The organism is Collinsella sp. AM43-1 (assembly GCF_003467925.1).
Taxonomy (GTDB): domain Bacteria; phylum Actinomycetota; class Coriobacteriia; order Coriobacteriales; family Coriobacteriaceae; genus Collinsella.
Genome location: NZ_QSFR01000009.1, coordinates 1 through 54,150, shown reverse-complemented (window position 1 = coordinate 54,150; position 54,150 = coordinate 1). Strand labels below are relative to the sequence as shown.

General features: G+C 61.6%; 66 protein-coding genes (1 of these 66 only partly in view). 6 read left to right on the top strand and 60 right to left on the bottom strand.

Annotated elements, in window-relative coordinates:
* The 31 genes from DW925_RS05805 to DW925_RS05665 all read right to left on the bottom strand — a co-directional run.
* Window positions 1-214: the 5' portion of a phage minor head protein gene (locus DW925_RS05805; protein WP_158565750.1), read on the bottom strand. Its footprint begins 1,472 nt before the window's first position; the window shows 214 of its 1,686 coding nt (coding positions 1-214); the start codon lies at window positions 212-214; its stop codon lies beyond the left edge, outside the window.
* 138 nt (window positions 215-352) lie between these two features.
* Window positions 353-463, bottom strand: coding sequence for a CD1375 family protein (locus DW925_RS10325; RefSeq protein ID WP_255415192.1), 111 nt, complete (start codon window positions 461-463; stop codon window positions 353-355).
* 1 nt (window position 464) lies between these two features.
* A complete protein-coding gene (locus DW925_RS05800; RefSeq protein ID WP_117790599.1) occupies window positions 465-806 on the bottom strand; it encodes a hypothetical protein in 342 nt (113 codons plus the stop codon).
* 10 nt (window positions 807-816) lie between these two features.
* Window positions 817-1,848: a hypothetical protein gene (locus tag DW925_RS05795; RefSeq protein ID WP_117790598.1), complete on the bottom strand. Its 1,032-nt coding sequence runs from the start codon at window positions 1,846-1,848 to the stop codon at window positions 817-819.
* 347 nt (window positions 1,849-2,195) lie between these two features.
* Window positions 2,196-3,725, bottom strand: a complete 1,530-nt coding sequence (locus DW925_RS05790) for a hypothetical protein (RefSeq protein WP_147349521.1) — start codon at window positions 3,723-3,725, stop codon at window positions 2,196-2,198.
* 96 nt (window positions 3,726-3,821) lie between these two features.
* On the bottom strand, window positions 3,822-4,724 hold the full coding sequence (locus DW925_RS05785; protein WP_117790596.1) for a hypothetical protein: 903 nt from the start codon (window positions 4,722-4,724) through the stop codon (window positions 3,822-3,824).
* The gene (locus tag DW925_RS05780) at window positions 4,724-6,160 is read right to left on the bottom strand and encodes a phage portal protein (protein ID WP_147349520.1); all 1,437 of its coding nucleotides are present in this window, start codon (window positions 6,158-6,160) and stop codon (window positions 4,724-4,726) included. The genes DW925_RS05785 and DW925_RS05780 overlap by 1 nt, the downstream gene beginning before the upstream one ends.
* Before the next feature lie 4 nt (window positions 6,161-6,164).
* Complete coding sequence (locus DW925_RS05775) at window positions 6,165-7,361, bottom strand: PBSX family phage terminase large subunit (protein WP_117790594.1); 1,197 nt, start codon at window positions 7,359-7,361, stop codon at window positions 6,165-6,167.
* 6 nt (window positions 7,362-7,367) lie between these two features.
* Window positions 7,368-7,790, bottom strand: coding sequence for a helix-turn-helix domain-containing protein (locus DW925_RS05770; protein WP_117790593.1), 423 nt, complete (start codon window positions 7,788-7,790; stop codon window positions 7,368-7,370).
* Between the two features lie 164 nt (window positions 7,791-7,954).
* Complete coding sequence (locus tag DW925_RS05765) at window positions 7,955-8,323, bottom strand: hypothetical protein (RefSeq protein WP_117790592.1); 369 nt, start codon at window positions 8,321-8,323, stop codon at window positions 7,955-7,957.
* Between the two features lie 191 nt (window positions 8,324-8,514).
* A complete protein-coding gene (locus DW925_RS05760) occupies window positions 8,515-8,784 on the bottom strand; it encodes a hypothetical protein (RefSeq protein WP_117790591.1) in 270 nt (89 codons plus the stop codon).
* 254 nt (window positions 8,785-9,038) lie between these two features.
* Entirely contained in the window at window positions 9,039-9,383 is a 345-nt protein-coding gene (locus DW925_RS05755) for a hypothetical protein (RefSeq protein ID WP_117790590.1), read from the bottom strand.
* Window positions 9,380-9,610, bottom strand: coding sequence for a helix-turn-helix domain-containing protein (locus DW925_RS05750; RefSeq protein WP_117790589.1), 231 nt, complete (start codon window positions 9,608-9,610; stop codon window positions 9,380-9,382). The genes DW925_RS05755 and DW925_RS05750 overlap by 4 nt, the downstream gene beginning before the upstream one ends.
* A complete protein-coding gene (locus DW925_RS05745) occupies window positions 9,607-9,867 on the bottom strand; it encodes a hypothetical protein (RefSeq protein ID WP_117790588.1) in 261 nt (86 codons plus the stop codon). The genes DW925_RS05750 and DW925_RS05745 overlap by 4 nt, the downstream gene beginning before the upstream one ends.
* Complete coding sequence (locus DW925_RS05740; protein WP_117790587.1) at window positions 9,864-10,271, bottom strand: hypothetical protein; 408 nt, start codon at window positions 10,269-10,271, stop codon at window positions 9,864-9,866. The genes DW925_RS05745 and DW925_RS05740 overlap by 4 nt, the downstream gene beginning before the upstream one ends.
* On the bottom strand, window positions 10,268-10,486 hold the full coding sequence (locus DW925_RS05735) for a hypothetical protein (RefSeq protein WP_147349519.1): 219 nt from the start codon (window positions 10,484-10,486) through the stop codon (window positions 10,268-10,270). The genes DW925_RS05740 and DW925_RS05735 overlap by 4 nt, the downstream gene beginning before the upstream one ends.
* Before the next feature lie 79 nt (window positions 10,487-10,565).
* Window positions 10,566-10,865 (bottom strand): hypothetical protein, encoded by a 300-nt coding sequence (locus DW925_RS05730; protein WP_147349518.1) that lies wholly within the window; start codon window positions 10,863-10,865, stop codon window positions 10,566-10,568.
* Between the two features lie 231 nt (window positions 10,866-11,096).
* Window positions 11,097-11,339: a hypothetical protein gene (locus DW925_RS05720; protein WP_117790583.1), complete on the bottom strand. Its 243-nt coding sequence runs from the start codon at window positions 11,337-11,339 to the stop codon at window positions 11,097-11,099.
* Window positions 11,336-12,226: a hypothetical protein gene (locus DW925_RS05715; RefSeq protein WP_117790582.1), complete on the bottom strand. Its 891-nt coding sequence runs from the start codon at window positions 12,224-12,226 to the stop codon at window positions 11,336-11,338. The genes DW925_RS05720 and DW925_RS05715 overlap by 4 nt, the downstream gene beginning before the upstream one ends.
* Before the next feature lie 109 nt (window positions 12,227-12,335).
* Window positions 12,336-12,812, bottom strand: a complete 477-nt coding sequence (gene ssb, locus DW925_RS05710) for a single-stranded DNA-binding protein (protein ID WP_117790581.1) — start codon at window positions 12,810-12,812, stop codon at window positions 12,336-12,338.
* Complete coding sequence (mihF, locus tag DW925_RS05705; RefSeq protein ID WP_117790580.1) at window positions 12,809-13,150, bottom strand: integration host factor, actinobacterial type; 342 nt, start codon at window positions 13,148-13,150, stop codon at window positions 12,809-12,811. Before mihF ends, ssb begins: the two co-directional genes overlap by 4 nt.
* Window positions 13,151-13,153: 3 nt before the next feature.
* Window positions 13,154-14,134 (bottom strand): DUF1351 domain-containing protein, encoded by a 981-nt coding sequence (locus DW925_RS05700; RefSeq protein ID WP_117790579.1) that lies wholly within the window; start codon window positions 14,132-14,134, stop codon window positions 13,154-13,156.
* Window positions 14,134-15,033 carry a phage recombination protein Bet gene (bet, locus tag DW925_RS05695; protein WP_117790578.1) on the bottom strand — a complete coding sequence of 300 codons (900 nt, stop codon included), beginning with the start codon at window positions 15,031-15,033 and terminating at the stop codon, window positions 14,134-14,136. Before bet ends, DW925_RS05700 begins: the two co-directional genes overlap by 1 nt.
* Window positions 15,026-15,322, bottom strand: coding sequence for a hypothetical protein (locus tag DW925_RS05690; RefSeq protein WP_117790577.1), 297 nt, complete (start codon window positions 15,320-15,322; stop codon window positions 15,026-15,028). The genes bet and DW925_RS05690 overlap by 8 nt, the downstream gene beginning before the upstream one ends.
* Before the next feature lie 15 nt (window positions 15,323-15,337).
* Window positions 15,338-15,760, bottom strand: coding sequence for a RusA family crossover junction endodeoxyribonuclease (locus tag DW925_RS05685; RefSeq protein ID WP_255415193.1), 423 nt, complete (start codon window positions 15,758-15,760; stop codon window positions 15,338-15,340).
* A 32-nt stretch (window positions 15,761-15,792) separates the two neighbouring features.
* Window positions 15,793-15,933, bottom strand: a complete 141-nt coding sequence (locus DW925_RS10115; protein WP_158565749.1) for a hypothetical protein — start codon at window positions 15,931-15,933, stop codon at window positions 15,793-15,795.
* Complete coding sequence (locus tag DW925_RS05680) at window positions 15,914-16,162, bottom strand: hypothetical protein (protein ID WP_006234222.1); 249 nt, start codon at window positions 16,160-16,162, stop codon at window positions 15,914-15,916. Before DW925_RS05680 ends, DW925_RS10115 begins: the two co-directional genes overlap by 20 nt.
* A 176-nt stretch (window positions 16,163-16,338) precedes the next feature.
* Complete coding sequence (locus tag DW925_RS10110) at window positions 16,339-16,500, bottom strand: hypothetical protein (RefSeq protein WP_158565748.1); 162 nt, start codon at window positions 16,498-16,500, stop codon at window positions 16,339-16,341.
* 2 nt (window positions 16,501-16,502) lie between these two features.
* Window positions 16,503-16,835 carry a hypothetical protein gene (locus DW925_RS05675; RefSeq protein ID WP_117790575.1) on the bottom strand — a complete coding sequence of 111 codons (333 nt, stop codon included), beginning with the start codon at window positions 16,833-16,835 and terminating at the stop codon, window positions 16,503-16,505.
* Between the two features lie 10 nt (window positions 16,836-16,845).
* On the bottom strand, window positions 16,846-17,127 hold the full coding sequence (locus tag DW925_RS05670) for a hypothetical protein (protein WP_117790574.1): 282 nt from the start codon (window positions 17,125-17,127) through the stop codon (window positions 16,846-16,848).
* A gap of 151 nt (window positions 17,128-17,278) precedes the next feature.
* Window positions 17,279-17,482, bottom strand: coding sequence for a helix-turn-helix domain-containing protein (locus DW925_RS05665; RefSeq protein ID WP_117790573.1), 204 nt, complete (start codon window positions 17,480-17,482; stop codon window positions 17,279-17,281).
* Between the two features lie 117 nt (window positions 17,483-17,599).
* Between DW925_RS05665 and DW925_RS05660 the strand changes: the two genes are divergently transcribed.
* The 3 genes from DW925_RS05660 to DW925_RS05650 all read left to right on the top strand — a co-directional run bounded on the left by DW925_RS05660 (window position 17,600) and on the right by DW925_RS05650 (window position 20,902).
* Window positions 17,600-18,232: a LexA family transcriptional regulator gene (locus DW925_RS05660; protein ID WP_117790572.1), complete on the top strand. Its 633-nt coding sequence runs from the start codon at window positions 17,600-17,602 to the stop codon at window positions 18,230-18,232.
* Window positions 18,233-18,250: 18 nt separating this feature from the next.
* A complete protein-coding gene (locus DW925_RS05655) occupies window positions 18,251-19,540 on the top strand; it encodes a DUF4041 domain-containing protein (protein ID WP_199577046.1) in 1,290 nt (429 codons plus the stop codon).
* Window positions 19,541-19,774: 234 nt separating this feature from the next.
* On the top strand, window positions 19,775-20,902 hold the full coding sequence (locus DW925_RS05650) for a hypothetical protein (protein ID WP_117790571.1): 1,128 nt from the start codon (window positions 19,775-19,777) through the stop codon (window positions 20,900-20,902).
* A 309-nt stretch (window positions 20,903-21,211) separates the two neighbouring features.
* Here DW925_RS05650 and DW925_RS05645 read toward each other — a convergent pair whose 3' ends face one another.
* The 4 genes from DW925_RS05645 to DW925_RS05630 form a co-directional block, all read right to left on the bottom strand.
* A complete protein-coding gene (locus DW925_RS05645; RefSeq protein WP_117584214.1) occupies window positions 21,212-21,871 on the bottom strand; it encodes an SGNH/GDSL hydrolase family protein in 660 nt (219 codons plus the stop codon).
* A gap of 78 nt (window positions 21,872-21,949) precedes the next feature.
* Window positions 21,950-23,089: a TIGR02452 family protein gene (locus DW925_RS05640; protein WP_117584215.1), complete on the bottom strand. Its 1,140-nt coding sequence runs from the start codon at window positions 23,087-23,089 to the stop codon at window positions 21,950-21,952.
* Between the two features lie 141 nt (window positions 23,090-23,230).
* A complete protein-coding gene (locus DW925_RS05635) occupies window positions 23,231-23,926 on the bottom strand; it encodes a Bax inhibitor-1 family protein (RefSeq protein ID WP_117584216.1) in 696 nt (231 codons plus the stop codon).
* Window positions 23,927-24,010: 84 nt separating this feature from the next.
* A complete protein-coding gene (locus tag DW925_RS05630; RefSeq protein WP_117715971.1) occupies window positions 24,011-24,349 on the bottom strand; it encodes a hypothetical protein in 339 nt (112 codons plus the stop codon).
* Between the two features lie 250 nt (window positions 24,350-24,599).
* On the opposite strand from DW925_RS05630, the gene DW925_RS05625 reads away from it, so the two are divergent.
* The 3 genes from DW925_RS05625 (at window position 24,600) to DW925_RS05615 (ending at window position 27,154) form a co-directional block, all read left to right on the top strand.
* Window positions 24,600-25,649, top strand: a complete 1,050-nt coding sequence (locus tag DW925_RS05625; RefSeq protein WP_117584218.1) for an inorganic phosphate transporter — start codon at window positions 24,600-24,602, stop codon at window positions 25,647-25,649.
* A 67-nt stretch (window positions 25,650-25,716) separates the two neighbouring features.
* On the top strand, window positions 25,717-26,340 hold the full coding sequence (locus DW925_RS05620; protein ID WP_117584219.1) for a DUF47 domain-containing protein: 624 nt from the start codon (window positions 25,717-25,719) through the stop codon (window positions 26,338-26,340).
* A 283-nt stretch (window positions 26,341-26,623) separates the two neighbouring features.
* Window positions 26,624-27,154, top strand: coding sequence for a nitroreductase family protein (locus DW925_RS05615; RefSeq protein WP_117584220.1), 531 nt, complete (start codon window positions 26,624-26,626; stop codon window positions 27,152-27,154).
* Window positions 27,155-27,319: 165 nt separating this feature from the next.
* Here DW925_RS05615 and DW925_RS05610 read toward each other — a convergent pair whose 3' ends face one another.
* The 25 genes from DW925_RS05610 to DW925_RS05490 all read right to left on the bottom strand — a co-directional run bounded on the left by DW925_RS05610 (window position 27,320) and on the right by DW925_RS05490 (window position 54,005).
* A complete protein-coding gene (locus tag DW925_RS05610; protein ID WP_117790570.1) occupies window positions 27,320-27,994 on the bottom strand; it encodes a DivIVA domain-containing protein in 675 nt (224 codons plus the stop codon).
* A 61-nt stretch (window positions 27,995-28,055) separates the two neighbouring features.
* A complete protein-coding gene (locus DW925_RS05605; protein ID WP_227790178.1) occupies window positions 28,056-28,301 on the bottom strand; it encodes a YggT family protein in 246 nt (81 codons plus the stop codon).
* A gap of 57 nt (window positions 28,302-28,358) precedes the next feature.
* Window positions 28,359-29,081, bottom strand: a complete 723-nt coding sequence (locus tag DW925_RS05600; RefSeq protein WP_089571591.1) for a cell division protein SepF — start codon at window positions 29,079-29,081, stop codon at window positions 28,359-28,361.
* Window positions 29,082-29,141: 60 nt separating this feature from the next.
* Window positions 29,142-29,879 (bottom strand): YggS family pyridoxal phosphate-dependent enzyme, encoded by a 738-nt coding sequence (locus DW925_RS05595; protein ID WP_117584221.1) that lies wholly within the window; start codon window positions 29,877-29,879, stop codon window positions 29,142-29,144.
* A gap of 119 nt (window positions 29,880-29,998) precedes the next feature.
* Entirely contained in the window at window positions 29,999-30,856 is an 858-nt protein-coding gene (locus DW925_RS05590) for a PhoU domain-containing protein (RefSeq protein WP_117584222.1), read from the bottom strand.
* A gap of 92 nt (window positions 30,857-30,948) precedes the next feature.
* Entirely contained in the window at window positions 30,949-31,752 is an 804-nt protein-coding gene (gene pstB / locus DW925_RS05585) for a phosphate ABC transporter ATP-binding protein PstB (RefSeq protein ID WP_089571588.1), read from the bottom strand.
* Between the two features lie 12 nt (window positions 31,753-31,764).
* Window positions 31,765-32,670 (bottom strand): phosphate ABC transporter permease PstA, encoded by a 906-nt coding sequence (gene pstA, locus DW925_RS05580; RefSeq protein WP_055251684.1) that lies wholly within the window; start codon window positions 32,668-32,670, stop codon window positions 31,765-31,767.
* 3 nt (window positions 32,671-32,673) lie between these two features.
* Window positions 32,674-33,600: a phosphate ABC transporter permease subunit PstC gene (gene pstC / locus DW925_RS05575; RefSeq protein ID WP_117584223.1), complete on the bottom strand. Its 927-nt coding sequence runs from the start codon at window positions 33,598-33,600 to the stop codon at window positions 32,674-32,676.
* A 1-nt stretch (window position 33,601) separates the two neighbouring features.
* Entirely contained in the window at window positions 33,602-34,438 is an 837-nt protein-coding gene (locus DW925_RS05570) for a phosphate ABC transporter substrate-binding protein (RefSeq protein WP_099431531.1), read from the bottom strand.
* Window positions 34,435-35,235, bottom strand: coding sequence for a polyphenol oxidase family protein (locus DW925_RS05565; RefSeq protein WP_117584224.1), 801 nt, complete (start codon window positions 35,233-35,235; stop codon window positions 34,435-34,437). Before DW925_RS05565 ends, DW925_RS05570 begins: the two co-directional genes overlap by 4 nt.
* A gap of 210 nt (window positions 35,236-35,445) precedes the next feature.
* Window positions 35,446-36,600, bottom strand: coding sequence for a cell division protein FtsZ (ftsZ, locus tag DW925_RS05560; protein ID WP_055251674.1), 1,155 nt, complete (start codon window positions 36,598-36,600; stop codon window positions 35,446-35,448).
* A gap of 199 nt (window positions 36,601-36,799) precedes the next feature.
* A complete protein-coding gene (locus DW925_RS05555; protein ID WP_055251672.1) occupies window positions 36,800-37,642 on the bottom strand; it encodes a cell division protein FtsQ/DivIB in 843 nt (280 codons plus the stop codon).
* A 370-nt stretch (window positions 37,643-38,012) separates the two neighbouring features.
* Window positions 38,013-38,924 carry a UDP-N-acetylmuramate dehydrogenase gene (murB, locus tag DW925_RS05550; RefSeq protein ID WP_117584225.1) on the bottom strand — a complete coding sequence of 304 codons (912 nt, stop codon included), beginning with the start codon at window positions 38,922-38,924 and terminating at the stop codon, window positions 38,013-38,015.
* 5 nt (window positions 38,925-38,929) lie between these two features.
* Window positions 38,930-40,348 carry a UDP-N-acetylmuramate--L-alanine ligase gene (murC, locus tag DW925_RS05545; protein WP_117584226.1) on the bottom strand — a complete coding sequence of 473 codons (1,419 nt, stop codon included), beginning with the start codon at window positions 40,346-40,348 and terminating at the stop codon, window positions 38,930-38,932.
* 97 nt (window positions 40,349-40,445) lie between these two features.
* The gene (gene murG, locus DW925_RS05540; RefSeq protein WP_117584227.1) at window positions 40,446-41,561 is read right to left on the bottom strand and encodes an undecaprenyldiphospho-muramoylpentapeptide beta-N-acetylglucosaminyltransferase; all 1,116 of its coding nucleotides are present in this window, start codon (window positions 41,559-41,561) and stop codon (window positions 40,446-40,448) included.
* Window positions 41,551-43,044, bottom strand: a complete 1,494-nt coding sequence (gene ftsW, locus DW925_RS05535; RefSeq protein ID WP_055251664.1) for a putative lipid II flippase FtsW — start codon at window positions 43,042-43,044, stop codon at window positions 41,551-41,553. Before ftsW ends, murG begins: the two co-directional genes overlap by 11 nt.
* A 36-nt stretch (window positions 43,045-43,080) precedes the next feature.
* A complete protein-coding gene (gene murD / locus DW925_RS05530) occupies window positions 43,081-44,487 on the bottom strand; it encodes a UDP-N-acetylmuramoyl-L-alanine--D-glutamate ligase (protein WP_089571580.1) in 1,407 nt (468 codons plus the stop codon).
* Between the two features lie 9 nt (window positions 44,488-44,496).
* Window positions 44,497-45,516 carry a phospho-N-acetylmuramoyl-pentapeptide-transferase gene (gene mraY, locus DW925_RS05525; protein WP_006234262.1) on the bottom strand — a complete coding sequence of 340 codons (1,020 nt, stop codon included), beginning with the start codon at window positions 45,514-45,516 and terminating at the stop codon, window positions 44,497-44,499.
* 3 nt (window positions 45,517-45,519) lie between these two features.
* Window positions 45,520-46,944 carry a UDP-N-acetylmuramoyl-tripeptide--D-alanyl-D-alanine ligase gene (gene murF, locus DW925_RS05520; protein ID WP_117584228.1) on the bottom strand — a complete coding sequence of 475 codons (1,425 nt, stop codon included), beginning with the start codon at window positions 46,942-46,944 and terminating at the stop codon, window positions 45,520-45,522.
* 128 nt (window positions 46,945-47,072) lie between these two features.
* Window positions 47,073-48,695: a penicillin-binding protein 2 gene (locus DW925_RS05515; RefSeq protein WP_117584229.1), complete on the bottom strand. Its 1,623-nt coding sequence runs from the start codon at window positions 48,693-48,695 to the stop codon at window positions 47,073-47,075.
* A 260-nt stretch (window positions 48,696-48,955) separates the two neighbouring features.
* A complete protein-coding gene (locus tag DW925_RS05510) occupies window positions 48,956-49,426 on the bottom strand; it encodes a hypothetical protein (protein WP_117584230.1) in 471 nt (156 codons plus the stop codon).
* A gap of 90 nt (window positions 49,427-49,516) precedes the next feature.
* Window positions 49,517-50,482 carry a 16S rRNA (cytosine(1402)-N(4))-methyltransferase RsmH gene (gene rsmH / locus DW925_RS05505; RefSeq protein WP_117584231.1) on the bottom strand — a complete coding sequence of 322 codons (966 nt, stop codon included), beginning with the start codon at window positions 50,480-50,482 and terminating at the stop codon, window positions 49,517-49,519.
* A 20-nt stretch (window positions 50,483-50,502) separates the two neighbouring features.
* Window positions 50,503-50,937, bottom strand: a complete 435-nt coding sequence (locus DW925_RS05500) for a division/cell wall cluster transcriptional repressor MraZ (protein ID WP_006234269.1) — start codon at window positions 50,935-50,937, stop codon at window positions 50,503-50,505.
* A 462-nt stretch (window positions 50,938-51,399) separates the two neighbouring features.
* Complete coding sequence (gene xerD / locus DW925_RS05495; protein ID WP_117584232.1) at window positions 51,400-52,341, bottom strand: site-specific tyrosine recombinase XerD; 942 nt, start codon at window positions 52,339-52,341, stop codon at window positions 51,400-51,402.
* A gap of 2 nt (window positions 52,342-52,343) precedes the next feature.
* Window positions 52,344-54,005 (bottom strand): CTP synthase, encoded by a 1,662-nt coding sequence (locus tag DW925_RS05490; RefSeq protein WP_117584233.1) that lies wholly within the window; start codon window positions 54,003-54,005, stop codon window positions 52,344-52,346.
* Window positions 54,006-54,150 lie beyond the last annotated feature (145 nt).

Genomic DNA, 54,150 nt, shown 5'->3' with positions numbered 1-54,150 from the left:
CGTGCGTCATGGCCTCGGCGCACTGCTTGAGCACGATTCGGTAGCGCCTGCCAGCCGCTATCTTCCCGCTTCGCCAAGACCTGTATTGCGCCTTGGTGATCTCGCCGGCCTCAAGCCGCTCGCGCATCTTCTCGTCATCGGCCTCGAACTGCGCCAGATAGCGCTTGAGGTTGGCGTAGGCCGTCTTGCTCGCCTCGCCGTACACTCCCGCCACCTCGCGCTCGAACGCCCGAATCTCGGCGTCTGAGAACTCGTGAGCGCTATCCTTCGCCATGCGCCGCCTCCAATCGTCGGCACGCATGGTCGCCCGCGCATAACGGAAAAGGGCCCCGACCGAAGCCGGGGCCCTTCCCTACTCGCCGTCTGCCTCTAGCATCTGGCGCACCTCGTCGCGCCAGCGCTCGGGAACGCTCTCGAGCGTACGCCTGCCGCTTTTCACGGCGCGGTAGTAGATCTTCGCCAAGTTACTCACCTCCAACGATGTCGCCGAGCTCGAGAAGGGCCGCCTGCGAGTCGGCGACCTGCTGCTGGAGCGATGCGATCTGCTCCTCCATGCTCATGCCGTCCGCCTCGTGTGCCGCCCAGACGGTGTCGAAGTCGGCCTTTGCGCCCTCGACCGTCAGCTCGCCAGTCGGGTCGGTGAAGTGCAGCTCCTCGTAGGTGAACACCTTCACCTTGACGGAACCGCCCTCGCCGCCCTGCTCCTCGCGCTCGCCCTCGGCGATGCCGCGGCGCAGCCAGACGTCGGTCCCCGCGATCTCGACCGTCTCGGGCCTCTCGCCCGTTCGCTCCGACTTCACAACCATATTTTTCCTCCTAACCCACGGCCCTCGCCGCGTTGAATATGCACCGCTTGACGTTCATCTGGTGCTCCATGACGGCCGTTTTCAGCCAGCCCCAGTAAGAGCACACGCGCCTCGCCAAGCGCTCGGTGCGCCTGCGCCCGTAGCGCGCGAACGCGCGCCGCAGGCGTTTCCACAGCCGCTTTCTCAGGTCGACCCGACGGCCCCGGGCGCACCAGATGCGGTACCCCGCGAAGTCGATGGGCTCGGCGCCGTTGCGCCTCACCTTCCACGGCTTCAGCGACAATCCTAGCCGCCCCAAAACGCGTGCGGCGATGGCCGCGGCCTTCCTGAGCGAGCGCTTTGAGTTGCCGAGAAAATAGCCGTCGTCGGCGTACCACACCTGGCATCCCGCGAGCCTCACGCGCTTGCCGCGCCGTTCCTTCGCCGCCTCCTCGACCGCGTGGTACGCGAACGAGATCACGAACGCCGCCAACCGAAGCGACAGGTAGCTGCCGAGGATAAGGACGCCGTTCATCGTCGACAGCAGCGAATGAAGCAGGTAGAGGACTTGGCTGTTCTTGACGTAGCGCGCCACCAGACCCTCAACTATCGCCGTCTGCATCGAGCCGTAGCAGTTGCTGATGTCGACGTGCACGTGGTAGGCGAAGCGGTGAACCTCGCGCCTGAGCTTGCGCATCCCCAGCGCCGCTCCCTTGCCCTTGACGCCGCTCGACACCTGCCAGAAGCCGACCTTGGCGGCAAGGAGCGGCTCGAGTGCCCCGACGCACAGGTAGTTGCACACCTGCCGCTTGATGCTTTCGACGCTTATCTCGCGCAGCTTGCCGCTGTTCGGATCGTGTTTCAGATAGGTTCGGATGGGGTCGAATGTCAGCGTCTCGGTCGAGAGCTCTAGCCAGATGCGGTCGACGAACGCCGTCTCGGTGCCGTATTCGTCGGCGACGCGCCAGCCGTTCTCCTTGCCGGAGTCGCTTTTCTTCCATCGGTGCAGGGCCTCGACGACGCTCTTGCGCGTGAACTCGAGGCCCTTGCAGTAGGTTTTCATAGATCAAAGCTCTTTCTGTCTGTCATACGAGCGTTCGCCTTGCGGCTACCAGCCCGTGAGCCTTGCGGACAAATTTCACTCAAAGGAGTCAGGCTGAGCCGCGTCCCGCCAGAAAGCGGCGGGCGCGGTAGACACGGTGCGAGTAGAGATTTATAGACAGATTGCCGGGAGACGAAGTTCCAGTTCGCCCTGCCAGACCTGTTCCTCGAGTTCGCGTAACGAAGACCAGCCGCCGAGCCGTTCCTCAGGTTGCCAAGGAACTGAACCAGAAACCAGCGCCGCCCTCACCGTGAATCCCTGTTTGGGGTTAGGAGGGGGCCAGCCCCCTCTCAGGGCTACGCCCTGATTCACCCCCGGCTACGGCCCGTAGCAGAAAGCCGGGAGACGAAGTACCAGTGCGCCCCGCCAGACCAGCTCCTCGAGTTCGCGAAACGAAGACCAGCCGCCGAGCCGTCCCGCAGGTCGCCAAGGAACCGAACCAGACGGATTGTGCCCTTTACCTTTCCGCCGGAGGTGTCGAAGTAGAAGTAGTCGCCGACACCGGTCGTCGCCGAGCCGCCGAGCCCCTTGCCCAAGATGAGGCCGTTGACGAACTGGATGTCGAGCATGTAGCCATCAGCCGTCGGCATGCACGCCGCCGTCGGGGTCACCCCGTCCGCCACGGCGTTCTTCTTCTCATTGCGAGTGTCGGGGTTGACCGCGATGCCGAAGCCCGTGCCGTCGGAGACGAAGAGCGTATCGCCCATGAACTCCCACAGGCCCAGCCCCGTCTCGACGCCGCCGACCTTGAACGGATGCTTGCCGTCCTTCGCCACCTGGCCGTCACCCACGAGGGCATCGGTGTTGCCCGTGCTCCACGGCGCACTCTGGAGCCATGTGTTCACGGTCGTGTCGAACGCCTTGGCGACGTCCATGAGAAGCGCCACGTTGCCGTCTGCGAGCGTCTCCTTGCCACCGACAACGGCACCGTCGAACACGTCGTACGCCGCCGCGGCGCCTCGGTCTGGGCACTTGGTGCCCGTGTCGGTGCCGTACATCAGCGACGCGCCCACGGGGATACTCGCGGCCTGCGACGCGGTCACGACGACGCGCGTGACGCCCGTCTCGGCGATTGCCGGGTGAATCTGCACGTTGAAGTCGGTGCAGCCCGGGAAGTCCACCTGGGAGGACTTGCACAGCGTCTTGGTCAGCTGGTGGAAGTTGACGTACCACTGGTCGTAGGCCGACATTCCCGAGTAGCCCGTGGTCGCCGTCTTGCACAGGTCGATGAGCGAGTCGTGCGAGGTCACTCGGTTGGCGACCTTCGCGCCCGAGACGGAACGCGGGCGCCCGTCGGCGTCTATGCTCATGGGGTACGTCGGCGTCAGCATGTACGGTCGCAGCGTGCCGTCCGGCAGCAACGCCTTGGGGTTCGGCTGCGAGCCGCTGAATCGGCTGTCGGACCACGAGACGAGCAGGTTGCCGTTCGTCAGCACCTCGACCGCCTGCCACACGACCGGCGCGATCTCGTAGACGTTGTTGCCATGTCCGTTGTCCACGCGCGAGAAGCCGTAGTCTACGCCGTCGATGGCCTCGACCCACGGCACGCCGTCGGCGTCGGCACCGGCGTTGGCGGACACGTGGAACCACGGGCCGCCCTCGGTGTCGAACGGGTCGACAGCCGCGCTCGTCGCCGTCGCCGGCACGAACTCGGTGGAGGCCACGCGCTTCGCGGCGGCGCTCATGGGCTGGATGTCGGTGGGGCTGCCCGCCGGGATGAGGAACGTGTACACCAGCCCCGTCTTGTGCTTGTCCACCATCGCGGCGACGCTCTCGTTGGAGTAGCGGCCCGTCGAGGCATCGCGCTCGAGCGCCTTCTGGTCGCCCAGATTCTTCACCGCGCCGACAAGCGCCCACACCGCCTTGTCCGATGCCAGCGGGTCCGCATACCCGAACCCCTCGGTTGCCTGCTCGGTTGCCTGCGTATCGGCCATTTAGGCACCTACCTTTCGCATTTGGCAAATCTTGCCGTTTACCTTCTTGAGTCCCAGCGCCGTCACGGCAGCCGCCGAGTCGATAATCGACTGGTAGTTCAGGGCTGCCGTCTTGGCGTCCTTGAGCGCCGCCTGCGCGTCGGCGAGGGCCTTGGTCGAATCCTGCTCGCGCTTCTGCTCGGCGGTCTTGCGCCCCACCTCAGCCTCCTTGCGCTCCGTCTCGGAGGTCTTGCGCTCGGACTCGGTCTGCCCGCGCTCGGTCTCGGCGTCGGCGCGCTTTTTCTCAGCCGTTTCGACAGAAGCCTTGAGCTGCTTGAACTCGTTGTTGACCTTGTTCACGCCAGCCGCCGCGTCCGTTGCGGGCTTCTTGAGCTCCGCGATCTGCTCGGCGGTAAGGTCGCTGTATCTCAGCGCGTCGCCCTTCGGCACGCCGACGACCAGCACGTTGTTCTCCATCGTCGCCGTTGCCTCCGAGCCCGAGGCGAGCGTCGTGGCGCGTGCCCCCTTGACCTCGGCGGCGACGGCCCTGTCGCGTGCGGCCTCCGCCGCCTTCTGCGCGGTCTTGGCCTCGTCTCGCGCCGTCTCTGCGTCCTTGATGGTGCGCTGGTCGCTCGGCTCGTAGATGTACTCGGCGGGCTTGGCTCGCCTCTTTACGTCCCAGAGCGCCTCGATGCGCGTGCGCCCGCCGTATGCCTCGTCCGTGATGTAGGCCCATGCGTACACGCGCCCAGCCGCCTGAAGCAGCTCGTCGGGAATCTTCGCCTTGCTGTCGGCCACCGCGACCGTGTAGCACGTCCCTGTGGTCGACTTGGCGAAATGCACCTGCTCGCAGCCGACAACCTCGACCTCGCGCCCGGTGTCCCACTGCCACAGCTCGCCGTCAAGCACTTGCAATGCCGCCATCACTCATCACCTTCCTCGTCGTTGTCGTCGTCCTCGTCGCCCTCCTGGGCGCCCTTCGCGTTAGCCGCCAGGGCGGGCGGCAGCGCTGCCATGCGCTCCTCCTGCTCCCGCTGCTTGCGCTCCAAAATCTTCGCCCTCTCGTCGGGCGTGATGTTCGGCAGCTTTCGCAGGATCGTCTCGTCGTCCAGATATTCGGCCTCCAGGCACACGGTCTCGACCTGCTCCTTGGTGTTGCTGATGCGAGTGTGCGTGAACACGGGCGTGTCCTCGATGCCCTGCAACGCAAGGATGTCCATGATACCCTCGCGGATGTGGCGCTCGAACTCGGCGGCCTCCTCGTCCATCGGCTGGTATGCCGCGTCGATATGGTCGTTGGTCGCCCCCGCCGCGATGGTGTGGACGTCCAGCGCGCCGAAGTCCTCGTAGATGTCGGCCTTGATCTGCGCCAGCGTCTCCTTGCGGCCCTCGACGGGCACCTCCTGCGTGTACGGCGTCACGGACTGCCCCTGCTCGGCGTCGACCTCGGCCACGTGCGTCAGCTTGAGCTTCGCCCGCCACAGGTCGAGGTCCCTGTCGTCCATGCCGCCGGCTCCGTTGATGAGCCAGTAGATCTGCGCGCAGTCGCGCGTGTCGTTCACCAGGCCGCTCTTGATGAGGTCGTAGGCGTCGATGCTCTCGCGCATGCCGACGAGCGTGCTCTGGTGCGCGTCGCTGCCCCAGACCGCCACGATGGGCAGGCGGGAGTAGTTTTCCGCATCGACGGCCAGCTTCATCCCGTCCGCCGGTATCTCCCGATACGTGACCTTGTAGGCGCGCTTGGCCTCGGCCACCTCGAAGTCGAAGCCGCTGCCGCCCGACACCATCTCAGTGTAGCCGTCCTGCTCGTAGAGGGTCGCGTGCCACGGGTGGTCGGAATCGAGCCGCCAGAACCTCACGCCGGCGTATAGCGCCCCCGAGTACTCGTCCCACACCGGGCAGAACTCGTCGGCGGTGAACACATCGATGTGGTCGAGGTTCCAAAACGGGAACGACACACCGTGGATGAGCGCCTTGAGCCCCATCTCCATGACGTCGTCGTCGAAGCGGTCGCCAAGCCCCTCCTTGGTCGTGTCCTTGCCGCCCGCCGAGACGTCCACGAAGCTCACGCCCTTACCGAGCGAGTACGTGCAGCGCTGGACGTTTAGGCGCTTGAACAGGTTACTCGCCAGCCTCAGCTTCGAGGCCGTGAAGTCCTCGGCCTCGGCACCGGAGCACGAGTAGATCTTCTGCACGAAACGGTTGATCGTGACGTTGTGCTGGCGGTAGTACTCGTTCGCGGTGACGGCGTTGCGGTACATCTCGCTCGACATGTGCCGCTCGATGGCGTCTGCCGCGAACGCCGTCGCCGACGCCGCCGCCTTGAGGTCGCCATCGGTCACCAAAGGCCCCTTAGACAAGCCGCTACCTCCCTCCAAAGAATGGGTTTACCTGCTCTTTCGCAGGCTTGTACATGCGCAGTGTTGCCACGCCGTAACGGAGCGCGTCGCAGCTGTGGTCCTCGACCTTGACGGGCCTGTCGCCGTCCGCCTTGGCGTCCCAGCAGTAGCCGCCGAGCTCGCCTATCAGCCCCGCGCAGGCGTCGGAGATGCGCACCGTGCCGTTGCCCAGGCACACCCCCGTCTCTCGTATGCCGTCCGCGACGTCGTTGCGCCCCTTCTTGGTCTTGAACCCGGCCTGCCGCATCGCGGCGATGAAGCTCGTGGCGCTCGGGTCGATGATGAACGTGGGCGGCTTGCCCAGCCCGCGCACGAAGTCGGCCATGTCGGCCACGTAGTCGGCGTCCGTCTTCTGGTGCCCCGTGTCGCGGCCCGAGTAGCGGTACTCGTCCACCGCGTGCCACACCCTGCCGTCAAACGCCCACAGCAGCGCCGCGAAGGCGTTCTGCGTGCCGTAGTCGCAAGACACCGCGTACTTGGCGGCGCTACCCGTATACCGGCTCTCGAGGGCACCCTCCCACTCGGGGTAGACCAGGCCCTCTGCCAGCGTCCACTTGCCCAAGATGTAGCGGTCGTAGTACACGCCGCTGCCGTAGTCCTTGATGAGGGCCTCGATGACATCCGGTGCCAGCGCACCGTCCCAGATCGTGTAGTCCTGCCTGTAGATGTCGCTGTCGCCGTCGAGGAACCGTTTGAACCAGTGGTTGGGGCTGTCGGGGTTACAGGTACCGTCGAAGCAGCTGTGCTCGCAGCGCAGGCGGCTCTTGAGCATCTGGAACACGTCTTCGCTCCACGTGGCGACCTCGTCGCCGTAGACCCACTCGAACGTGGCGCCCTGAATCTTGGATACGCTTGTCTTCTTGTCCGCCCCGAGGCAGTAGACCTTTCGCCCGAATATCTGGGCCGTGTTGTCCCGCCCGATCTGGCTGACGACGTCTTCGCTGTAGAGCGAGCGCATCGGCTCCAAGATGTTGCGCTCGAGCGTCGAGCGGGTGTTGCCGATCATCACCGCCAGCCCCTCGCCCCTCATGGCGAGAAGCCTCTGCGGTATGGTCACGGCTATGTCGACGTAGCTCTTGCCCGAGCCCGTCGCCCCGCATTTGACGTTGTATCGGTGCGTGCAGTTGGCGAGGTACTCGCCCTGCATCCTCGTGAGCGGCATCGGCTGCTAGTCCCCGCCGATTGAGGACGGCACGGACAGCACCAGCTCCTTGGCGGCCTTCAGCACGGCGCTGTCGGTGGTGTCCATGATGCGCTGCGCCTTGGCGTACTCCTGCGGGTACTTGCGCTCCAAAAGCCACGCCGCCGCCTGCCAGCTGTCGCCGCTCGCGTCCATGATGCGGCCCACGAGCGTCGCCTTGCGCTCGACCTCGGCCTTTTTTAGAACGTGACACAGTTGACGCTGATTGCCTGTTCTGGGGTGGTTGATCCAGCGGCTGTATGTCTCGCGTGCGACCCCGAGATACGCGGCGATGTCCCTGTCGGTCATTCCGGCACGGCACAGGCGGACGGCATCCTCGATGCCCTCCTTGGTCAGTTTTTCACGCCCTTTTCCCGCCACAAAATCACATTTCCGCTGGTAGATAGCCATATGGAAACGCGAACGTTCCCACCTTTTTACGCACGTGGACAAGCGCGTGCGTTTGCCCACGAGCGTAAAAAGGGGGTAACGTTTAAAGAAAAGGCCCCGGGAAACCGGGGCCTTTCGGCTACTCGACCTTGGTCGACATGATACTGATTACCTCGGCCAGCCTCTCAAGCGTCTCCGTCCAGCTTCTGCCGTCTGTGCGCGGCCTGTCGTATGCGGTTGCTCTCCGCCTCCTCCTCGAGCCGCCTCTTCCGCTCCGCCAGATAGCACCCTTTGCACAGTCCCCACCTCCTCGCCTGCGCCGAGGTGTCGAACACGGGCCGTGAGTCGCACGCGATGCACAGCATCCCCGTGCCGCTGCCGAAGCGACCGTATCTCTGCCTGGCGTGGCGCACGCTCGACGGCGTCACGCCGAGGAGCGCCGCGATCTCGGCCGCGCTCCTCTCCGGGTGCGCCTGCATCGCACGCACCATGTCCGGCGTCCAGAGCCGGTAGCCCTTGCGCCGTCGGCGGGCGAGCTCGGCCCCGAGCGGCATGTGTGTAGATTCCGTAGATGGGCCAAAAGGCCCATCCGTAAGCCTCGACGTTCCCCTCAAGTGGTCCCCCAAACGGGCTGCGGGGAGGGTGCCGGCATGGCACCCTCCCCTTATCTGTCAGTTTCCGTACGGCGCGCCCAGCCGCCTGAAGATGTGGCGGCGGACCTCGATGCGAAGGCCGGTCCTCGCCATCACCTGCACCTCCCCTCGCGCTTGAGCGTCTCGACGTTTCGGCGGGAGCGCCTCAGCGCACGGGCTCTGGCCCGTTGCCGCGTAGGGTCAAGATACTTGTCAAACTTCCTCATCTCGCGCACTACGCCACGCAGCTCGGGCACGAGGTTCTCTTTGAAACCCGCAACTATGTTTGCCATGATGGCGGCAGCGGCCTTCGCAGCGGGGCCGTCGGGTCTCAACAGCTCGACAGATGGCGACAACACCGGCTTCATCTCGTTATCGGGCATTTGTCAAATCCTCCCCACACCACGGGCAATACCGTGGGATCGTCTCGAACTCGGTCCAACTCGTGATATACGTGTCGTCATGCTCGTAATGCACGACGCCGAAGACGAGGTCGCACCTAGGGCAATGGACGGCGTCGACTGGGTCGACGTCCCCTATCGCGACCACCTCGTTTGTGTACACCAACTTGCGTGGCTTCCACTTCTGGTGCGACGGGGTCGCACCGCACGTCGGGCAATCGACCGGCCTTGCGAACTTAATACGCGTCATCGAGGACCACCGCCCCGCACACCGGGCACGAGTACCAGTCGAGCGGGAACGCCTCGGAGGTCACGACGAGCACGCCGTCCGGCCGGCCACCGGGCACCAGCACACGGCATCCGCACTCTGAGCACCTGAACGACTCCTTGGTGTAGTCGGCGACGTTGTGGCATGTCGGGCGGTCAATCAGCTCGGCGAGCGTCGGGCCGTACTCCATGCCCTCCGGCAGGCACTCGTTCATCGCCGAGGCGACCATGCCCTGAAGCGAGACGTCCGGGTTCTCTCGGCATATCTCGAGCATCTTCGCCGCCACCTCGTGGCGTACATCATCGGTAATCATTCGTCCACCTTCTCAACGAGGTCGCGCGGATCCATCCGCATCGCGTCGGCAAGCGCAAAAAGGTTACCCACGCGCATGTCGCGCTGGCAGCGGATGAGCGCACTGAGCGCACCTGGCGTAATGCCAGCCATCTGCGCCAGCTGCTTCTGCGTGAGGTCATGGTCGGCCAAGTAACGCTTTATCACCTTCTTGCTGACCTTGTACCGGGTCGAAGCCTTGGTCGTCATTCACCCTCACCACCTATCCATGCGTACTGCCTAAATATCTCTTCAGGCGCGTCGATGGTCACGCATTCAGCTCTGACTGTCACAACATCGCCCGATTCGAGCATCACGGCTGCGACCGGGTACGCGATTTGCCCGGCGGGGAATCCACCGATTAGAGGTGATGCATCATGCGTCCATGCTTTTTGGTAGAAACCGACAAGCAGTGCCTTTGTCTTTTCCCCGGGCATTTCGGAAATGAAGCAAGGTGTCATGTTCATTCGCCCTCACCCCTCAGCTTGCGGATGCGGGATGCGATGTCGCGCATGACAACCCTTTCGCAGGTTGCGCCTTTGTCGGCGATGCACGATGAACAGTCGCATGCGCTCTTGCCAAGATAGGCGCAGGCTTCGTAATTCAGCGCGTCCGCACCTCTGCGCAAGTCCTCTTCCAGCTTCTCCCAAGTGTCTGGCAGAGTGAGGTGCATGTTCTTTGGCTTGAAGCTGTTGTAGTAAAAGTTGCCTTCGTACTGGGCTTTAATCGTCCAGCTGTTTTTCTGACTCTCCACCAACGTTCTGGATAGAAACTCCTTCACGCTCACCTTTGTTCCGCACTCGTCATACAGCACCTCGGTATCAAGCGGAATCTCGCGTCCCTCGGCATCTTTCGGCAATTCGATACTCATAGCCCAAACTCCTCGTAGTCGCGGCACTCGCCGCACTCGTCCTCGCAGTACAGCAGGTTCCCCATGAGCCACGCCACGGCCCACTTCGCCAGGCGCCAGAACCCTTCCTTGCGGTCAGGCGCCTCCGCGTCGTAGGCGCGCTCAAACTCAAGGTGGCAGTAGCCGTAGTCGACGTGGATGTCGCTGCCGCAGAAGTGCCTGCAGTTCCCGCACATCCGAGGCTCGCAGGCCCCGCCGAAGTGGCGCTCGATGGCGGCATCGGTCACCCCCATCGGGTAGCCGCCGACCCTCGAGTCACTCATCGCAGTCCGCCCCCCCTATGCTCTCGTCGAGCAGGTCGATGGCGTCCCCGACGGTCGCCTCGATACTCGTCAGCTGGCGGCGCAGGTTCTGCACGAGGTTCGCGCCGGCTACCTCCGCCCTTCCCGCCTCGTAGGCGCGCTCGATCATGTCGGTCACCGCGACCTGCATCGCCGTGTCGTTGTAGCCGCGCCTGACGCGGTACTTCCCCAGGTAGGCGTGCGCCCTGTCCTGCGGCCTGCACTCGCGGTCGAAATGGAACACCTCGACTGCGTCTGCCTTGATCTGTTCCAAAGTCTCCATCAGATTCGTCTCCCCTCAGCCAGCGCGGCGCGCATGGCGTTGACCTCGCGTCCCGCCTCGCTCCTCGTCCCGAGGTACACGTCCACGGGCCGCTTGCTCTCGTTCCTGTTCGCAACGTTCTCGCACCATCCGCAGCAGTACTTCTGCCGGGCGCCCCTCGCGCGGAACCGCCTGCCGCACTGACGGCACACGAGCACGTTGCCCCCTCGCATGTCCCACGACTCAGCCCTCATGGCGCGCCTCCCAGTAGTTGCACCTGGCGAGCCCCTGCGTGGCGTGCACGAAGTCGGGGCAGCGCATGCACGTGTAGCGCTTGCGACCCTCGCCGGACGCCGCCATGGCCGTCTCGCTCACGGCGCAGAACCCGCACGTCTCGCAGCAGGCGCTGCGCGGCCCGTCGTCGTAGATGCTCGCGGACCCCTTCGATCTGCCCATGTTCTCGCTCCTCTCGTCGTCCAAGCTCATGACGCCCTCCTCTCGCATGCGGCCCTCGCGTCCAGCAGACGCCGCGCGTCCTGGTACGCCCTGAGCGCCACCGGGTCGGCGGTCGTCCCCCTCGGGGCCTTCACCTTCGCCGGGTCGATGCCCGGATGTTCCTCGCGCCACCTGCGCTCGAGCTCCGCCCTCGTCTGCTCGGGCGTCCTCGTCGGCTTGAACGTGGCGGCTTGAATCTCGGCGTCGGTCGGCTTGCCTCGGGCGTGGGCCTCGGCGTCGAGCTGCTTCTGCTTGCTGTTCCACAGCATCGCCGCTGCCTTGAGCGAGGTCACGGGCATCCCGCTCGAGCGGATCCAGCCCTGCGACTCGTAGTGCGCCCAGAACTTGTCGGGGTCGCCGCTGATGCAGTTGGCGGCGAAGTACGTGCGGCACTCGTCCAGGGTCGGCGGAGCGAAGCCGTCGGCGTCGCCGCCGCGCGCACCATCAACACAAGCTAGGCTAGGTAAAGCTAGGCTAGGACAGGTTAGGTTAGGGTTTTCGCTTTCGGAAACCTCGGTTTCGGGTTCGGTAAACCTAGGTTTCCCGTTTTCAAAACCTAGGTTTTCGCTTTCGGAAACATCGGTTTCGGGTTTTTGCTCAGGCTCGGGTTCGGGCTCCGGCTCGGCCTTGGCCTTGCGCGGCCTGCCGCCCTTCTTGGCCTGCTCGCGCTTGTTCTTGGAGTTGTCGATGGCGTTCTTGAGTCCCTTGAAGGCCCTTTTGACGCTCTTGGGCAGCTCGATCTCGACCCCGTGGAGGCCGTACATGAGCACCGCGTCCGCGAGCATCATGCGCTCCCTCATGTCCTCGGGGTCGTTCGGATCGTAATCGTCGTAGAGCTCGGCTATCGAGCTGGCGAAAACCGTGAAGTCGTTGGCCATCAGAACCACCCCCAGAGAAGCGAAGAGAAGAACAGGAAACCCGCGGAGAAGGAGGCGGCGAACAGGGCCGCCTCCCAGTGGTCGCGGATGATGTCGGGTACGTGCCTCATCAGAACGGCACGTCCTCGTCGTAGAACTCGGACTGCGGGACCGCGGCGTAGGCCTGCTGGGCGCTCAACTGCGGCGCGGCCTGCGCCTGTGGCTGCACGGGCACCGTGTCCGCGAGGCTCTGCTGCGGCTGGGCCTGCGTCTGCCCCTCACGGCGCACCATGACCTCGATCTCGTCGACGATAACCTCGAGCTTCGAGCGCTTCTGGCCGTCGCGCTCCCAAGAGCTGTAGCGCAGCTTGCCCTCGATCGCGACCTTCATCCCCTTGGCGAGGAAACGGCCAACGGCCTCGGCGCGGTTGCCGAACATCGTGCAGTCGACGAAGTTGGGGTAGTCCTCCCATTCACCCGTCTGCGCGTTGCGGCGGCGGTCGTTTACCGCCACGCCAAAGGACAGGACCTGCGTCCCGCCGGCGGTGGCGCGCAGCTCGGGGTCGCGGGTCAGGTTGCCGCTGATGTTCACTCGGTTGATGCTCACTGCCCGTCCTCCTTCGCGGTCATGTTGTTCTTGATAAACGCGACAAGGCGCGGCCCCTGCATGTAGCCCAGGCCGCTCACACGGCGACCATCGGGGATGTCAAGCGCCTTGACGATCACCTTCGCCTTGACCGTGCCGATGCCCGGGAACGAGCGGGCGAACTCCTCGACCTTGAGCCTCTGCGCGATGGGCGCCTCGATGGCCGCCTCGGGCGGGATGTTCCCCGCCTTGCACGCCGCCTTGAACGCGGCGCGCTCGCGGCGCGTGTGGACGGCCTTCGCCATCGCTTCCTTGCGCTGCTCCGGCGTTCGGAGCGGCGGCAGGTTGCTCTCTCCCATGTCCTACATCCTCTCTACGTATCCGTGAATTCCGTTCTCGACCATGACGGCCCTCACGCGACGCAGCTCGTCTGCCGTGGCGCACTCGATGACCACTCGGTAGCCCCTCTGCGGTGCTGGGGCCGCATCCTCGGCCGCATCCGGCTCGGAGCGCGACGGGACCACCCGCACACACCTCGGCACGCCCAAGGGCGGCTCAGGCTCGGGCTGCTCGTCGGGCAGCGGCTCGGGGTCAAGCGGCAGCGGCTCGGGCTCCGGTGCGGGCGCCATCGCCTGCTCGTAGGTCGCCGCGAGTACGGCAGCCTTGGCGACCTCCTCGCGGTGCGCGGCTACAGCCGCCGCCACCTCGCCCGAGTCCATCGGCAGCGTCCTCGCCCACCACGCCACGGCCCATGCCTTCTCGGCCTCGTCCGCGTAGTCGAGCCCGTTGACGAACTTGAACTGGTGCAGCAGCTCGCCCACGCGGCGCTCGATGACGTTCTTGGCCTTGACCTCGCCGAAGCCCGCGTTGAGCCACTTGTCGTCGGCGATGCGCTCGTAGGGCACCAAGGGCCCCATCTCGCCCGCGAGGTCGTAGTAGTGGCCCTTGAGCGCGACGAGGCGGCGTTTCCTGCACTCGCCGTCGTAGCGGTCAATTTCGGCCTTGTACTCATCGGAGAGCGCGTCGATGGGCGCCGTGATCTCGCCGATGGTCCTGTCGAACGTCTTGAGCAGGTCGCTGTACTTCTTCTTCGCGGCCTTGCGCTGCGCCTCGATGGGCTTCTTCACGTCGTTGACCGCCGCGCGGTACTTCTTCGCCGCCTTGAAGTCCTCGTCCCTCTCGATGCGCTTGACGTCCACGTAGTCCGCCAGCTTCTCATCGACATTCTTCTTGAGCTTCGCCAGCTTGTCCTCGAGCGTGTCGTCGATGGCGAGCGACGCCACCAGCGTGTCGAAGTCCTCCTCGAGCGGCACGGCCTCGACCGCCAAAACCTCGTCTGCCATTAGAAGCCTCCCAGAAGGTCGTCGTCGGTCGCGTACTCGGCGGGCGCGGGCTCATAGACGGGCACGGGCTCCGGCTCGGGTGCGGCGGGCTCGGAATGCGCCTTGCGGGCCGCGATCTCCTCCTCCATCCACGAGGCCGCGCGGCGCGCCTGCATGACCGTCATGTCGTGCATTGAGCCCGACGTGCAGCCCACGGCGGCGCAGATGGCGGCCATGGCCCCGGCGCTGTCGAGCGCGGTCGCCGCCATAAACGGCTTGAACAGGTCACGCACGGGCTGCAGGTCGACCACGGGCTCGACGCTCTCGGCCTCGACGGTCTGAGAACCTGCGCGCATGTCGCGCTCGACCTTCTGGTCCATCTCCTCGCCCGTGTACATCCCGCCGAACTCGTCGGGGTAGGCAAGGCGCCACGCGCCAGCCTTGGCGCACTTCTCGATCATGACGCCCGGCATCTTCGCCCAGTTGCTCTTGCCGGTGCTGTAGTCGCTAAGCGCCAGCTCCACGTAGGCCGGCTCCTTGCCGTCCTTGAACTGCACCTCGGCCCAGCCGCCGAGCAGCTGCTCGCCCACCTGCTTGTAGACGGCGCTGCCGCGCTTCTTGACGATCTGCCCCTCGCGCATCACCACGACGCCGCTCTTGATGCCGCCGTAGCTCTCCTGGCGATTGGCGCGGCGGTTGAAGACCTGATAGCTAGTGATGATGCTCGCCGGGGCGTCCTTGTACTTCACCAGGTAGACCTCCTTGGTGAAGGGGTTCAGGTGCTGGCGGTTGCACAGCTCGATGCACAGCGCCAGCTCGCTTTCGGTCGCGTTCGGGCACAGGCGCTCGCGGATGTCCTGCGAGGTGAACTTGACGGGCATGCCTGCGTCGTCCTTGAACTCGATGATCCCGTTAGCCATTGATGGTCACCTCGCATCCGTAGAGCTTGGAGATCGTGGCGACGGCGCCGTTCTCGGCGTAGATGTCCTCGCACTTCTTGCCGTACGCGATGATGACCGCCAGGAAGTCGCGGTCGAACTCGATGGGCTCCTCGTCCATCAGCACGGGCGCGACCGCCATGCCGTAGGCGACGCCGCGGAGCACCGCGGGGTCGATATCCTTCTTGAGCGCCTCGGCGTTGAGCTCCGTGTTGATGAGGACGTTGCCCACGGCCTGCCTCATGAGTTCCTTGAGTGCCTTGCGTTTCATTTCATGTCTCCGTTTCTACTTTTTCTCTGCGGCTGGGTCTGCCCAGCCGCGATATACCTGTATGTCCATGTGCGGCTCGATACCGCGCCGACGGGGCCACTTGACCACGTGGACCTCGGCAACCTGGCTGTCATCGCCCCAGACCGCCCCGTTCATCCCGTCCATCACCAGCTTGGCGATGTTGTCCGCGTCCGGCTTGAACGTGTTCGGTTCCGACGTGACGCGCTTCGGCCTCGACACGGGCAGCGGCTCGTACACGTCGATGCGCACCGCGACGGGCACCCTGAACGGGAACAGCAGCCCCTCGAGCTCCGGGTACGCCTCCCGCATGGCACCGAGCGCCGCGTCGCGGATGGCGGCCTCGTTGCGGATGGTCTCGTTAGGCGTGTACATCCGTGCGTGCCTACGGTCGAGCCTGTGGCGCTGCTTGCCTGCCACGAACGGGACGGTGAACGCGAATCGCCTGCCGATCACAGTACCGACCCCATCCCGAGCACAACGCGGATGCCGTCCGCTGCGAGCAGCAGCGCATGCATGACGTGCGGCATGAGAGCGTTCACCGCGAACACGAGCGCGACAAACCCAGCGCACCTAAGCAGCCTCGATGCCATGCGTTCCCTCCTCGATCCACTGCTCCACCCATTCCGGGCGCACCATGCGCCCCACCTTGCGCCCCTCGGGCAGCTGCGAGCGCAGGCGGCCCGCCTTGCACTCGATGCGCAGCGTGTCGTAGGGCACCCCCGTCACCCTCGACGCCTCGCGCAGCGTGTACATCAGCTTGTGCCTGATGCCAAGCTCGTCGGCCATCTGCTGGAACGTTTTGGCTCTGCTAGAATCCATGAGTGACCTCCTTTCAGGTCTGGAGCCGTCCCCGTTTTCCGCACCGGGCGGCTCTTTTTTGTTGCTTGCTTTCGGGGCCTCGCCCCCGGCACGGCACCGGTAGGGAACGTCCCCGCGGATGGTTATTGGAGAGCCGCGGGGCAACGGTGCCGCCCCGGGAGCGGGGCCTGTCGCCGCTAGGACAGAGTTCTGAGGATTGAGATGCCGAGCCTTGTCAACGCCCCGGAAACCATCCTCAAGAGGCACTCGACCAGCGCGAGCGCCGCGACGACCAGAACGAGCGGCGTGGTGACGACGATGGCGACCACGAGGCGAACCGCCTGACAGAACTTCTCCATCGCTACTCACGCCCCTTCTGCAGCTGGTACTCGACCCACTCGCCCGCAGCGAGGCCGACCTCAACCGGTTGGATGCCGGGGTCGATGGCGTCGGCGGTGTTCATGCAGACCGTGCGCTGGACGTAGGCCATGACCGCCTCGCCGCGCAGCAGGCCGTCCAGGCGCCCGCGGGCGTCGAGGAACGACTCGAAGGCCTCGTGGTGCCAGCCGCCACCGGCGTCGCACCAGCAGACGATGGCCTCGACGCCCGCGAAGCCCTGCGGGCACTCGATCTCGAAGGACTTCCCGCGCGCCTCGTACCTGATGTTTTCGTGGCGCATCTTCACGTCTCCCATGTCGCCCTCCCTAGCGCTCGTCGAGAACCGGGTCGCGGACCAGGTTCTCGAAGTCGGTCGACCAGCCGATGCCGTTGGCGGTGAAGCGCACGGAGGTGTGCACGTAGTAGCGCGTGCCCGCGATCTCGGCGCTGTCGAGGTCGCTCTCGACCATGCTCACGGCCCAGTCAGAGAAGCCGAACAGGTGGCAGATGCGGTTCACCACCGACTCCGTCGTCTCGCACATGGCGCCGTCGAGGTCCTCGTTCTGCTTGAAGACGACGTGGTAGGGGTAGTTCTTCTTGGTGTTCATGTCGCCCTCCCCTACAGCTCGAAGTCGGAAAAGTCGCGGGCCTCGGCGGGCTCGGCCTCGACCGTGATGGCCTCGGGGACGTTCCAGCCGCCCAGCTCGATGTCGATGTAGTTCTCGTTCATGGTTCTCTCCGTTTCGTTTGCACCCTAATTTACTTAGGGTCGATACCCAAAAAAATATTGCCGTCAATGCCGAAGTGCTTACCTAGTTTGTCAGCCATCGTAGCCGTAAGCTTGTCCGCTTGTGCATCCTCGATGGCTGTAAGCGTCGGCTCGGTAACTCCCAAAGCTGCGGCGATTTCCTTTTTCTGGAATCGCTTGGCCCCCGCTTCTCGAAACTCCTTAAGGTTCTGCATCCGTTCCTCCTTTCGTTGACCTAATCATAATCTAATTTGGGTCGAACCACAATTACTTTTTTCTTTAAACCAAAATTATTTTTGCTTAGGATAAAAGCGACCCAGTTAGGAGGCACTATGGAATTTGGTGAGAAGCTTCGGTCGCTACGCATAAAAGCAGGATTGACCCAGCTAGACATCGCCGAAAAGCTCGACGTGTCAGCAGCGGCCATCGGAGCATGGGAAAACGGTCGGGCAAAGCCTCGCCTAACCAAGTTAGGGCAGCTTGCCGAACTTCTTGGAACGAGCGCAGCCGACCTAATGGGAGAGACCCCGGAGCCCGTGCGCCCCAACGGCGCCCAGTACGTGACTCTGCCCGTGCTCGTCGCCGGGCACGCAGGCGAGTTCACCGATGAATTCGGTCCCGACGAGGTCGCTGACGTGCCGATCTCAGTCCTCGAGCGCGTCAACGATCCGGACGCCTACCTCATGCGCGTGCGCGGCTCATGCATGAATCGCAGGTTTGCCGACGGCGAGAACGCACTACTCTCCCCCAGGTGCGAACCGCGCAACGGCGACGCCGTGGCGGCCGAGTACAACGGCGAGATGATCCTTAGAAGCTACTACCGCGGGGCGTCGACCCTCGTGCTGTCGCCGGACAGCTACGAGGACGGCTACACCGACATAGTGTTCGACGATCCGGAGAACGCCAGCGTGAGCTTCCGCGGCGTCGTCAAGTGGCACCAGGCCAGCGAGGTCAAGAGGTATTAGAGACAGAAAGGCGAACCGATGGCTTTCAGGGACATGTTCAAGGCGACCGAGTACAAGCAGCGGGTAGAGGAGCTCGAGTCCATGCTCACGCCGGAGATGGCGGACGCGGATAGGCTCAGGCGCGAGGCCGAGGACCTCAGGAAGAAAATCGAGGAGGAGAAGGCCTCGCTCGAGAAGCTGGAGAAGCAGAGCGGCAAACTGGATGCCATCGTCAAGGAAAAGGAGTCCAAGTCGCGCGTCCTCGATGACGAGCTGCTGGTCGAGGAGTTCGGCCTGTACCGCCCACGCTTCGACTTCGCCGACTCGACTCACTACAAGGACGCCCTCGACCGATGCCGCAGGAAACAGAAGGAGGCCGTCAAGAGCTTCAGCAAGGCCGCGGACAAGACGTCCTGGACGGTTAACGGCAGCGCCTCGAAGGGCAAGGCGATGGTCCGCGAAATCTCGAAGCTGCTCATGATGGCGTACAACGGCGAGTGCGACGAAATCGTGCGCAAAGTCAAGGCGACCAACGTCGAGCGCTCGCTCGAGAGAATCGAGAAGTCGGCCGCAGCCATCAACCGCAACGGCAAGACCCTCGGCATATCCATCCCCGCCGCATACGTCCTCCTCAAGCAGGAGGAGGTCCAGCTGGCCTTCGAGTTCGCACAGGAGAAAGAGGAGGAGAAGGAGGCGCTGCGCGAGGCCCGCGAGCAGGAGCGCGAGGCCCGGAAGCTCGAGCGCGAGATAGCGGCCGAGCGCAAGAAGCTCGAGAAGGAGCGCTCCCAGTACCTCAAGGCGTACAAGGACATCTCGGCACGCCTGAAGGATGCCGGCGACGACGAGCGCGCCGATCTCGAGGAGAAGGCCGCGGAGCTCAAGGCGAAGCTCGACGACGTGGACAGGGCAGTGTCGGATGTCGATTACCGAGAGGCGAACCAGAAGGCAGGCTTCGTATACGTAATCTCAAACATCGGCTCATTCGGTGAGGGCGTCTACAAGATCGGGATGACGAGGCGCCTTGAGCCGATGGACCGCATCCGCGAGCTCGGAGACGCGTCCGTCCCGTTCAATTTCGACGTGCACGCGCTCATCTTCTGCGATGACGCCCCGAAGCTCGAGGCGGCGCTGCACCGGGCCTTCGAGGACAGGAAGGTGAACATAGTCAACCAGCGCAGGGAGTTCTTCCGCGTGTCGCTCGATGAGATCGAGGAGGTCGTCAAGGCGAACTACGACAAGACCGTCGAGTTCCACAGCGTGCCCGACGCCGAACAGTACCGGACGAGCGAGAAGTTGCGCGAGAGGGGCATTTTCCACCCGCTCGCCTAAAGACTCGGCTACACCGCCGACGCCGTTCTCTACACCGCGAACGTAGGGCGAGATTCCATGCGTCTACATCTAGGGAGGTGATGCCCATGAAAGCAAAAAATCTCGGGACCGCAGGCTGATGCCGCGGCCCCGAGACTAAGGAGACGGCCCCTGCACTTTGGAACGTGAGACGGGGCCGGAGTCAGAACCGGGCGAAACGGAGAATAAGCCCGCGATCTGAACGGATCTGATTATATGACAAAGAAGCAGCGCCGCCGCGTCTGGGGCTCCGTGACCGAGATGAGGCGCGGCAAGAAGTACGTCCTGCGCTGGATGCAGAACACGCCGCAAGGCCGCAGGCGCAAGACCAAGACCGTGTACGGCACCTACCGCGAGGCGTGCGCGGAACTCGACCGCATCCACGTCGAGCACGCCGACGACGCGCCCGTGCCCACCATAGCCAAGGCCTACGAGACGTGGCTCGTCCCCAAGATGGCCGCACAGGTCGAGGCGGGGACGCTCGCCCCCAACACCCGCGACCTCGTGCTGCGCTCGTGGAGAAACTACGTCGGACCCCGCTGGGGCGCAATGCCCGTCGACCAGCTGCGCGCCGTCGAGCTGCAGGACTGGCTGCTGACACTTCCCGCCGCCACCGCCGATACCGCCCTGCTCACCCTGCGCAAGGTCTACGCCTGCGTCTCGACCTTCATCCGCCTGCCGCTCGACCCGTTCGCCGCCAGCGTCAGGTACACCATGCCCACCCGCAAGACCCGCGAGCGCTCAAAGCGCGTCTACACCCTCGACGAGGCCCTGGGCGTCCTCGACGCACTGCGCGGCAACCCCCTGGAGCCCGCGTTCATCCTCGCGTGCTTCGGCTCCTGCCGCTCGGGCGAGTCGCTGGGCGTGCGCACCGAGGAGGTACTGCGCTGGGAGCGTAGCGGCACCGTCCTCGCCTCCGCCGACATCTGCCGCCAGATGCAGCAGTCCGGCACCGAGCCGGTGGGTGCCCTCAAGACCGCCAAGTCCGCCCGCACCGTCGTGATCCTGCCGCAAGCCGCCGACCGCCTCGTCGAGATAGCGGCCTCGCGCGCCGCCGAGGGCCGCGAGTGGCTGAGCGACCGGGGCGACGGGCTGCCCATGAACCGCAGCATTTGCAACGACCGCTGGCGGAAACTCTGCGCCGCCCGCGGCATCGAGCACATCCCGTGGTCAAACCTCCGCAACTCGTGGCGTACGATAGCGGAGGTCGAGCTTCGCCTGCCGTGGGACCTCATAGAGATGCTGATGGGCCACGCCCTCCCCGGCGTGTCGGGACGGCACTATATCCGCCCCACCGCCGAGCAGGTCGTCCGCGCCGCCCTCGACGCGCTTGGGATAAGTTAGGATATTCCCCCGCAAAGCCGCAGGTAGATGGCACGCAGTTAGTTGTGGCAGTATTAAGATTCGCAGCCCAAAACCGCCGCAAAGGGGACAGGCACCTTTGCGGTGGCTCCCACAAACATCTCGATCTGTAACAGTAACTCGGCAAAATCGACCCTAGATGTTACAGATCAAGACAAACAATCGATATCGACCTAAATAATCTTAATCTGTAACATCTAGCCCGTTTTCGGCCTTGGAACTGTTACAGATCAAGACAAACAAACGAAACAAGCCCCCGCAAGGGGAACTCTGTGGTGGTTTGGGGCCGTGCTACTCACCGAGCATCTCTTGGAGCTTGGCTGCCACGGCATGTCCCAAGCTCTCGTGGCTTTCGGGCATCATATGCAGATAGTCGATATCGCCCGGCTCGGCAAACTCGGCGGCATTCAAAAAGTCGCAGCCAAACTGCTCGGCCACGTGCGCATAGTACTCGCCAAAATGTTCAGATGCCTCGACGGAACGCTCGTCAAAATCGGTCATATATACATCGGCGATCTGCGGCTTGATCTTGATAGGAGCCATCAGCAGGATGCGCGGGCAAGGCGCAGCGTCGGTCCACGGAAACGCGCGGACGGCGCGAATCAGCGCCATGGCGCCACGGGCGATATCGGAAGCTGTCACGTTAAAGACCGTCTTACAGTCGTTGGTGCCCAGCATGATCACAATGGCGTCCAGCGGCTTATGGGCCTCGAGCAGCATCGGAAGCGCGCGAATGCCGTTGAGGTTAGTGTCCAGATGGCACATGTCGTCGCGTACCGTCGTGCGGCCGTTGAGGCCTTCTTCAATTACATGCCAGCCCTCGCCTAAGTCACGTTGGACCACGCCACACCAGCGCACATCCTGCGCATAGCGCACCGCGGTACCGTCGCGCATGCCCGCCGGATCATAGCCATAGGTGTTGCTGTCACCAAAGCACAGAACGTTTTTCATCTTGAGCTCCTCATTCAGTAAAAAGCCGACGGGGGCAACCCCTCCCGTCGGCTTGGCATATCACATCGCGCGCACCGCTTACAGGTACTTGCGCCAGTCATCCTCGTCCTCATCATCCTCGACTGCTGTCTGGGCCTGCTCGGCGGCGCGAGCGGCTGCGGCGCGGGCGGCAACCTGGGCATAGGACTCCTCGTTGCGCTCGGGGAAGTTTGCCAGCACGTGCTCGAACTTGGCAAAGTCCTCATCCCAGCGCGTAGAGGGCACGGCAAAGAAGACCTGCTTGACCTTGAAGTCGCCCGACGCGAGCTCCTTGCGGAAGAGCTCGGCCACGGCCTCGGCATCAAAGCCGTTGTTCTCGCAGCCCCAAGCACCCAGCACGAGCTTCTCGCGACCAAGCTCATCGCAGATGGCAAGGACAAAGCGGATGCGGTCGCGCAGGGCATCCAGCAGAGCATCGTCGCTCACGCGATACTCCTGGCGGGCGCGCCTAACGTTGGGCGCGGCGGCCACGATCACGTCGGCGTATGCATGCACGTGGTTGCGGTCGAAGCGCACCGCAGGCACCACCAGCGCACGGTTGCGGTAGAGCTCGCAGTTGATGTTGCGGCGACGGTTCTCGCCGTACCACTTACGCTGCTTATCGAGAACGTTGTACAGATACGAATCGGCGCACAGCGTGGCCTCCTGGCCCAGATAACCCTGAATATATCCACCGCCCGGATTGGTAAACGAGGCAAAGGCGAGCACGGCCATGTCGCAGAACTGCGCATAGCCGCGACCGTTATCGAGGATTGCCTGCGTGGCGGAGGCATCAAGCACAGTGACCTCGGGCAGGACCGGAGCGGGCTCCTCAGCAGCAGGCGCGGACTCGACTTCGTCGGTCTCCTCTGCGGGCGCAGGTTCAGCCGCAACCTCAGCCTCGGCGGACGCAACCTCAGCCTCGGCGGACGCAACCTCAGCGGACTCAGACTCCTCGGCAACCGGCTCCTCGGCAGCCGCAGCCTTCTGGGCCTTGGCCTTCATCGCCGCGACAAAGCCGGCAGGCATACCGTCGAATTCGCGAACGCCGGCAAGCGAGCGCTCGATATCCTTGGCACACGCCTCGGACACAGTTGCCACGTGACGCTCGGCGGCCTTGGCGCGGGCCTCGCGCTTGGGGTTGGGCTGTCCCGCGCGGTTGGGCCTGCGGTTACGGTTCCTGTTGTCGACGTCTGCCATACGTGGCCACCTTTCCTGTCGCTGCCGCTATCGGCTTTTTCCCATCCATGATACCCCGCCGCGCACAAAAAAGACGGCCCCGCAGGACCGCCTTTCGCATCGTTTTACCGCGTCCGACAAGAAACGCTGCAATCCCCCGCGCTAGTCGCGACGACCGAGGATGTTCAGGATGCGCAGGAACACGTTGATAATGTCCACGAACAGGTTGGACGCCATGAGCACCGCATTGGGCAGCGTGGGTGGCACCGTCGTGGCAACATAGGTGTCGTAACCAATAAAGCCGGCGAACACCACGATCACGATCAGGTCGGTGATGGTCTGCGAGACGCCCATGAACATCAGCACGATCTCAACCAGAATCGTGGCGAGCAGAATGCCAAAACCGATGCCATATACGCGCTGGAAAAACTTGGGGAACGTCACGCCCAAGGCGCCAAAGACAAAGGTGATGGCGGCCGTGGCGATAAAGGCAGTGTTGATGGTGGGCAGGTCGTAGTTGGCAAGGCCAAACGACGCGGTCAGGCCAAAGGTACTCGCAAAGATTACGTAGCCCACAAGGGACAGGCCCACGGACTGCTTGCTGGCGGCAGCTGACATCATGACGATGCCGACAATGGTCAGGATAAACGAGCCAAAAACCAGCGGCAGGGCGGCCCCGCTCATCATCATGCGCGCAAACGACATGGTGCTCGTAAAGTAGGCGCCGGCGCCCATGGCGCAAAAGCCCAAGAAGATCAGGGCAGACATGGCGAGATTGTACGCGCGCGGCGACATCTCCTTGGCGCGGCTTGCGCCGGTCTCGACGGGGCCGTTCTGATAGCCCTGGATATCGTTCATAGCTTCGTCCTTTCAAAAAGCGCCGCGAATGACGGCGCAGCAGATGACAAGATTCCTACCATTGTACCCGAACGCCGTGCGTCCCTACCTACGGCGCTCGCCCTCGAGCGTGCGGTCAAACGCCCAGACCCACCAACGCATCACGTGGGCCTGCGAGCCGTCCGGCCGTTCGCGCGCCTGGTCCTCCAGATACAACTCGGTCGCGTGCCCGCCAAAACGCACCTTATAGGTTGCCGTACGAATGCCGTGAACCGTCAGGCCAAACCCAGTGGTCGAGACAATCTCGTCAATCGTAAAGCAACGACCGTCGACCCAGCAGACGGTGACCGGCACGACCTGTCCGCCCGCGAGGATGCGAGCCACGACGTCCACATACTGCTTGTGCACGCGCCGAGTTTTGCCATCTGTCTGTCGATATTCCATGCCTCCTATTATCGAACGCATGTTTGCATGTTGTAAAGCGAACAGGCTGTGGTTTTGGGGTGTTGGGGCGCGCGCACGTGTCCTCATGGTGTGTTAGCAAAAAGAACACCCACGGTCAACAGGGCTAATATTCATTTTTAGTGCCAAAAAATTCACTGCTCCCATCAGAACTCGGTAAAGAAACCCGCAGGAGGTGATACGATTTATCATGTTTCTGTAACGTGCCTGCAAACTTCGAGAAAGCCCATATATGGACGTAACGTTCTCAACCTTCCTCGGCCAACTTGTGTCGAACCCAGTCCTTGCCGTCACCGTGATCCTCGCGCTCGGCGCCATCTTCGTCAATGGATGGACCGACGCACCCAACGCCATCGCGACCTGCGTCACTACGCGTTGCATGCCCGCCCGCGCCGCTATTCTCATGAGTGCCGCATTCAACTTCCTTGGCGTGCTCATCATGACGCACTTTAACGCGAGCGTCGCCAACACCATCTCCCATATTGTCGACTTTGGAGGAAACAGCACCATGGCGCTCGCCTGTCTGTGCGCGGCGCTGTTCTCCATCGTCGTCTACGGCGCCACAGCGTCGCGTTTTGGCATCCCCACCTCGCAAAGCCACAGCCTTATCGCCGGCCTGACCGGTGCCGCCATCGCCCTCGGCGGTGCGAGCAGCGTCAACGTCCACGAGTGGATGAAGGTCATCTACGGCCTGGCGCTCTCCATCGGTCTGGGCTTTGTCATGGGCTGGGTCCTGTGCAAGCTCGTCTCGATTCTTTTCGCCGCCGCCAACAGGCGACGTGCCAATGTCTTCTTTAAATACGCTCAGATCGCGAGCGCTGCGGCCATGAGCTTTATGCACGGCGCGCAGGATGGACAGAAGTTCATCGGCGTGCTCTTTTTAGGCGTGGCCTTTGCCAGCGGCCAGACGAGCGTCGGCGATGCCGGCATCCCCATCTGGATTATGCTGCTATGCTCGGCCACCATGGGCATCGGCACCAGCGTGGGCGGCGAGCGCATCATCAAGTCCGTTGGCCAGAGCATGGTCAAGCTCGAAAAGTACCAGGGCTTCTCCGCCGACCTGGCGGGCGCCGCGAACCTGCTGCTTGCCACCCTTACCGGCATCCCCGTGTCCTCCACACACATCAAGACCTGCGCCATCATGGGCGTCGGTGCCGTCAAGCGCCTCTCGGCCATCAACTTCGGCGTCGTCAAGGACATGATGTTCACCTGGTTCTTCACCTTCCCCGCCTGCGGACTCATCAGCTTTGTCATGGCCAAGCTGTTCATGATGTTCCTCTAGTCAAACCGAACGTCCATCTGGACCGCAACACTTCGCCCACCCGTCTTCACCTCGAAAGGACCCACCCATGGCAAAGAAACCCGATTCGTTCTACTTTGACAACTACGTCGCCTGCGCCGACCTTGCTGTCCAGGCCGCAGAGTTGCTCATCAAGATTTTCGAGAACTTCGATCCCGCAAAGATTCACGATATGCTCGACAAGATGCATGCGATCGAGCATGCGGCCGACAAGAAGCACCATGAGCTTGAGGACGCCCTGCTCACCGCCTTTATCACCCCGCTTGAGCGCGAGGATCTGGACCTGATGAGCTGCTCGCTCGACACCGTGCTCGACCGTATCGAGGGCGTCGTGCAGCGCGTCTACTTCACCAACATCCAGAGCATCCATCCCGATGCCATCGTGATCGCCCACAAGGTGACCGACGCCTGCCGCGCCATGAAAGACCTGATGGTCGAGCTGCCTAACTACCGCAAGTCCAAAACGCTGCGCGAGCTCGTCATCCAGATCAACACCATCGAGTCCGAGGCCGACGAGCTCTATATCAACGCCATGCGTAACCTGCACGTTAACGGCAAGGACCCGCTCGAGGTCATCGCTTGGCGTGACGTGTACGCCTTCCTGGAGTACTGCGCCGACTGCTGCGAGAATGTGGCCGATGTCGTGGATTCGATTGTCATGAAGAACAGTTAATTGGGGGTACGTGTCCCGGCGGCGAAGGGCCGGCCACGGTTTGCTTTCTCACTCCGGCTGCTTTGCAGAGTCGTTCGAAAGTAAACCGTGGCCGGCCCTTCGCCTTACGTACCACCATTGGGAACTTTGGCTGATAGATTTAGCGCGATGGGGGTTTGGCTGAAGGGACCTTTGGTATCCGTTCGGACACTTTGGCCCTTGATGAGCGTTTGGCTGATTGCTGCTTTGGGTACTCTTTGGGTTACTTTTGGTTTGTTTGATTTTTAATTTTAGGAGGGCTTGTATGTCTTATTTGGATCTGGCTCGTGGTCGGTATTCTTGTCGTTCTTTTGAGGACCGTCCTGTTGAGCAGGCTGTGGTGGATGCCATTGTTGAGGCTGGGCGTATTGCTCCTTCTGCTTGTAATAATCATCCAGCCCGTGTGATGGTGCTGGATACGCCTGAGCTGTTGGAGAAGGCTGCTGCTTGTCAGCCTCGGTTTGCTCGTGATGGGTCTATCTTTGGCGCTCCGCTCATCTTCCTTATTTGCTGCGTTACCGATGATGCTTGGGTACGCCCGTATGACCAGATGAATTCCAGTGAAATCGATACGTCCATCGTGTGTGATCAGATGATGATGGAGGCCACCGAGCAGGGCCTAGGAACGTGCTGGGTATGCCATTTTAAGCCTGAGGTGGCACAGGAGCAGTTCAATCTGCCCAAGGGCGTCTATCCCTATCACATGCTCGTCTGTGGCTATCCCGCCGACCACATCGCCGATCCCGAGCATCGCGAGGCCCGCACTATTCCCCTCTCCAACTTCCTCCTCAAGTAGTTTTTGGACATACCTTAAAATCTACCCTTGACCGCTCACCCGTCGCTGAGTTCTGCGCCACTATGTGCAGGGCTCGGTTTTTTTATGTTACGCACCCCGGCACAGTCATAAAAAAGGACCCGCAAGCTGCGGGTCCTTTCTAGGCACTAAATTGTAGGCCGAATGTTAGTCCAGGTCGTCGGCAACAAAGTTGTCGATCGGGGCAAAGGGATCGGCCACGGGGACAACCGGGTCAGCGACGGGCAGCGGCTCAGCGGGAACAGTCACCGCAGGAGAAGCGGCAGAACCGACCGGCGTGGAGGCCATGAGGTCGGCCGGGAAGGAGTTCTGGGCATCGTCCATGAAGTGCTGGATGAGCTTGAGGTACTCGGCCTTGAACTCCTCGCGGGAAGCCTTGAGACGATCGATTTCCTCGAGCTCGGCCTGCTTCTCGGTCAGAGCCTGGCGGATAACCTCGCGGGCCTTAGCGTCAGCCTCGTTGCGGATACGCTCAGCGTTCTCGTTGGCATCGTTGACGATGGTCTCAGCGGTCTGCTGGGCAGCGATCAGGGCAGCGGAAATCTGGCGCTCCTGAGCGGAGAAGTCAGGGGCGGGAGCAGCCACGGGGGCGGCAGGAACGGCTTGGGCGGTGGCATCCTGAGCCTGGGCAAGCTGAGCCTGCGCATCGGCAAGCTGCTGCTCGGTAGCAGTCAGGCGACCCTTAAGGTCGACGATCTTAGCGAGCATAGCGTCAACCTCGGAGGACAGCGTCTCCAAGAAGACGTCGACCTCGGCGGGATCGTAGCCACGCTTGGCCTCAGAGAAAGTCTGAGCCTGGATGTCTGCAGGGGTAATAGCCATAACAAGTCTCCTTTTTCATCGCCTCGGCGCTACACGCCCGACGTAAGTTACTAAGTCAGTTCTATACGAGTATACCTATAAGAAGCTGCAGAACCAGCCTCTGCACCAACTGCAACGCAATAATCGCAACGACCGGCGAAAAATCGATACCGCCCATCGGCGGGATGAAACGACGGAACAGGTTGAGCCACGGACCGCACACGCTATCGAGCACCGCAGCAATATCCTGAAGCAAACCACCCTGCTTCATGGGAATCCACGTCATAAAGCAGTAGACGACAATGAGCGTGGAATAGAAGTTGAACAGCGTGTTGACCAGCTGGACGATAGTGTAGATGTTGATGGGAATCTCCTCGTCTTGTCTTTACTTAAGGTAGCCGTCGGCACGAAGCTTCTTGAGATCGGAATCTTTGACCTCGCAACCGGCGGGCAGCACCATGAACACGCGGTCGCCCACCTCCTTGACCGTGGCGCCCAGACCGCAGGCAAAGCCGTAAGAGAAGTCCAAGACGCGCTTGGCAACTTCGGTGCGTACGCCCACAAAAATCAGTGCGACAGGCTGCTTGGTGCGAACGCGGCGCACCACGGTCTCCACGTCGTCATAGCTCTCGGGGCGCAGGACATAGGCCGGCAGCTGCGGCGTGGCGTTGATGATATTGCTCGCATAGGCCGAGGCATCGCTCGGTGCAGGCGCGGGTGCAGCGGCGGCACGGGCGCGGGTGTTCTCGGCGTAGCTCGACGGCGTGTCATAGGCACCAGGACGATAACCGCTCGCAACGCTGTCCTGCGAGCGCGAAGGCGGGTTATACGTCGTGGCATGGCGGGAGTCATCGCCGACCAGCTGACCGGAGCGCGTATACACGGCAACCGACTCAGCTTCACCGCGGCGCGTCTGACCAAGCAGGCCGTTGCTCGGCTCGTCTTGGGTGTAGAAGCCCTCGCCCGAAGCACCGCCGTAGCCGTTGCCCTGATAACTATCGTCATAGCCGTCATCGTAGCCGTAGTCGTCGTCCTGGCCATAACCCTGGTCGTAACCCTGCTGGCCGCCCAGGTGCATCTTATTTTTAATCTCGTCAAGGAAGCCCATGGTTGTGTCCTCTCGCGGTTTAGTGCAGGCGCCCCGATAATCAGTGCGCACTTCAGAGCCTTATTTTACTGCAAACTCCGGGCTAAATACTACCCTGCCCAGGCGAACGAGCGTAGAGCCCTCCTCAAGGGCAGGCTCAAAGTCCTCGCTCATGCCGCAGGAAAGCTCAGGCAGGTTCAAATCGGGATGCGCCGCCTCCAGCTCATCCCTCAGCTCACGAAGCCCCGCAAAGGTGCGGCGTGCCACATCCTTATTCCCCCGGGGCGCCATAGTCATAAGCCCCTGCACGCAAATTCCCTCAAGTTCCGCAAGCTCACCCGCGGCGGCGCGAATCTCATCGGGCGAAAAGCCTCCCTTCGACTCCTCACCACTCACATTGACCTCAATGAGCACACGCTGGGGGCCGGCGAGCTCGCCTGCCTCAATCTTGCGGACAGCACGGCTCGAGATCGCCTGCGCCAGATGCAGCGAACCCACCGAGTGAATCAGCTCGGCTGAGCCCAGCACCGCATTGATCTTATTGGTCTGCAGGTTGCCGATCATATCGAAGCGCACCTCGGGCAGCTCCGGATGCTCCGCCAGACCCGTGAGCTTGCGAACCAGCTCCTGCGGGCGGTTCTCGGCAAAATGGCGATACCCCGCCTGGATGGCGGCAACGGTCTCATCGACACCAACGGTCTTGGACACGGCAATGAGGCTCGCGGCGTCGTGGGGACGGCCTGCGCGATCGAGCGCCGCATAAAAACGTTCCAGAATCTGCTCGCGGCGAGCGCGCATCAAGTCCAAATAGTTATCCATTGCCAATCGCCTCCGCTGACGGCCAAACAAGTAGTCCCATGCTAACGCAAGAGCGCGGCCCCGCATGTGCAAGGCCGCGCTCACTTAGGTATTTACAATCTTTCGACGAACGGGATTACTTACTCCTCGTCGTCCTCGTCATCGTCCTCGTCCTCAAGATGATCGAGCAGGTAGCGAAGTCCCTCGCTGACCTCGTTAACGGGCACCTTGGCAACGTAGCGCGCATCGACGGCGGGCCTCATGATGACGCCCTCGCCCGAAGGCACGCGCATGCTCTCGAGCTCGTCCTCGTCCGTGCGGGCGATATCGCCGGCATTCATGCGCTGACCAGTCAGCAGGAAGGTCAGGCGGCAGGCGGCATCGATGGAAATCGAGGCGATGCGATCGAGGTAGCGCGAAACCATGATGGCGCGGCGCAGGTCGTCATAGTTGCTGTCGTCGTCCATAAAGTCGCCCGTATCCATACGGTTAAAGGTGCGGAAGAACTTCTCGTAGGCGGCGTGCACTGGCTCGTCCTCGACGGCCAAGTTGCAGATGATGGACATGTCGTTGGTGACGAGCGCAGAAAGCGAAGAGCCCAGCACCTGGTAGACGGCCTCAGCCTCGGCCTCGACCGTGCCGACAAGCTCCTTGGGCAGCGAGATGTCGGCCTTGATCATATGACGCGTGGCACGGCAGATCTGACGGACCTTATCGGTCATGCGTTGCAGGTTAAAGTCGACGTAGATGATCGTCTGAAGCAGGCGGAAGTCGGAGGCGACCGGTGACTGCGTGGCAATCAGGTTGTAGCAGACGGCCTCCAGGTTGGCGCAGCGTGCGTCAATCGAAAGCGTGCGCTTCTTGGTCTTGGTGGCGAGCTTGCGGTCGTCGGTCACATAGGCCTTAACGGCATCGTGGAGGGCCAGATCGACGGCCTCGTAGATGCTCAGCATCTCGTGGCGGGCCTCGATGAGCTGACGGGAAAACAGTTTACGCATGGTTCACTCCAATCAGTTGGGTGCGGTCATGCCGCCCGCACAGTGAATACGCACCGGACCAGGTCCGATCGGCTTGGGACTAGTCGCACCGATCAGCCAAAGCGGCCGGTGATATAGTCTTCCGTCCGCGAGTCCACCGGGCTGGTGAAGATCGCGTCGGTTTGACCATACTCGATGAGCGTGGCAGGCTCACCGGCAACTTCCTGCAAGAAGAATGCGGTGTAGTCGCTGATACGAGCTGCCTGCTGCATTGAATGCGTGACGATGATGATCGTCATCTCGGGCGCCAGCTCGGCCATCAAATCCTCGACCTTAGAGACGGACGTGGGGTCGATGGCGGAGCAGGGCTCGTCCATCAGGAGGACATCGGGTTGCACCGCAAGCACGCGCGCGATGCACAGACGCTGCTGCTGACCGCCCGAGAGCGCCAAACCATCCTTGTTGAGCTGATTGGATACCTCTTTCCAGAGGTTGGCGCGCTTGAGCGATTCTTCCACGATGTCATCGAGGTCGCTTTTGCTAGTCACGCCCTGCAGACGAGGGCCAAAGGCGACATTCTCGTAGATGGATTTGGGAAACGGGTTGGGCTGCTGAAAAATCATGCCCACGCGGCGACGGAGGTCGACCGGGTCGACGCCCTCGGCATAGATATCGTTGCCGTCGAGCGTCATGGTGCCCTCGACGCGCGTACCCTCGATCAGGTCATTCATGCGGTTGATGCAGCGCAAAAACGTCGACTTGCCGCAGCCCGAAGGGCCAATGAAGGAGGTGATGGCGTTTTTGGCGATGTTGAGGTCGAGCCCCGTCAGCGCATGAAAGTCACCGTACCAAAAGTTGAAATCCTTGGCCGTAATGGCCGCTTGCTCCAGCGTGGGAGCGGACTGATAAACGGACATGGGACTCCTTAACTAGCGACGCTTGCGCGACAGGAAGCGCGCAAACAGGTTGAAGGCCAGAATGATCACCATCAGCAAGAGCGCGGTGCCGTAGGCTGCGTTCATGTTGATGCCGTCGTTGGCAAGCAGGTACAGGTGAACGGTCATGGGGCGGCCGGAATCGAGCGGCGAGATAGGTAGATTGATGGCCTGGCCCATGGTGTAGAGCACCACGGCGGTCTCGCCAATGGCACGGCCGATGGCAAGGACAATGCCCGTGGCAATACGGCCAAAGGCAGAAGGAAGCACGATCTTGGAGACAACCTGCCACTTGGTGGCGCCCAGGCCATACGCGCCCCAACGGATATAGCGCGGAACGGCGCGAATGGCCTCTTCGGTGGTGCGCATGACGATGGGAAGCATCAAGAGCGCAAGCGCCAGAGCGGCCGAGACCATCGAAAGGCCCAGACCCATAGCCTCGACAAACAAGGCGTAGCCAAACAGGCCCATAACGATGGAGGGCACCGAGGCCAAAGCGTCAGCAGCGTAGCGAATGAGCTCGACGATCTTGCCCTGCTTGGCGTACTCGGCCAGATAGACGGCTGCCAGCACAGCGATCGGCGTGCAGATAAGCATGGCGAGCGCCGTCACATAGACGGTCGAGACGATCGTGGGCCAAATACCGCCCTCGGCGTTGACGCCCTGGGGCCAACCGAAGATAAAGTCGAGCGAGATATGCGGCAGGCCGTTAATGACCACATAGGCAATGATAGCGACCAGCACCAGCGTGGTGATGTAGGCAGCCGCGCGGAATACGCCGAGCATGATCTTGTTGGACAGGTCCTTGTTGATGCGACCCTTCTTGCCGTGGGAAAGGGCACGCTTGATGCGCTCGCGCGACGAGGTCGTATCGACCGTCGTGTCAACGGAATCGGACATAGCCTACCCCCTCTTCTTCTTGGAAACCAGGCGGACGATGCCCACCAGCGTGGCGGAAATGATAAACAGGACCACGCCCATGCCGAACAGCGCCGAGCGATGCAGACCCGAGGAATAGCTCATGTCGAGCGCAATCTGGCTCGTGAGCGTCGAGATGGGGCTCGCAATGCTGTCGGGAATAACCGGGGCGTTACCCACGACCATGAGCACGGCCATGGTCTCGCCGATGGCACGGCCCATACCCAGCACGATGGCATCCACGATACCCAGCTTGGCGGCAGGTAACACGACCTTATAGATAGTCTGCCACTTGGTGGCGCCCATGGCATACGATGCCTCGCGAATGCCCATGGGAATGGAATTGAGAGCATCGATGGTAAGCGTCGTGATGGTGGGCACGATCATAATGGCGAGCACGAACCACGCCGTCAGCGCGCCAAAACCAAGACCGCCGGTCAGTTGTGCGATAAACGGGCGGATGATGATCATGCCAAAGAAGCCATAGATGATAGAAGGGATGCCGGCCAACAGGTCAACGGCAGGGCTGATGAGCTTGCGCACGCGCTTGCTGGCGATCTCGACCAGATACACGGCCGTGCCCACGCCTAGGGGCACACCCATGGCGAGTGCACCGACGGTCACCAGACCCGAGCCGGCAAGCAGCGACACGATGCCGTAGTGACCCTCAGAGGGCGCCCACGTAAAGCTAAAGAAGTCCGCCAGACCGATGTCGGTAAAGACGGGCAGCGCCGAGTACGTGGTAAAGACAAAAATCAGGATGACGGTAACGACCGCCAAGAACGCGCAGGCAAAGAAGATCCACTGCAGCGCCTTCTCCTTGATATAGGTACTGCGCGATACGAGCGCCAGCTCGCGCTTCTTGGGCGTCTGAACATTCCGCTCAGTCTGGGAGTTTTCCTGTGCTTCCATGCTACTCACTCCCCTTCTCGTCGTTGGTGACGGGGATAAAGCCCGCCTCGCGAATCTGCTTGTCCATCTTTTCGGACGTCACATAGTCGATGTAATCCTGCGCCTGCTGCGAAGGCGCACCCTTCACAAAGAAGTAAAGGTCGCGTGAGATGGGATAGCCGCCGCTCGCGACCGTCTTCTCGGACGCCTCAACATGATTGACCGAGACGGCCTTGACCGAGGTCTTGGCGTTGAGGCTATCGACGAAGCCCAGCGAAATGTAGCCAATGGCACCGCGCGAACGAGATACCACGTCGCGCACCTGGCCCGTGCCCGAAAGAACGGCGGAGCGGCGATCGAACGGGGTGCCGTCCATCACGATGGTGCGGAATGCTTCACGCGTGCCAGACGCCTCGTCTCGGTTGATGACCTGAATCTTCAGGTCCTCGCCACCGACCTCTTTCCAATTAGTAATCTTGCCGGCATAGATATCGCGGAGCTGCTCGGTCGAGAGGTTATCGACCGGGTTATCGTCGTTCACGATGACCGCGATACCGTCGTGGGCAATGACGATGGGAGTCAGGCCCAGATCCTGTTCGTCGGCATTGAGTCCACGGGAGGAGCTGGCGATATCGGCCGTGCCAGCGCTGACGGCTTCGATGCCAGCGGAAGAGCCCAAACCGGAAACGAGCACGTCGATGCCGGTCTCCTCCTTAAAGCCCTCTGCCGCAATCTCGGCGATAGGAAGGCAGGTCGTGGAGCCGGCCACGGTAATGGAAGAGGTAGAAGATCCCGAAGAACAGGCGCACAGCGTAAGCGTAAGCACAGCGGCGCTCAGGACCGATACGATCTTTCTCATAGCATCACGCCGATCGCAGCATGGCGCCCACAGGTGCCGTCCTCGTTACGGTAGGAATAAAAGCGGTCGTTCTGACGCACAGTCGAAAGCTGGGTATCCACGATATTATCCGCGTCCACACCGATATCTACCAACGCCTCACGAATGGCGGCAGATAGATCGAGCATGCGAGAAGCGCCCGCATCGATGCACGAAAACTCGGCGGCAAAGCGGTCCATGAGTTCCTGGGATACCTCATATTCGTCAGCCAAGATATGGGGGCCGATATAGGCGGAAACGTCGCTCGCATCGCAGCCGGCAGCATCGCAAAGCGCCTGGCACGCCTTGGCAGAAATACGTGCAATCGTGCCCTTCCAACCGGAGTGCACCACGGCAAATCCGCCAGGGGCCACCAGCACCACGGGAACGCAGTCGGCAAAGCAGAGCAGCACGGGCACGTCATGAGCCGTACAGACGATGGCATCGCAGCCCTCGGCAATCTGCTCGCGAACAGCCTCAAGATCGTCGGCACCGTTCGAAGTCACCGTAACGATATGGTCACCATGTACCTGATTGGGCACGAGCAGATTATGCTCGCACTCAGTGGCGCCCATAGCTTCGAGCGCTCGACGACGATTTTCTTGAACAGCAAAGGGGTCATCGCCTACATGCGAGCCCAGGTTGAGCGAGGAGTACGCATCTTCAGAAACGCCACCGGTGCGCTCGGTAAAGGCAAAGCGGACATCGGATGTCGCGCCCTCCACCAACGTAACTCCATCATGGTCGACACGCGAAACGTTGTCCGCACGTGCTGCCATACTAAAGCCTCCTAATAACACAAGTACCGCGGCGTCGCCGCGCAGTCCGCGTTTATACGGCTGTCATACTTCCTTAAAAGGATACCCGCAGCGGTAGGGACCAAACGTAAAGGGAACGTAAGGAGATTGGAGGCTTTCGTTTACAAACGAGAAACAAAACGGGGTGCATCCAAATGGACACACCCCGTGCAGGTCGTTGAGAAAAACGAACTAGAAGCTACCGCGCTTCAGGAAGTCGGGAAGCTCGAACTGGTCGTTGCCAAAGTTGGGCAGCTCGGTACCACCGACGTTGCGGGTCGGAGCTGCCTGAGCCGGGCTGGCAGCCGGGGCGGTGCGCTGCGGCTCAGCGGAGGCAGCGGCCTTGCTCTGAGACTGCTGAGCAGCAAAGAGCTCATCCTGACGGTTGACGTTGGAGTCGGAGAAGCCCGTAGCGATGACGGTGATACGCACCTGATCGCCCAGGGACTCGTCGACAACGGTACCGAAGATGATGTTGGCCTCGGGGTCGACGGCGTTGGCGACAACGTCGGCGGCGTCGCTGATCTCCTGGATGCCCAGGTCCTTGGAACCGGCGATGGAGAGCAGCACGCGCGTGGCACCATCGATGGAGCTCTCGAGCAGCGGGCTGGAGATGGCCTGCTGGGCAGCGTCGACGGCACGAGTATCCCCAGAAGAGGTACCGATACCCATCATGGCGGTACCGGCCTGCTTCATGATGGTCTTAACATCGGCGAAGTCCAGGTTGATGATACCGGGGACGGTGATGAGGTCGGTGATGCCCTGGGTGCCCTGGGAAAGGACGCCATCGGCAATCGCGAAGGCCTCGAGCATGGTGGTCTTCTTCTCGGCGATGTCGAGCAGCTTATCGTTAGGAATGACGATCATGGTGTCGACGCAATCGGAGAGGGTCTTGATGCCCTCCTCGGCGCTCTTCTTACGCTTGCGGCCCTCGAAGGTGAAGGGCTTGGTCACGACGGCGACGGTCAGTGCGCCGACCTCGTTCATCGCGATATCGGCAACGATGGGAGCAGCGCCGGTACCGGTGCCGCCGCCCTCGCCGCAGGTGATAAACACCATGTCGGCGCCAGCGAGCGCCTCGGCGATGTCGTCGCGGGACTCATCGGCAGCCTTGCGGCCAACCTCGGGATTGGCGCCGGCGCCCAGGCCGCGGGTAAGGTCGGTGCCGATGTGCACCTTGATATCGGCATCAGAGATCGCGAGTGCCTGAGCATCGGTGTTGATGGCAACAAACTCGACGCCGCGGATGCCCTCTTCGATCATTCGATTGACCGCGTTGGTACCGCCGCCGCCGACGCCGACCACCTTAATGACGGCAAGGTAGTTGTTGATCTCTGTCTCGTGCATGTCGGTCCTCCGAACAAAGGTTATAGCCATAGCATGGGTCGACCCCTGCGCACATTAACCTTCAGGTTGAAAGTAAATGCAAAGGTAAACCGTATTATGTTTGCACATTATGAACGTATCAGTCAAATAATTGACCGTGAAAACCAAACAAACCAGATAAACGGCGTGGTATGGCCCCTCAACAAAGCATCAACCAGCGCTACGAGGTCGGAGCATTCCTAAATGTGTAGTTGCCCGGAGAGCGCACATTGATATACGTTACGCCCTCTACCTGCGAAAGCAACTTGGTGACTACGCGTTCCTTCTTGGCGATATCGTCCGAATCGCCCAGCGACACCTCAATGCCGTTATTGAGGTTTGCCGAGATGGCTTCGACCGAAGGCGTGGAAATATCCTTGACTTGTCCCAAGAACTCGCTCGAAAAACCACGCACATAATCCAGGCCGGCCTTAACGGCTTTGGAGTTCACCGCCTGGCCGGAAACCGGAGCGACATCCGCCGAGACATCAGTCAATAACACCGCGCCATAATGCTTGGCGAGCGCCAGCGCGGCATCGATTCCGGTCAAGGTATTTGAGCCCTGCCCTGTCGTGATGACGTTGCCCTGGTCGTCCACTTCGACCGACGTCGACAGCGGGGCGATCCAGGTGTCATCGTCTCCGATAGCCCAGGCAAGGTCGTCGGAGCTGATATACGCAATGGCGATAACTTTACGCTCCGTCGGCGTGATGATAAGCGTATGGGGAAACTGGCGCTGGACATCCACGCCCGAAACCCACGGGTTCTGCTTGAGATCCTCGGTAATCTGGTCGGGATCGACGTTAAAAAGCGACGTTCCCTCGGGCAAGTCGATCAGCTGGATAGCATCGTGCTTCGTCACATGCTCGCTGCCTTGAATCTGAATATCAGTGGCAGTAAACAGTCCAGAGTTGATCACCACGATGGCAACGACGACGAGCACGGCCAAGACGGCCAGAACGCCGCCCACGATTTTGCCTTTGCCTGTAACGACAGAAGCGGCATCTGATGTTTTATTTGCCATCGCTCCAAGTGAAGATAACGGGTTGAAACCTTTTTTACTCGAAGGCTTCTTGGCGGTAGCCGGCACCGATGTCAGCGAGCGCGGTTTCGATGCGCCCAGCGTGAGACCTGGACGCGCCGCTTTAGTTCCCGTCGAGGGCTTGGGAGCTGCCATGGGACGGGCAGGCTTGGCGCCCATAACAGGCTTTGACGTCACCGAGGGACGCGAGGACTTTTTTGCGGCCGGACGATTACCGAGCTGCGAGCCGACGACCGGACGACTGGTCTGTCGAGCATGCCTGACAGACTTAGAGTGCGCGACGGTATTGCGTTGAGGTTTGGCAGGCGCGCCGGAACGCCCTCCGGCGCGGCGGAAGGTGGGTTTCGATGCTCTAGAAGCCGAGGAATTTAACTTCCGGTCTGAGCTCGATGCCATACGCCTCCCTCACCTTTCCGTGCACATGTCTGATAACCGCGGCAACGTCATCGGCCGTGGCAGTTCCGTTATTAACGATAAAATTAGCGTGAACGGGCGAAACTTCCGCGCCGCCAATCGAAAAACCCTTTAATCCACAATCCTCGATAAGCTTGCCCACACTCGCATCGGGCGGGTTGCGAAAGACAGACCCGCAGGATGCGCGACCCATGGGCTGCGTACGCTTGCGCCTTGTAAGGTACCGCTCCATGCGCTCGCGAATGTCGGCCTTGGGCGCCGGTTTAAGCTTGAGCACGCACTCGAGGATGATCTCATTGCGGGGAAGGCTACATTCGCGGTAGCCCCAAGAGATCTCGGACCCCGCATAATGCTTGATACCGGATGCCGGGTCAAACGTTACGACATCCTCAACCAGCGAGCCAATCCACTCGGTCCGCGTGCCGGCATTCATAGATATCGCACCGCCGACCGAACCAGGAATGCCAACGGCAAACTCAAGGCCCGAGAGGCTACGCGACAGGGCATCGTTGACCAGGCGCGCAAACATCACGCCCGCACCGACCGTCAGCGTACAACCGTCATCGGCAACAACCGTGCGCTGGAACTCACGTCCGAGCGAAATGACGGCACCGCGATAACCGCCATCGGCAACCAGCAGATTGGAGCCCTTGCCGATGATGACCCACGGCACCTGCTCGCGATCGAGCACCGCCACGGCGCGGCGGAGGGCATGATAGCTATGGCACGTCACAAAGAGGTCGGCCTTGCCGCCGATACGATAGCTCGTATGACGCGCAAGGCGCTCGTCCTCGATCACATCCGTGTCGATCATGCCCGAGAGCGCCATGACGGCGTTAAACAGACCCATTAGACTTAAGCGTCTTTCTTGGCAGTCAGATACTCAATGAACTCGGGACCGACGGTCGTAACGTCGCCGGCACCCATGGTGAGCAGCAGGTCGCCCTCGCCCACCATCTGCTCGAGCTCCTGATTGAGCTCAAGACGGCTGGAGCAGTACACGACCTCCTTGCCAGGATGCTTGGCGCGCACGGTATCGGCGAGCATCTTAGAGGTGACACCCGGAATGGGCATCTCGCCAGCCGAGAACACATCAATCAGCAGCAGTTTATCGGCATTGGCAAATGCATCGGCAAAGTCCTCGCACAGGGCCTGCAGGCGCGAATAGCGGTGCGGCTGGAACACGACGTCGACGTGCTTGTAACCCAGCGACGAAGCGGCAGCAAGCGTCGCCTTGATCTCGGTGGGGTGATGGCCGTAATCATCGACCACGGTGATGCCATTGATATCGCCCACGTGGGTAAAGCGACGGCGGACGCCCTCAAAGCTCGAGAGCGCCTTGGCGGCGGCGTCGATGTCAAGGCCCAGGACATGGGCGACGGTGAGCACCGCCGTGGCGTTGAGCATGTTGTGGCGACCGGGATTGCTCTTGATCTCCACAGCGCGCTCAGTGCCGTCCTCAAAGCGAACGATAAAGTCACTCTGGATGCCCTTGACATCCGGGTGCATGCAGACGATGTCGTTGCTCTCGGCAAAGCCGTAGGAAAGCACGTGACGGCCCGTCGACTTGGCGAGCTCGACCAGATGCGGGTCCTCACCGCAGACGATGACGGTGCCGTCCTCGCCCACCAGGCTCATGAATTTGGCGAAAGTTGCCTCGATCTCCTCGATACCCGAGTAGTGATCGAGGTGGTCGGCCTCGACGTTGGTCACAATGACTACGTTGGGGTTCAGGAACAGGAAGGAGCTGTCGGACTCGTCGGCCTCGGCGACAAAGTAGTCGCCCGAGCCGTTCTTGCCGTTCGTGTCATAGCCCTCGACGATGCCACCGATCAGGAAGCTCGGATCCAGACCCATGCGGTCGAGCATGGTGGCACACATCGAAGACGTGGTGGTCTTGCCATGCGTGCCGGCAACAGCGACGGTGGTGTAGCCGTGACCCAAAGCAGAGAGCATCTTGGCACGGGGCCACACGGGAATACCAAGCTCGCGAGCGCGCACGAGTTCAGGGTTGGACTCCGGAATAGCGGTGGAGACAACAACCACGTCGGGCTTGACCTCGTCGATCGTGGCGGCCTCATGGCCCACATGCACCTTCACACCAGCGCGGGTAAGCTGGCGGATATAACGTGACGTCTTAAGGTCGGAGCCGGTAACGGCATAACCGCGCTCGTGCAGAACGAGGGCGATGCCGCTCATGCCGGCGCCGCCGATACCGATAAAGTGGGCGCTCTTAAACTCGGGCGCGGAGGTTGCAGTCTGGGAATCAGCCATGTGCTCGTGTACTCCTTGCGTAAACACTGCCTGTAACCCGTTAACTGTACCGCACCTACCGCATCAGCGCGAGGGCGACCGAAGATATCCCGTCTAACTAACGCAAACCCTCTACTGCATCCGCCAGAAGAGCGGCGGCTCTATCCTGAGCCAGACCACGCGCCGCCTGACGCATGGCGTCGCGCGCCGCCGCGTCATCGACCAGGTGCAGCAGCTCATCGGCAAAGGCAGAACCGTCGATATCGGCATCGGCGCAGAGCACGCCGGCCCCGGCGTCGACCAGATAACGGGCATTGGTGGTTTGGTGGTCGGCCGTCGCATGCGGGTACGGCACGAGCACCGAAGGCACGGCGAGCGCAGCGATCTCGGCCACGCTCGATGCTCCCGAACGCGATAGCACCAAATCGGCAGCAGCCAGCATGTCGCCCATGTTGTCGATGTAAGGCTGGACGCGGTAACGCTTCGCCTCCTCGAGCGTCAGCGCCAAAGCGCGCTCGGTCTCCTCAAAGCCGTCGGCACCCGTCGAATGCAACACATAGAGGTTCTTGCGCGAAAGCAGCTCGTTTTTGAGCGAAGCCACGCGCTCGTTGAGGTGCTGGGCGCCGAGTGAACCGCCAAAGACGAGCAGCAGCGTAGCGTCCTCGGGAACGCCAAGTGCCTTGCGGCCGCGAGCGCGATCGCCCTCGATCACCGAGCGACGTACGGGGTTGCCGGTCATGAGCACGTGGTCAGGGTCACCTTCGCGCTCAAAGACCGAGCGCGCTGCCGGCACCGAGATGCACACGCGAGCGGCGTGGGAGTTCATCATCTTGTTGGCCAGGCCCGGAACAGAGTTCTGCTCATGTAGCAGATACGGAACGCCTGCGCCCTTGCACCACCCCAGCAGCGGAACCTCGACATAGGCACCAAAACCGATGGCAGCATCGGGCTTGCCGACCTTTGAGAAATGACTGGCGAGCGCACGCTTGGCCTTGTTGACACGCCACAGCGAGGTCAGCGCCGTCCAGGGACGGGAGCGGTCGAAGCCCGTGACCGTAATGGGCACAAAATCAAACCCAGCCTCGGGGACCAGACGACCCTCGAGCTTGCGCGACTGGCCCACGAACACAACGTGGTGGCCACGGTCATGCAGCTCCTCGGCCAAAGCGAGCGCGGGGTTAATGTGTCCTGCCGTGCCGCCGGCTGCAATAGCAACGGTCATCTTATCGGTCATGGTAGTCCCTTCGTACACGCGGTCCCTGGTCGTCGGTGCGCAAACGCGCCGACGGGTCCGAGTTCAAATCGATTCGATTATATCCGCCGCCCGCGCTGCGAGGGCTGGGGCGCTGCGGACGACCTTGCGGCGCCGTTCGCTGACGCGGACGGGCTGCCGGCTCGGTCGCAGAGCCATCCAGAACGGTAAAGCCGTTACGCGAAGATCGCTCGCCGCGTACGTGGGGCACGCCGGCGGTACTCTCATCCATAACGGCAAAGCTCTCGCGGCGACGGTCGTACTCATCGCGACGGGCGCTCTCGTACGAAACGCGCAGGATCAGACCGGCAAGCATAAGCGACACAATAATCGACGAACCGCCGTAGCTAATAAACGGCAACGGTTTGCCCGTCATGGGAAACACGTTGAGGATGCCCAGCGCATTGATCAAAAACTGCACCGCGAGAATGACCGCGGAGCCAGACGCCATGAGCGCGCCCCGACGATCGGTCGCCTGCTCGGCAATGCGAAACGCCGAGTAGATCAGCATCGCAAACACCAAGAAGAACAGCACGGTTCCGACAAAACCGACTTCCTCGCCAATGATGGCCAGGATGTAGTCATTGTGCGCCTCGGGCAGATACGAGTACTTCATGGTTGAGTTGCCGATGCCACGGCCGAACAGACCGCCCGAGGCAAAGGCCATGATGGCAAGCGTGGCCTGATAGCCGTCACCATACTCGTCGGCCCAAGGGTTCAAGGCAACCTGAATACGCACCATACGGTACGGCTCTGCAACAAGCGCAATCACGATCACGAGAATGCCGAAGATTATCACGCCGATGATAAATTTGGGGTCGAGACCCGCAAACAACGCCATGCACATGAGGGTCAGCAGGATGATCAGGACGGTACCGAAATCGGGCTGGATAAAGATCAGAAAGAGCGGAATGCCCAGGTAGATGCCCATCTTGCGAAGGAATTCGTTGATGTTGCCACCGGGCGAAAAAAAGCGATCAAGCATGATGGCCGAATACGCAATGGCAAATGGCTTTAAAAACTCGGAAGGCTGGAACTGAATGCCGGCGATGTTGAGCCAGCGCGTGGCGCCACGGCTGCCGCTGCCCACCAAGAACACCAGAAACAGTAGCCCTATCATGCCTATGAGGAAGATCCTGAGCACATCCTCCCCAAACCAGCTGTCCGGCAAAACGCGCACGATGGCAATCAGCGCCAGAACACCGACCACGGCAAACGCAGCCTGTCGACCCAGAAAAAACGTCGCTGAGCCATTCTCGTGCAGCGCCTCGACCGAAGACGCCGAGTACACCATCAGCAGGCCAAAACACACCAAGATAAACAGACAGGCCATGAATATCAGACGGGGGCGCATGATGCGGGCGGGAACGCCGGCAATATAGCGTTCGCTAAACGACTGCCCGCCGCGACCGGAACGCGGTGTGCTACGCCGCGAGGAAGCACGGTCCGAGTCGGGCCTCCTCATACCTTGTCGGGGGCTCTCCTCTCTCACCGGCAACCCCTATTCCATTTGCGATTTCGCTGCAGCGGCAAGCTGGGCCACATAGTCCTTAAACACGCGGCCGCGCTCCTCATAGCCCGAGAACTCATCGAACGAAGAGCAGGCAGGAGAAAGTAAGATCACGTCGCCACGGCTCGACAGCGAACGAGCAACGTCCACGGCATCGCGTAGGTCATCCGCCTGGGCGATATCCACATCGCCATCGACATCGGCCTCGTCCATAGCGGCGGTGAAGCGCTCGCGCGCATCGCCAAAGCAGACGACCGAGCGCACGTTATCCATAACAACGCGCGCGAAGTCCGTGAGCGGCGTGCCCTTATCGTGGCCGCCGAGCAGCAAGATCACGTCGTCATCGGGAAATGCCGTCAGCGCCTTCTCGACCGCGTCGGTGTTGGTCGCCTTGGAATCGTTGACGTAGCGCACACCGTCAATCTCGCCGCACGGCTCCACGCGATGCTCGAGCGGCTGGAACGAGGCCAGACCGCGGCGGACACCATCGACATCGGCACCGACGGCCAGAGCAGCCGTGGCGGCACATAAGGCATTGATGACATTGTGATGGCCCGAGATCTTGAGCTCGGACGTGGCGACAAGCTGAGTCTCGACGCCCTTTAGGCGCACGACCATTTTGCCGTCGCGCACAAAGGCGGCATCTGCACCCTCGGGCTCGTCAAAAGCGACCTTGCAGATGCGGCGACCCGGCGTATAGATGTACTCATCGAACTCGTGAATGCCGGCGTCTTCGACGTCGACAACCACCAGATCGTCATCGACCATATTGTCAAACAGCTTGATCTTGGCAAGCGCATAGTTCTTATGGCTCTTATGCCAGCCCAAGTGGTCGGGAGTGATGTTGAGCAGCACCGCCACGCGAGGGTGGAGCTCGGTGGTCGTAGCAATCTGATAGCTCGAGAGCTCAGCCACAAACCACTCGTTGTGGGCTCGTCCGTCAATCTCGTTGACCGGCGGCTCGCCGATGTTGCCGACAGCTACGCTGGCCTCGCCGGCAGCCTTGAGCAGATAATCAGTCAGCGACGTGGTGGTCGTCTTGCCGTTGGTGCCCGTGATGGCAATCCAGTTATCGGGCGACAGGCGATAGGCAAACTCGGGCTCACCCATAATCTGGGCGGCATGCTCGCGCCCGGCCTTAAAGAAGCCCGAGAACTCCGAGATGCCCGGGCACGTCACGCATACGTCATAGGCGCCCTCGACCTGTTCGGTCCCATAGACAAACGACGCGCCAGCAGCCTCGAGCGCACGCGTGGCGTCATTGGGCTCAGAGGTGCCGCCGCCATACACGGTAACGGCGCTTACGCGCTCTGGATGTGCCAGCGCCCAGCGGGCGACATCGAGACCGGATTTGCCCTGACCCAAAACGAGCAGGCTAAAGACATCAGCAAGAGGCATGAAAGACCACTATCCCAACTGGAAGAACAGAGCAAGGCCAACGGCACCAAAGGCCGCAGCGATAATCCAAAAACGGATGACGACCTTGGTCTCGGCCCAGCCCTTCTTTTCGAAATGATGATGGATGGGCGCCATAAGGAAGACGCGCTTGTGCGTAAAGTGGAAGTAGACAACCTGAATCATGACCGACAGAGTCTCAACGATAAACAGGCCGCCGATGATGAGGGAGACGACCTCGGTGTTAGTCATGATGGACGTACAGGCAAACGCGGCGCCCAGAGCAAGCGAGCCGGTATCGCCCATAAAGATGCTCGCCGGATAGCAGTTGAACCACAGAAAGCCCAAGCAGGCACCGGCACACGCGGTGCAGAAGATGGACAGGTTCACGTCTCCGTGCAAAAACGCCATGGCAGCCATGGCGAGCATGGCAATCATGGAGGTGCCGCCAGCAAGACCGTCAAGGCCATCGGTCAGGTTCACGGCATTGGAAAGACCAGCGATCATCAGCCAGCAAAAGACAATATAGAGCCACGGGAACGAAAGGCCGCAGATGGTGGTCGAAAGCACGCCAAGGTCGATCGTCAGGCCGCCGGGAAAACGAATCTCGGGGGCGACGCCGCACCAGTTGACGGCAAGCACCGTAAAGGTGACACAGATAATGGTTAGGCCGATCATCTTGGCATGCGGCGTCAGACCGAGCGAGCGCCCATGCGTAACGGAGGTCAGATCGTCGATCAGGCCCAGCACGCCGGTCGCCAGCGTGGCGAGCAGCACGAGCACGAGCTCGGTGGTGAGCTTGCCCATCAGCAGGCAGGTCAGCGAGATCGCGACGAGGATGACAACGCCACCCATGGTGGGCGTTCCCTGCTTAACCAAATGACGCTTGGGGCCGTCGGCACGAACCTGCTGGCCGATACCCTCGACCTTGAGCAGCTTAATCCACCACGGCATGAGCAGCAGCGCAATGGCTGCGGCGATGCCAAGCCCCAAAAAAGCCTGATACGTTGGATACGAGGGATTGCCGAACATGGGCTAGCACACACCTTCCACAAAGCGGTCGAGCTCAACAAAGCGGGAACCCTTGACCAGTACAACATCATGTTTTTCAAGCGCGCCGCCCATGCGGTCGAGCACCTGCTGATAATCGGAGAACACCTGGATGCGGTCCTCGTCCATGCCCATCATGCGCGCGGCATCGGCCATAAGCTGGGCCAGCTCACCACCCACGCACGCCAGCATGTCGAGCTTCTTGGCGGCGGCATAGGCGCCCACGAGCTCATGCATGCGAGGAGCCTCATCGCCCATCTCGCCCATCTCGCCCAGGATCGCCATGCGAGACCCCGTGCATGAAAGCGAGCACAGCAGATCGAGGCCGGCTGCCATCGATTCGGCGCTGGCGTTATAGGAATCGTCGATGATGCGTGCACCGCTCTTGGCGCGCTTGATCTCCTGGCGGTGCCCGGTGATCGTAAGACCCCTAAAGGCAGCATCGATCTGCTCGGGCGTCACGCCCAGGCGATAGGCAACCGCGGCGGCCTTAACGGCATTAGGAACGGACTGCACGCCGGGGATGGCAAGCATGGTATCGATTGTCTCGCCCTGACCAAAATCGAGCGTAAAGACCGGACGGCCCTCGTCATCAACGCGAACGTCGCGGGCGCGGACCTCATCATCGTCAGAGACACCGGCCAGCATCACGTCGATACCAGCAGGCTGGGCGAACGTATCGCGAATGAACGGCGTAAAATCGTCCTCGCCGCCCAAAACCAGCAGCGGCAAATAGTCGCCGGCGGCGCACATGCCCTGGACAATCTCGGCCTTAGCGCGGGCGATGTTCTCGCGGCTGCCCAAAATGCCGATATGAGAGGTGCCGATCTTGCTCACGATGGCAAGGTTGGGATTGGCGGACTGGGACAGGCGCTCGATCTCGTGGAAATGATTCATGCCCATCTCGAGCACCAGGACCTCGGTATCGGCCGGAGCGGAAAGCACCGTGAGCGGCATGCCGATCAGGTTATTGAAATTGCCCTTGGTGGCCCAGACACGATAGCGCTTGGCGAGCACAGCGGCGAGAACGTCCTTGGTCGTCGTCTTGCCGATGGAACCGGTAATGCCAACGACCAGGCAGCCAAGCTCCAGGCGATACGCGTGCGCCAAACGCAGCAGAAACTCCTCGGGATCATCGGTCAGCAAGATGGCACAGCCCTTGTCCTGCGCCAGCGAGACCAGCTCGGCCTCGGGCTCACGCGTCATCACGACGGCGCCGGCACCCGACTGGACGGCACGGGAAGCAAAATCATTGCCGTCGACGTTTTCACCGGGAAAGGCGACGAAAATCGTCCCTTCCTCGACCTGGCGCGAGTCGATAACGCACCCGCGGCATACCCGATCGACTTCTCCCGTCACGGTTCGGGCCCCTGTTGCGGCCGCGAGGTTGTTGACGGCGATCTCTATCATTGCAGCTCCCCTGTAAACCTAAATAATGCTATCGGCGTATTGTATCCCAGCGCCGCGCATGCGTGGTGCAGGGCATGTGAACACCCCTCATATGGGACAACAAACCACGCCCCAAAGATTGTAACCCCCTACTTCGTGTGTGGGATACCCAGCACGTCGAGCGCGTTGGCCATAATGGACTGGAACGGCACCGCAGCGGCATCTGAGCCGCTCGGCGTTCCGTCGAGCGTGATATAGCACAGCACCTTGGGCGATTGTGCCGGTGCAAAGCCCATAAAGGACGACATGTAGTTCTCCTTGAGGTAGCCGCCGTTCTCGTCGGCACGTTCGGCCGTACCGGTCTTACCCGCCACGTCATAGCCGTCAACCGCGCCGCCAACGCCCGTTCCCTCCGACACGACCGTCTGCATGCACGATGTCACCTGGGATGCGGCGTCCTCCGAAATCGCGCGCTCGCCTTCGCCCCAGTCCTTCTCGTCGCCTTTGCTGGACTTATAGAAGTGCGGGGTCATCATCACGCCGCCGTTGGCGATGCCGCCCACGGCACGTGCGATCTCAATCGGTGAGACAGACAGCGCCTGTCCAAAGCTCATCGAGCCCAGCGTGGCGCCGTCATACTGGTCACGCTCCTTGACGATGCCCAGGCTCTCGCCCGGAAAATCGACACCAGAGCTGTGACCGATGCCCCACTTGTCCACATAGGCGGCAAAGTCGTCGGCACCGATCTTGCGCCCCACCAGGACAAATCCCACGTTGGACGAACGGCGCATCATCTCGCGCACATCCATGGTCATGGCGTAGTCGCGCTTGTCGGCATCGGTGACGGTATCGTCGCCCACCTTGATGCTCGCCGGCACCTCAAACGACGTACTCGACCGCACGACACCCAAGTCGAAGCCGGCGCCCGCCACGAGCGTCTTAAAGACCGAGCCGGGCTCGTAGGCGTCGGTGACCAGGCGCAGGTTCATATCCTCGGTCTTGGCGTTTTCCAAATTGGTCTGGTCGTAGGTCGGATACGAGCAGGCTGCCAAGATCTCGCCTGTCGTAGGATCGGTGACCAGCGCCGAGCCGTTCTTGGCCTTTGTCTTCTCGACAGCCTCTGCCAGGGCATCCTCGGCCGCACGCTGGATATTGACGTCGAGCGTCGTCACGAGATCAACGCCGTCGACCGCAGCCACCTTTTTATAGGCACCGCCCGCGATATAGCTGCCGTCCCTCGCGCGCTCGCGTACGAGAGAACCGTTCGTGCCGGTTAGAAGCTTGTTGTATTGCTTTTCGAGACCAGTCAAGCCGTCGTTGTCTACATTCACTACACCCAGCACCTGCGATGCCAGATTGCCGTATGGATATACGCGCTTCATGGCCTGCTCAAAAAGCACGCCGGGCAGGTTCTTCTTCTCCAGCGCCACAGCATCGTCTTCGTCCACCTGGCGCTTGATATACACCCAGGTTCCATCGGACTCAACGAGCTTGCGGCAGGTCTTTTTATCGATTCCAGTTGCCTTGACCAGCGCCGACACCGTCTTGTCAACATCCTCGACAAGCTGCGGGTTCACAGCGATGTTGCGACATTCGACCGACGACGCCAGCACGTTACCGTTGCGGTCGTAGATGGTGCCACGTTTGGCATAGAGGGTCTGCGCAAGCAGGCGACGCGCATCGGCACGCTCGCGCAGTTTATCGGCTTCGACAATTTGATAGTCGGCAAGGCGAAAGACGCCCAAGCCCAAGCCAAGCCCAATGAATCCCATGACGGCTTTGCGGCGAGGCAGCGGCGTGCCTGTGAGCCATTCGGTCGACGAACTCTTGCGCGACCTAGTGTTATGCACTTGAGGGCCGCCCGAGCCGCGAAGTCGCGACGCCGGGTCGTTGCCACGGGACTGCCCGGCGTTGTAAGATTGCCGACCCGTTCCTTGATAACCAGAACGTCCCCGCGACGAGGGACGTCCAGAACCGCGGCCCCCATCGGAACCGCGGCGATAGTCATTTGTCATACTCAGCTACCGTCTTGCTACTGAGCGGTCGCGGTCGCGTTGGCGCCCGCGGCTGCATCCTGCGAAAAGTCAAGTGTAACGCTCTCGCTGGGCTCCACCATGCCATAAGCGCCCGCAAGGTCGCGAATGCGCGTGTCGGCGCCATAGACCGAATGCATGACCTCCAGGTCGGAGCTCTCATCGGTCGCCTTTTCGAGCGTGTTGGTAAGCTCGGCGTTGCTGTTGAGCACCTGGGCCGTAACGCCGGCGAGCGCCACGCGGGCGACGCCGATCGTCATGAAGATAGCCGCAATGATGCAAAACGTTTTAAGAACGCTCATGAAAACCGGGCTTACCGCCTGGTTTGCCTGACGGCCCGCGCCCGTGTAGACATCAAAGCGCGGCGTGCGCTGCTCACGGGGAGCAACGGGGGCCTGCGGCGTCTCACGATAGGCGGGCATGGCGTTCATATCATAGGCGAGTGCTGCGTTTGAAGTGTTGTAGCCCATGATATGCCGCCTCCCATCCCGAGTACGTTGGTAGTGTGTTTAAGCTTCGTTTATGGTGCGAGCGGGAGGTCCAATATCGCGCGGTCGCGCCTACAGACGCTGCGCCACGCGGATTTTGGCTGATCTCGCCCGAGGGTTGCGCTCAACCTCATCAGGCTGGGCAACCAGGGGTTTGCGGGTGATGACCTTGAGTATCGGCACGTTGCCGCACACGCACACCGGAATCTCCGGCGGACACGTGCACCCCTGGCTCATCTCCTTAAAGTGGTTCTTTACGATACGGTCCTCGAGCGAGTGATACGAAATGACGCAGATACGTCCGCCCGGGTTGAGCCACCTGGTGGCGGCATCAAGCCCTCGTTCGAGCACATCGAGCTCGTGATTGACCTCGATGCGAATGGCCTGGAAACTTTTCTTGGCCGGGTGTCCACCATGCCGACGAGCGGCAGCTGGGATACCCGCCTTGATGATCTCGACAAATTGGCCGGTGGTTTCGATCGGTTCTTGCTCGCGGCGGCGCACGATCTCGCGCGCGATCTGCGAGGCGAACTTCTCTTCGCCGTAGACGCGTAGAATCCGGGCGAGGTCGTGTTCGTTATAGGTGTTGATGACCTCAGCTGCGTTTAAGGTGTTATTGCCCGGATCCATCCGCATGTCCAATGGGGCGTCCTCGTTATACGAAAAGCCCCTGCCAGGGATATCGAGTTGCGGTGACGAAACGCCCAAATCGAACAGGAAGCCATCGACCCCGGGCACCTCGGCCGAGCAAAGCAGCTCGTCCAAGTCGCCGAAGTTGCCCTTCAGCAGCTGGTGCGGTACGCCGGGAACCTCGCGGTCCAGACGGGCGCCAGCGGCCTCGAGGGCCATGTCGTCCTGATCGACGCCGAGCAAAAGGCCGGTCTCCCCCACCTGCGCGGCCATCTTTACCGAATGGCCGGCACCGCCAAGGGTGCAGTCGCAGACGACGGAGCCGCTCTTTAGCTGCAGCGACTCAAGCACTTCGCCGAGCATGACAGGTTCATGCCGATATTCTTGTGTCAAGATCCCACGCTCCATCCGTTACCCGTGCCTTGCCCTTACGAGAAGAAGAGGTCCAGCAGGGCCTCATCGTCATCGTCCTCATCGGCCGCGGCGCGATCCCAAACCTCAAGGTGGTCGTAGTTGCCCACAACCGTGACCTCGCGGTCGAGGTTCGCCTGCTTGCGGAGAGACTCAGAAAGACCGATACGACCGGCGCTGTCCACGTCCATCGACGTGGTGCGCTTGTTGATCGCCCTCATGAGCTTCTGGTCGTTGATGTCGCGCGGGTTAAAACCCTCGTGGCCCTCACGACCCGCGAAGAGTCCTTCGACCCACTTATCGAAGGCCTCGGCAGAGAACACGTACAGAGCATCGACATCCAGGGCTTTGAACACGCGAACGTGCTCTCCAAGCTCCTCGCGAAGGGGTGCAGGCAGGGACAGACGACCTTTTGCATCGAGATTGCGCTCATATGCACCAGTCATTCCCATGTGCGCCCTCCCCTCGGTTACTCAGATGGCACGTACGCGGGGAACCACCCCGCCTGTCGACGTCATCAATAATATGGGGAACCGCCCCATTTTTCAACACCTTTCCCCACCCCTTCCCCCACCCCTCCCCACCATTCCACCCCCAATATGTTGTAAAACACCCCCGAGCATATGTTCGAAAACACAATATGTTGTGTTTGCAGCAAAGGCGGGATGCCACCTGTAGAACCACGCCCGCGAACCTCAACCTTCAAGTTGACCTTGAGGCGATTTTTACGTCCCTTTACACGCCGTTCACATCGCCCCCAAACTCCCCCACCCACGGTACACACGGCCCACCGCCGCGTCGGTGTCTAGCGAAAAATGGGACGAGCCCCAGATTGCCCATGCGCGCGCAAAAGCACGCCGCGGCAATCTGGGGCCCGTCCCCAAATACCTATAGATATGCAGGCCAGCGATGTGTTAACGATGTGCCAGCGGGTGCGCCGCCAGATAGACCTCGGTCAGTTGCGTACGATCGACATGCGTGTAGACCTGCGTGGTCGATATATCGGCATGTCCCAAGATCTCCTGTAGCACACGGAGGTCCGCACCGCCCGCAAGCATATGGGTGGCAAAGGAGTGACGCAGCGTATGGGGATGGAGTCCCACCAGCCCCACCTGGCGCCCGTAGCGCTCACAGATGGCATGGATGCCCTGGCGCGACAGACGGCGGCCGTTCTTATTTAAAAAGACCGCCGAGGTCTCGGTTCCGTGGGCATGGGCCGCCAAGCGAGAACGCCCCTTAGTTATATAGCGCGTCAGAGCTCGCGCCGCGCTTCCCACCAACGGGGACAGGCGTTCCTTTGAGCCCTTACCGCGAACGAGCACAAAGCCATCGTCGATATGGATATCGCCCACATCGAGCCCCACCAACTCACTCACACGCAAGCCGCATCCGTAGAGCACTTCCAAGATGGCATGGTCGCGCAAGCCCATCTCGCCCTCGGGGAAGTCTTGATCGAGCAGCGCCGAGACATCCTCCACCGATAGATACTCCGGCAAACGCTCAGCCTTTTTAGGCAGGCGCAACGCCGCCGTTGGATTTTGGGCCACAATCCCATCGCGCACCAAAAAGGCATGCAGGCCCTTCACGGCCGCAAGCGCACGCTCCACCGAGGCATCGGAATAGCCCCCATCGCGACGGTCGGCGACAAAGCCCTCCACGACCTGACGAGTCACCTCATCAAAAGACATGATGCCCGCCCGCTCCAGATACGCGCAGTACGTCGTCAGGTCACGACGATAGGCCGCAATCGTGTTGCGCGCCAAACCCCGCTCGACCGCGAGGTAATCGAGATACTCCCCCGCCGCCACGGCAAGCGACGAGGGAGTAGCTTCGGTATGTTCTTTGTTCGCCGGCACCCTTAGTCCGTAGCGAGGTTCATGGGCGTCACCTGCAGGCGATCGACACCCTCGTGCTGACCGATCGAGGCACGCACGAACTCTCGGAACAGCGGCTGCGGGTTGGTCGGACGGCTCTTGAACTCGGGGTGAGCCTGGGTTGCCACATACCAAGGATGCACGTCGCGCGGCAGCTCGACCATCTCGACCAGGCGCTCGTCGGGCGACAGACCCGAGATAACCAAACCGGCGTCCTCAAGCTGGTCGCGGAAGGCGTTGTTAAACTCAAAGCGGTGACGGTGACGCTCGTAGACGAGATCCTCGCCATATGCCTCGCGAGCGAGGGTATCGGCGGCGAGCTTGCACGGATAGGCGCCCAGACGCATGGTGCCGCCCTTCTCGGTCACGTCCTCCTGCGAGCTCATCAGATCGATGACGCTAAACGGGCCGTCCGGATCGAACTCGGAGGAGCTGGCGCCGGCAAGGCCGACGACGTTGCGGGCGAACTCGCACACGGCCACCTGCATACCCAGGCAAATGCCCAGATACGGAATCTTGTGCTCACGGGCAAACTCGGCCGCGAGGATCTTGCCCTCCAGGGCGCGCTTGCCAAAGCCGCCGGGGACCAGGATGCCCGAGGCGTCGCCCAGAACCTCGGAGACATTCTGCTCGTCGAGGCTCTCGCCGTCGACCAGCTGGACGTCCACATGGCGATCGTAGAAGACGCCCGCATGGTGCAGGGCCTCGATAACCGACAGGTACGCATCGGGCAGCTGCGTGTACTTACCCACGACGGCAATCTTAACCTTATCGGCGTGATGGTTGGCATGGTTCTGCTTACGCAGGAACTCATTCCACTCGCTCATGTCGCGCTCACGCGGGTCCAGGCCCAGGCGCTCGCAAATACGCAGGTCAAAGTCCTGCTCGGCAAGCAGCTGCGGCACGTCGTAGATGCTCGCGCAGTCCTCATTGGTAAAGACGCAATCGGTGTCGACGTCGCAGAAGCTTGCGATCTTTCCGCGGATAGCGTCATCGATATGGTGGTCGGAGCGCAGCACGATGATATCGGGCTGGATGCCAAAGCTGCGGAGCTCCTTGACGGAATGCTGCGTGGGCTTGGTCTTGACCTCGTGGGCGGCGGCAATATAGGGAACGAGCGACACGTGGATGTAGCAGACGTTCTCGGAGCCGGCCTCCTTGCGGTACTGACGGATGGCCTCGACAAACGGTTGGGACTCGATGTCGCCGATCGTGCCGCCCAGCTCGGTGATGACTACATCGGAGCCGGTCTGCTCCTCGATGCGGCGAAACTTGTCCTTAATGGCATTGGTGACGTGAGGAATCACCTGCACGGTACCGCCCAAAAAGTCGCCGCGACGCTCGCGGGCGATTAGGCTTTTGTAGATGGCACCGGTCGTAAAGTTGGAATCGCGGGTCAGGTTCTCATCAATAAAGCGCTCGTAATGACCCAGGTCCAGGTCGGACTCGTAACCATCCTCGGTTACAAAGACCTCACCATGCTGGAACGGGCTCATGGTACCGGGGTCGACGTTCAGATACGGGTCGGCCTTCTGCATCGTTACTTTGTAGCCACGCGACTTGAGCAGACGGCCCAGCGAGGCCGCGGTGATACCCTTGCCCAGGGACGAAACCACGCCACCGGTTACGAACACATGCTTGGTCATATTGAGTTACCTGCGCTTCCCGTAGAAGTTGTTTATCCACATCTTACGGGTCTTCATTGTAATACTCGCGCCGCGGACCGTCCGCAATTTTTCTCGCGTGCGATCCTTGATTGGCAACTTCATCCGAACACCTCCCATATTCATC

Coding starts and splice junctions, on each gene's coding strand:
- DW925_RS05565 (WP_117584224.1), bottom strand. CDS start 35,235: ATGGCAGCACGTGCGGACAACGTTTCGCGTGTCGACCATGATGGAGTT.
- mraY (WP_006234262.1), bottom strand. CDS start 45,516: ATGTTCGGCAATCCCTCGTATCCAACGTATCAGGCTTTTTTGGGGCTT.
- DW925_RS05715 (WP_117790582.1), bottom strand. CDS start 12,226: ATGGCCAACGACTTCACGGTTTTCGCCAGCTCGATAGCCGAGCTCTAC.
- murG (WP_117584227.1), bottom strand. CDS start 41,561: ATGACCGATAAGATGACCGTTGCTATTGCAGCCGGCGGCACGGCAGGA.
- murB (WP_117584225.1), bottom strand. CDS start 38,924: ATGGGTCTGTTTAACGCCGTCATGGCGCTCTCGGGCATGATCGACACG.
- DW925_RS05610 (WP_117790570.1), bottom strand. CDS start 27,994: ATGGCTATTACCCCTGCAGACATCCAGGCTCAGACTTTCTCTGAGGCC.
- pstC (WP_117584223.1), bottom strand. CDS start 33,600: ATGGAAGCACAGGAAAACTCCCAGACTGAGCGGAATGTTCAGACGCCC.
- DW925_RS05645 (WP_117584214.1), bottom strand. CDS start 21,871: ATGAAAAACGTTCTGTGCTTTGGTGACAGCAACACCTATGGCTATGAT.
- DW925_RS05655 (WP_199577046.1), top strand. CDS start 18,251: ATGGCTTTCAGGGACATGTTCAAGGCGACCGAGTACAAGCAGCGGGTA.
- DW925_RS05615 (WP_117584220.1), top strand. CDS start 26,624: ATGTCTTATTTGGATCTGGCTCGTGGTCGGTATTCTTGTCGTTCTTTT.
- DW925_RS05775 (WP_117790594.1), bottom strand. CDS start 7,361: ATGCCGCTCACGAGGATGCAGGGCGAGTACCTCGCCAACTGCACGCAC.
- DW925_RS05690 (WP_117790577.1), bottom strand. CDS start 15,322: ATGAAACGCAAGGCACTCAAGGAACTCATGAGGCAGGCCGTGGGCAAC.
- DW925_RS05590 (WP_117584222.1), bottom strand. CDS start 30,856: ATGCGTAAACTGTTTTCCCGTCAGCTCATCGAGGCCCGCCACGAGATG.
- DW925_RS05515 (WP_117584229.1), bottom strand. CDS start 48,695: ATGGGATTCATTGGGCTTGGCTTGGGCTTGGGCGTCTTTCGCCTTGCC.
- mihF (WP_117790580.1), bottom strand. CDS start 13,150: ATGGGAGAGAGCAACCTGCCGCCGCTCCGAACGCCGGAGCAGCGCAAG.
- pstB (WP_089571588.1), bottom strand. CDS start 31,752: ATGTCCGTTTATCAGTCCGCTCCCACGCTGGAGCAAGCGGCCATTACG.
- ftsW (WP_055251664.1), bottom strand. CDS start 43,044: ATGAGGAGGCCCGACTCGGACCGTGCTTCCTCGCGGCGTAGCACACCG.
- DW925_RS05745 (WP_117790588.1), bottom strand. CDS start 9,867: ATGAACATGACACCTTGCTTCATTTCCGAAATGCCCGGGGAAAAGACA.
- DW925_RS05755 (WP_117790590.1), bottom strand. CDS start 9,383: ATGATTACCGATGATGTACGCCACGAGGTGGCGGCGAAGATGCTCGAG.
- DW925_RS05490 (WP_117584233.1), bottom strand. CDS start 54,005: ATGACCAAGCATGTGTTCGTAACCGGTGGCGTGGTTTCGTCCCTGGGC.
- DW925_RS05630 (WP_117715971.1), bottom strand. CDS start 24,349: ATGGAATATCGACAGACAGATGGCAAAACTCGGCGCGTGCACAAGCAG.
- DW925_RS05700 (WP_117790579.1), bottom strand. CDS start 14,134: ATGGCAGACGAGGTTTTGGCGGTCGAGGCCGTGCCGCTCGAGGAGGAC.
- DW925_RS05640 (WP_117584215.1), bottom strand. CDS start 23,089: ATGGCAGACGTCGACAACAGGAACCGTAACCGCAGGCCCAACCGCGCG.
- DW925_RS05770 (WP_117790593.1), bottom strand. CDS start 7,790: ATGGCTATCTACCAGCGGAAATGTGATTTTGTGGCGGGAAAAGGGCGT.
- DW925_RS05720 (WP_117790583.1), bottom strand. CDS start 11,339: ATGAGCTTGGACGACGAGAGGAGCGAGAACATGGGCAGATCGAAGGGG.
- murD (WP_089571580.1), bottom strand. CDS start 44,487: ATGCCTCTTGCTGATGTCTTTAGCCTGCTCGTTTTGGGTCAGGGCAAA.
- DW925_RS05500 (WP_006234269.1), bottom strand. CDS start 50,937: ATGGGAATGACTGGTGCATATGAGCGCAATCTCGATGCAAAAGGTCGT.
- DW925_RS05510 (WP_117584230.1), bottom strand. CDS start 49,426: ATGGGCTACAACACTTCAAACGCAGCACTCGCCTATGATATGAACGCC.
- DW925_RS05795 (WP_117790598.1), bottom strand. CDS start 1,848: ATGAAAACCTACTGCAAGGGCCTCGAGTTCACGCGCAAGAGCGTCGTC.
- DW925_RS05670 (WP_117790574.1), bottom strand. CDS start 17,127: ATGAACACCAAGAAGAACTACCCCTACCACGTCGTCTTCAAGCAGAAC.
- DW925_RS05625 (WP_117584218.1), top strand. CDS start 24,600: ATGGACGTAACGTTCTCAACCTTCCTCGGCCAACTTGTGTCGAACCCA.
- pstA (WP_055251684.1), bottom strand. CDS start 32,670: ATGTCCGATTCCGTTGACACGACGGTCGATACGACCTCGTCGCGCGAG.
- DW925_RS05785 (WP_117790596.1), bottom strand. CDS start 4,724: ATGGCGGCATTGCAAGTGCTTGACGGCGAGCTGTGGCAGTGGGACACC.
- DW925_RS05750 (WP_117790589.1), bottom strand. CDS start 9,610: ATGACGACCAAGGCTTCGACCCGGTACAAGGTCAGCAAGAAGGTGATA.
- bet (WP_117790578.1), bottom strand. CDS start 15,033: ATGGCTAACGGGATCATCGAGTTCAAGGACGACGCAGGCATGCCCGTC.
- rsmH (WP_117584231.1), bottom strand. CDS start 50,482: ATGGAGCGTGGGATCTTGACACAAGAATATCGGCATGAACCTGTCATG.
- DW925_RS05735 (WP_147349519.1), bottom strand. CDS start 10,486: ATGTGCGGGAACTGCAGGCACTTCTGCGGCAGCGACATCCACGTCGAC.
- DW925_RS05570 (WP_099431531.1), bottom strand. CDS start 34,438: ATGAGAAAGATCGTATCGGTCCTGAGCGCCGCTGTGCTTACGCTTACG.
- DW925_RS05760 (WP_117790591.1), bottom strand. CDS start 8,784: ATGCCCGATAACGAGATGAAGCCGGTGTTGTCGCCATCTGTCGAGCTG.
- murC (WP_117584226.1), bottom strand. CDS start 40,348: ATGGCTGATTCCCAGACTGCAACCTCCGCGCCCGAGTTTAAGAGCGCC.
- DW925_RS05660 (WP_117790572.1), top strand. CDS start 17,600: ATGGAATTTGGTGAGAAGCTTCGGTCGCTACGCATAAAAGCAGGATTG.
- DW925_RS05600 (WP_089571591.1), bottom strand. CDS start 29,081: ATGGGCTTCCTTGACGAGATTAAAAATAAGATGCACCTGGGCGGCCAG.
- DW925_RS05595 (WP_117584221.1), bottom strand. CDS start 29,879: ATGGATAACTATTTGGACTTGATGCGCGCTCGCCGCGAGCAGATTCTG.
- DW925_RS10110 (WP_158565748.1), bottom strand. CDS start 16,500: ATGGAGAAGTTCTGTCAGGCGGTTCGCCTCGTGGTCGCCATCGTCGTC.
- DW925_RS05635 (WP_117584216.1), bottom strand. CDS start 23,926: ATGAACGATATCCAGGGCTATCAGAACGGCCCCGTCGAGACCGGCGCA.
- ftsZ (WP_055251674.1), bottom strand. CDS start 36,600: ATGCACGAGACAGAGATCAACAACTACCTTGCCGTCATTAAGGTGGTC.
- DW925_RS05680 (WP_006234222.1), bottom strand. CDS start 16,162: ATGGATTCTAGCAGAGCCAAAACGTTCCAGCAGATGGCCGACGAGCTT.
- DW925_RS05675 (WP_117790575.1), bottom strand. CDS start 16,835: ATGGGAGACGTGAAGATGCGCCACGAAAACATCAGGTACGAGGCGCGC.
- DW925_RS05650 (WP_117790571.1), top strand. CDS start 19,775: ATGACAAAGAAGCAGCGCCGCCGCGTCTGGGGCTCCGTGACCGAGATG.
- DW925_RS10115 (WP_158565749.1), bottom strand. CDS start 15,933: ATGGCATCGAGGCTGCTTAGGTGCGCTGGGTTTGTCGCGCTCGTGTTC.
- DW925_RS05620 (WP_117584219.1), top strand. CDS start 25,717: ATGGCAAAGAAACCCGATTCGTTCTACTTTGACAACTACGTCGCCTGC.
- DW925_RS05800 (WP_117790599.1), bottom strand. CDS start 806: ATGGTTGTGAAGTCGGAGCGAACGGGCGAGAGGCCCGAGACGGTCGAG.
- DW925_RS05555 (WP_055251672.1), bottom strand. CDS start 37,642: ATGGCAAATAAAACATCAGATGCCGCTTCTGTCGTTACAGGCAAAGGC.
- DW925_RS05765 (WP_117790592.1), bottom strand. CDS start 8,323: ATGCCGCTCGGGGCCGAGCTCGCCCGCCGACGGCGCAAGGGCTACCGG.
- DW925_RS05740 (WP_117790587.1), bottom strand. CDS start 10,271: ATGAGTATCGAATTGCCGAAAGATGCCGAGGGACGCGAGATTCCGCTT.
- murF (WP_117584228.1), bottom strand. CDS start 46,944: ATGATAGAGATCGCCGTCAACAACCTCGCGGCCGCAACAGGGGCCCGA.
- DW925_RS05665 (WP_117790573.1), bottom strand. CDS start 17,482: ATGCAGAACCTTAAGGAGTTTCGAGAAGCGGGGGCCAAGCGATTCCAG.